41 protein-coding genes, 1 tRNA gene and 7 pseudogenes are annotated in these 49,977 nt (G+C 55.9%); 30 read left to right on the plus strand and 19 right to left on the minus strand.

The window, feature by feature from the left end:
- Positions 1-105: 105 nt before the first annotated feature.
- Positions 106-1,132 (plus strand): annotated as a pseudogene (locus DW49_RS01000000128495) (hypothetical protein); the annotation flags it as partial.
- Between the two features lie 79 nt (positions 1,133-1,211).
- Here DW49_RS01000000128495 and DW49_RS0117210 read toward each other — a convergent pair.
- The 11 genes from DW49_RS0117210 to DW49_RS0117260 form a co-directional block, all read right to left on the minus strand.
- Positions 1,212-3,134 (minus strand): hypothetical protein, encoded by a 1,923-nt coding sequence (locus DW49_RS0117210; RefSeq protein ID WP_005615118.1) that lies wholly within the window; start codon positions 3,132-3,134, stop codon positions 1,212-1,214.
- Between the two features lie 28 nt (positions 3,135-3,162).
- Positions 3,163-4,464, minus strand: a complete 1,302-nt coding sequence (locus tag DW49_RS0117215; RefSeq protein ID WP_005736588.1) for an NAD(P)/FAD-dependent oxidoreductase — start codon at positions 4,462-4,464, stop codon at positions 3,163-3,165.
- Positions 4,465-4,494: 30 nt separating this feature from the next.
- Complete coding sequence (locus DW49_RS0117220) at positions 4,495-5,529, minus strand: lysylphosphatidylglycerol synthase transmembrane domain-containing protein (protein ID WP_005615114.1); 1,035 nt, start codon at positions 5,527-5,529, stop codon at positions 4,495-4,497.
- Positions 5,510-6,277 carry a glucose-1-phosphate cytidylyltransferase gene (rfbF, locus tag DW49_RS0117225; RefSeq protein ID WP_003382214.1) on the minus strand — a complete coding sequence of 256 codons (768 nt, stop codon included), beginning with the start codon at positions 6,275-6,277 and terminating at the stop codon, positions 5,510-5,512. The genes DW49_RS0117220 and rfbF overlap by 20 nt, the downstream gene beginning before the upstream one ends.
- 9 nt (positions 6,278-6,286) lie before the next feature.
- Complete coding sequence (locus DW49_RS0117230) at positions 6,287-7,249, minus strand: glycosyltransferase family 2 protein (RefSeq protein WP_005615110.1); 963 nt, start codon at positions 7,247-7,249, stop codon at positions 6,287-6,289.
- Positions 7,250-7,275: 26 nt separating this feature from the next.
- Complete coding sequence (locus DW49_RS0117235; RefSeq protein ID WP_005615109.1) at positions 7,276-8,091, minus strand: NAD-dependent epimerase/dehydratase family protein; 816 nt, start codon at positions 8,089-8,091, stop codon at positions 7,276-7,278.
- Complete coding sequence (gene rfbG / locus DW49_RS0117240; RefSeq protein ID WP_005615107.1) at positions 8,088-9,170, minus strand: CDP-glucose 4,6-dehydratase; 1,083 nt, start codon at positions 9,168-9,170, stop codon at positions 8,088-8,090. Before rfbG ends, DW49_RS0117235 begins: the two co-directional genes overlap by 4 nt.
- Before the next feature lie 278 nt (positions 9,171-9,448).
- On the minus strand, positions 9,449-11,929 hold the full coding sequence (locus tag DW49_RS0117245; RefSeq protein ID WP_005615105.1) for a glycosyltransferase family 4 protein: 2,481 nt from the start codon (positions 11,927-11,929) through the stop codon (positions 9,449-9,451).
- The gene (locus tag DW49_RS0117250) at positions 11,929-13,773 is read right to left on the minus strand and encodes a class I SAM-dependent methyltransferase (RefSeq protein WP_005615104.1); all 1,845 of its coding nucleotides are present in this window, start codon (positions 13,771-13,773) and stop codon (positions 11,929-11,931) included. Before DW49_RS0117250 ends, DW49_RS0117245 begins: the two co-directional genes overlap by 1 nt.
- Positions 13,770-14,987: an ABC transporter ATP-binding protein gene (locus DW49_RS0117255; RefSeq protein ID WP_005615102.1), complete on the minus strand. Its 1,218-nt coding sequence runs from the start codon at positions 14,985-14,987 to the stop codon at positions 13,770-13,772. The genes DW49_RS0117250 and DW49_RS0117255 overlap by 4 nt, the downstream gene beginning before the upstream one ends.
- Entirely contained in the window at positions 14,984-15,778 is a 795-nt protein-coding gene (locus DW49_RS0117260; RefSeq protein ID WP_005615100.1) for an ABC transporter permease, read from the minus strand. Before DW49_RS0117260 ends, DW49_RS0117255 begins: the two co-directional genes overlap by 4 nt.
- 532 nt (positions 15,779-16,310) lie before the next feature.
- Between DW49_RS0117260 and gmd the strand changes: the two genes are divergently transcribed.
- The 3 genes from gmd to DW49_RS0117275 all read left to right on the plus strand — a co-directional run bounded on the left by gmd (position 16,311) and on the right by DW49_RS0117275 (position 19,465).
- Positions 16,311-17,342: a GDP-mannose 4,6-dehydratase gene (gene gmd / locus DW49_RS0117265; RefSeq protein WP_003382222.1), complete on the plus strand. Its 1,032-nt coding sequence runs from the start codon at positions 16,311-16,313 to the stop codon at positions 17,340-17,342.
- The gene (locus DW49_RS0117270) at positions 17,342-18,238 is read left to right on the plus strand and encodes a GDP-mannose 4,6-dehydratase (protein WP_024420062.1); all 897 of its coding nucleotides are present in this window, start codon (positions 17,342-17,344) and stop codon (positions 18,236-18,238) included. The genes gmd and DW49_RS0117270 overlap by 1 nt, the downstream gene beginning before the upstream one ends.
- 114 nt (positions 18,239-18,352) lie before the next feature.
- The gene (locus DW49_RS0117275) at positions 18,353-19,465 is read left to right on the plus strand and encodes a glycosyltransferase family 4 protein (protein ID WP_005615093.1); all 1,113 of its coding nucleotides are present in this window, start codon (positions 18,353-18,355) and stop codon (positions 19,463-19,465) included.
- A 65-nt stretch (positions 19,466-19,530) separates the two neighbouring features.
- Here the strand turns inward: DW49_RS0117275 and DW49_RS0117280 are convergent, their stop codons facing one another.
- The gene (locus tag DW49_RS0117280) at positions 19,531-21,588 is read right to left on the minus strand and encodes a methyl-accepting chemotaxis protein (protein ID WP_024420063.1); all 2,058 of its coding nucleotides are present in this window, start codon (positions 21,586-21,588) and stop codon (positions 19,531-19,533) included.
- Positions 21,589-21,930: 342 nt separating this feature from the next.
- Between DW49_RS0117280 and DW49_RS0117285 the strand changes: the two genes are divergently transcribed.
- The 10 genes and pseudogenes from DW49_RS0117285 to DW49_RS1000000130395 form a co-directional block, all read left to right on the plus strand.
- A complete protein-coding gene (locus DW49_RS0117285; RefSeq protein ID WP_005615088.1) occupies positions 21,931-23,052 on the plus strand; it encodes a J domain-containing protein in 1,122 nt (373 codons plus the stop codon).
- Between the two features lie 117 nt (positions 23,053-23,169).
- Positions 23,170-23,246, plus strand: a tRNA-Met gene (locus DW49_RS0117290).
- Positions 23,247-23,409: 163 nt separating this feature from the next.
- Positions 23,410-24,363: pseudogene (locus tag DW49_RS0117295) on the plus strand (tyrosine-type recombinase/integrase); the annotation flags it as partial.
- Positions 24,364-24,430: 67 nt separating this feature from the next.
- The gene (locus DW49_RS1000000133135) at positions 24,431-24,670 is read left to right on the plus strand and encodes a hypothetical protein (RefSeq protein WP_024533370.1); all 240 of its coding nucleotides are present in this window, start codon (positions 24,431-24,433) and stop codon (positions 24,668-24,670) included.
- A 192-nt stretch (positions 24,671-24,862) separates the two neighbouring features.
- Positions 24,863-25,180: a DUF4258 domain-containing protein gene (locus tag DW49_RS1000000134050; protein WP_024420065.1), complete on the plus strand. Its 318-nt coding sequence runs from the start codon at positions 24,863-24,865 to the stop codon at positions 25,178-25,180.
- On the plus strand, positions 25,177-25,620 hold the full coding sequence (locus DW49_RS0117310) for a helix-turn-helix domain-containing protein (protein ID WP_024420066.1): 444 nt from the start codon (positions 25,177-25,179) through the stop codon (positions 25,618-25,620). The genes DW49_RS1000000134050 and DW49_RS0117310 overlap by 4 nt, the downstream gene beginning before the upstream one ends.
- 150 nt (positions 25,621-25,770) lie before the next feature.
- Positions 25,771-25,986 carry a hypothetical protein gene (locus tag DW49_RS1000000133140; protein ID WP_032617203.1) on the plus strand — a complete coding sequence of 72 codons (216 nt, stop codon included), beginning with the start codon at positions 25,771-25,773 and terminating at the stop codon, positions 25,984-25,986.
- 76 nt (positions 25,987-26,062) lie between these two features.
- Positions 26,063-26,572 carry a hypothetical protein gene (locus DW49_RS1000000133705; protein ID WP_005615080.1) on the plus strand — a complete coding sequence of 170 codons (510 nt, stop codon included), beginning with the start codon at positions 26,063-26,065 and terminating at the stop codon, positions 26,570-26,572.
- A gap of 146 nt (positions 26,573-26,718) precedes the next feature.
- A complete protein-coding gene (locus tag DW49_RS1000000129090) occupies positions 26,719-27,882 on the plus strand; it encodes a hypothetical protein (RefSeq protein WP_147477485.1) in 1,164 nt (387 codons plus the stop codon).
- Positions 27,883-28,093: 211 nt separating this feature from the next.
- Positions 28,094-28,261: pseudogene (locus DW49_RS1000000130395) on the plus strand (chromosome segregation protein SMC); the annotation flags it as partial.
- Positions 28,262-28,717: 456 nt separating this feature from the next.
- On the opposite strand, the gene DW49_RS0117330 reads toward DW49_RS1000000130395, so the two are convergent.
- The 3 genes from DW49_RS0117330 to DW49_RS0117340 form a co-directional block, all read right to left on the minus strand.
- Positions 28,718-31,147 carry a TonB-dependent siderophore receptor gene (locus tag DW49_RS0117330; protein WP_005615073.1) on the minus strand — a complete coding sequence of 810 codons (2,430 nt, stop codon included), beginning with the start codon at positions 31,145-31,147 and terminating at the stop codon, positions 28,718-28,720.
- 121 nt (positions 31,148-31,268) lie between these two features.
- A complete protein-coding gene (locus tag DW49_RS0117335) occupies positions 31,269-32,207 on the minus strand; it encodes a FecR domain-containing protein (RefSeq protein WP_005615070.1) in 939 nt (312 codons plus the stop codon).
- Positions 32,208-32,210: 3 nt separating this feature from the next.
- On the minus strand, positions 32,211-32,720 hold the full coding sequence (locus DW49_RS0117340; RefSeq protein ID WP_005615067.1) for a sigma-70 family RNA polymerase sigma factor: 510 nt from the start codon (positions 32,718-32,720) through the stop codon (positions 32,211-32,213).
- A gap of 216 nt (positions 32,721-32,936) precedes the next feature.
- On the opposite strand from DW49_RS0117340, the pseudogene DW49_RS1000000134285 reads away from it, so the two are divergent.
- A pseudogene (locus DW49_RS1000000134285) lies at positions 32,937-33,038 on the plus strand (DUF927 domain-containing protein); the annotation flags it as partial.
- 30 nt (positions 33,039-33,068) lie between these two features.
- On the opposite strand, the gene DW49_RS0117345 reads toward DW49_RS1000000134285, so the two are convergent.
- Positions 33,069-34,688 (minus strand): methyl-accepting chemotaxis protein, encoded by a 1,620-nt coding sequence (locus DW49_RS0117345; protein ID WP_005615064.1) that lies wholly within the window; start codon positions 34,686-34,688, stop codon positions 33,069-33,071.
- A gap of 138 nt (positions 34,689-34,826) precedes the next feature.
- Between DW49_RS0117345 and DW49_RS0117350 the strand changes: the two genes are divergently transcribed.
- Positions 34,827-35,090, plus strand: coding sequence for a hypothetical protein (locus DW49_RS0117350; protein ID WP_005615061.1), 264 nt, complete (start codon positions 34,827-34,829; stop codon positions 35,088-35,090).
- A gap of 127 nt (positions 35,091-35,217) precedes the next feature.
- Here DW49_RS0117350 and DW49_RS1000000134290 read toward each other — a convergent pair whose 3' ends face one another.
- Together DW49_RS1000000134290 and DW49_RS1000000134295 are read right to left on the minus strand one after the other, a co-directional pair.
- Complete coding sequence (locus DW49_RS1000000134290) at positions 35,218-36,069, minus strand: methyl-accepting chemotaxis protein (protein WP_370445403.1); 852 nt, start codon at positions 36,067-36,069, stop codon at positions 35,218-35,220.
- A gap of 54 nt (positions 36,070-36,123) precedes the next feature.
- Positions 36,124-37,050 (minus strand): annotated as a pseudogene (locus tag DW49_RS1000000134295) (cache domain-containing protein); the annotation flags it as partial.
- A 541-nt stretch (positions 37,051-37,591) separates the two neighbouring features.
- Between DW49_RS1000000134295 and DW49_RS1000000134300 the strand changes: the two are divergent.
- From DW49_RS1000000134300 to DW49_RS0117415, 14 genes and pseudogenes are all read left to right on the plus strand, one after another.
- Positions 37,592-38,476, plus strand: a pseudogene (locus tag DW49_RS1000000134300) (methyl-accepting chemotaxis protein); the annotation flags it as partial.
- Positions 38,477-38,674: 198 nt separating this feature from the next.
- The gene (locus DW49_RS1000000134305) at positions 38,675-39,379 is read left to right on the plus strand and encodes a methyl-accepting chemotaxis protein (RefSeq protein WP_370445404.1); all 705 of its coding nucleotides are present in this window, start codon (positions 38,675-38,677) and stop codon (positions 39,377-39,379) included.
- Positions 39,380-39,543: 164 nt separating this feature from the next.
- Positions 39,544-39,810 (plus strand): CopG family ribbon-helix-helix protein, encoded by a 267-nt coding sequence (locus DW49_RS1000000130400; protein ID WP_081591395.1) that lies wholly within the window; start codon positions 39,544-39,546, stop codon positions 39,808-39,810.
- Positions 39,810-40,085 carry a type II toxin-antitoxin system RelE/ParE family toxin gene (locus DW49_RS0117365; protein ID WP_024419858.1) on the plus strand — a complete coding sequence of 92 codons (276 nt, stop codon included), beginning with the start codon at positions 39,810-39,812 and terminating at the stop codon, positions 40,083-40,085. Before DW49_RS1000000130400 ends, DW49_RS0117365 begins: the two co-directional genes overlap by 1 nt.
- Positions 40,086-40,656: 571 nt before the next feature.
- The gene (locus DW49_RS0117370; RefSeq protein WP_005615053.1) at positions 40,657-41,925 is read left to right on the plus strand and encodes an OprD family porin; all 1,269 of its coding nucleotides are present in this window, start codon (positions 40,657-40,659) and stop codon (positions 41,923-41,925) included.
- Positions 41,926-42,104: 179 nt separating this feature from the next.
- Complete coding sequence (locus tag DW49_RS0117375; RefSeq protein ID WP_005615050.1) at positions 42,105-42,932, plus strand: NAD-dependent epimerase/dehydratase family protein; 828 nt, start codon at positions 42,105-42,107, stop codon at positions 42,930-42,932.
- Between the two features lie 56 nt (positions 42,933-42,988).
- Positions 42,989-43,873, plus strand: coding sequence for a glucurono-1,5-lactonase (locus DW49_RS0117380; RefSeq protein ID WP_005615047.1), 885 nt, complete (start codon positions 42,989-42,991; stop codon positions 43,871-43,873).
- 56 nt (positions 43,874-43,929) lie between these two features.
- On the plus strand, positions 43,930-44,955 hold the full coding sequence (locus DW49_RS0117385) for a TRAP transporter substrate-binding protein (RefSeq protein ID WP_005615044.1): 1,026 nt from the start codon (positions 43,930-43,932) through the stop codon (positions 44,953-44,955).
- A 61-nt stretch (positions 44,956-45,016) separates the two neighbouring features.
- The gene (locus DW49_RS0117390) at positions 45,017-45,544 is read left to right on the plus strand and encodes a TRAP transporter small permease (protein ID WP_005615042.1); all 528 of its coding nucleotides are present in this window, start codon (positions 45,017-45,019) and stop codon (positions 45,542-45,544) included.
- On the plus strand, positions 45,545-46,825 hold the full coding sequence (locus tag DW49_RS0117395; protein WP_005615039.1) for a TRAP transporter large permease: 1,281 nt from the start codon (positions 45,545-45,547) through the stop codon (positions 46,823-46,825). It begins immediately after the preceding gene.
- Positions 46,826-46,909: 84 nt separating this feature from the next.
- On the plus strand, positions 46,910-47,779 hold the full coding sequence (locus DW49_RS0117400; RefSeq protein ID WP_005615035.1) for an aldose 1-epimerase: 870 nt from the start codon (positions 46,910-46,912) through the stop codon (positions 47,777-47,779).
- Between the two features lie 122 nt (positions 47,780-47,901).
- Positions 47,902-48,123 (plus strand): annotated as a pseudogene (gene vapB / locus DW49_RS01000000128510) (type II toxin-antitoxin system VapB family antitoxin).
- Positions 48,124-48,432: 309 nt separating this feature from the next.
- A complete protein-coding gene (locus DW49_RS0117410) occupies positions 48,433-48,945 on the plus strand; it encodes a sigma-70 family RNA polymerase sigma factor (RefSeq protein ID WP_005615033.1) in 513 nt (170 codons plus the stop codon).
- Positions 48,945-49,607, plus strand: a complete 663-nt coding sequence (locus tag DW49_RS0117415; protein WP_005615030.1) for a ChrR family anti-sigma-E factor — start codon at positions 48,945-48,947, stop codon at positions 49,605-49,607. The genes DW49_RS0117410 and DW49_RS0117415 overlap by 1 nt, the downstream gene beginning before the upstream one ends.
- Positions 49,608-49,682: 75 nt before the next feature.
- On the opposite strand, the gene DW49_RS1000000130410 is transcribed toward DW49_RS0117415, so the two are convergent.
- Positions 49,683-49,889: an AbrB/MazE/SpoVT family DNA-binding domain-containing protein gene (locus DW49_RS1000000130410; protein ID WP_081591399.1), complete on the minus strand. Its 207-nt coding sequence runs from the start codon at positions 49,887-49,889 to the stop codon at positions 49,683-49,685.
- Positions 49,890-49,977: the final 88 nt, after the last annotated feature.

Here is a 49,977-nt window from a genome sequence, read left to right on the forward strand (position 1 = left end):
TGGCCAAACTGGATCGTGATGCGTTCTTCAATGCTGAGTTCATGATATGACATAGGTTCACCGTACCGGATTGGTCAGGTGTTGCGCTCAGTTTTTGCCGCCGCCCTGGGATTACTGGCCATCACGGCCTCGGTTTTCTGTACCCTTGCAGCATGGAAAAAAAACAACAAGCCAGCGTTGATACTGGGATACGTGGTGCTGATTCAGCTTGTAACCTCTCTGTGTGCATTATCAAAAATTGCGGGACCGATACTCCATCACAGCATTACATTCATCCCGATGATCAGTATATTTATCGCGCTGCAAGCCCTGCTACTGATAAACCAGAACTGCTCGAACACCAGCATAAAAACCACGCTGACTATCATGGGCAGCCTGGCAAGTGTGTTTTTTTATAGCAACCCATTACCAGCAGATAAATAACGTGGTTGCCGTCGCCAAAACACCTGACGAGAACATCGCCCGCTTATATTCAGACCTGGAAGAAGCAACGCAACGCTGTACCAGCACGCCCACTATCAATATGAATCAACCCCTCTGGGAGCCTACGGTGGGCGCTGTGTCCGCCGCTTACCGAAATGGGCAAGCCTTTAGTATAACGCCTTCATTCTGGTCGATTATATTTGGAGGGCGCGTCCCGACAGAGCCTACGCACTGCGTTACAAGTTTCACTCAGAAAAACGATCGAATCAGTGTAGACGTAAAGGATTATGAGAACATCGGCAAAATCGAAGGGTCAGCCGTTATCAATCTTGATACGTTAGTGTTTGAGCAGTACGGCACAGCGCTGTTCGACAAGGGGAGTTTGCGCGTGTCTTCCGAGTCGTTTACTGACGCCGGTTTTCTATCACAGGAACTGACGCTGCCCGCTGGGTCGTACCGGATAAACGCGACGTTGAATTGGTCAGCAACTTCTGAAAAGCATGGCAGCAATGCAGGGCATCTTTCGTTTCACGGCAAGAGCATGATTTATGCGATAAACGATTCTACGGCTACAAACACACCTGTCACGGCGTACTTCACATCGGATGGGCAACCATTCAGGCTGTCGTTTGGTCTGGGTGGTTGGTCTACCGGGAAAGGTTCTGTTCAGTTGAAAAGCCTGAAAATAGAGCAATTGAAGCAGCAATGAGTGAATAAAGAAACCACGCTGCCCGAACAATCATTGTCGGGCAGTGTGGAACCGCTTTTTTATTCACCAGCATACAGCTTTATTTGAAGGTGACAGCCTTTACGAAAAGACTCAAAGAGCGTGCATCTTCACTCATACCTAATTGCTGAGGAGATACCGAATCCGGCGTAGAAAAGGTGATAACCAATTTATCACTTTCCAAAGGGGGTAGTTTAACCTCTGTCGTAGTGCCTGACGCATCGGTCAACACCGAACTGTATTGCTCCACGCCGTTAATGAGAACCTTCACTGTTTGCTTTGTATGCTTGCTGCTCACAAACGGACGCCAGTCTATGACCATTACAGTTGGGGATTGAGCATCGACAATACAATTAAACTCGGCGCTTTTTCCTACGATCCAGGTTCCTGTACTTTCTGCCGAACCAAAACCCTTCAACCGGCGCGAGTCAACCAATCCGGTTGTTGAGAAGTCGACACGCCCGCGGCAATAGCTTGACTCGTTGGCCCGCTCCGACAAACACTGCGCACTAGACACTGACACACCGGCGCCCGAGAACGTCCGGCATTCTTTCGTGTCATATTTTTTGACGCCCGCGTTTGTAATGACTCGACTGTACTTGGCATAATCCTGCAATGAGTTAGCAATGAGAACGTCTGATATGGCCAGTTCTCTTTGCGTTTTGAAAATAGAGATTGAGAAGAGGTAGTCAAAAACGGGCGACTTACCTTCAAGCCCGATAACCACATCATTTCCGCCATTCTCGGCAGCCGGCAACTGCAGCGCCAGCGCATCCATTTTTTTCTCCAACTGCACCAGATCCGAGAGATCGTAAGCTTCAGGAGAAAGTAGCGACGCCTTGAAAACAGCATAAAAGCTCATAGCGACAAATAGAGCATACACCAGTGAGTAATTATTCGAGGTGTCCGAATCCCCGGACGCCTTGCGGCAAAATGCAAAACCTATCAGGATCGCCAGTGAAATAAAGAGATGAGTAACTATACCATACACATATTTTTTAACAGCATAGTCCGAGCCCATTCCGTACTTCACGAGCACCATTTGCAACAAGCACAAGCACGATACAGCCCCGCCATAGACAGCGAGGTACTTTACAGCCGGGTAGCCCAGCATCGGTTTATTCTTGACGTGAAGCGTTAACAGCACGACTGAAAGAATAATACCCAACACGCACAGCGTTGCGATGCCTGTCGGGTAAGTAATATTTAAAAAGCTTAATGCACCGTGATTTTCTGAAATTTTTCTCATTGAAGAGAAAGCAGGATTTAAAACAACGCCCCCCAAGGCCACAACGGGAATGAGAAGACTGGCTATTGCAGCGGGGATGCTGAGTTTCTTGTCAAGAAAGTCTGAATATGCATTAAACAGAACCAATCCGCCCAAGAGACCCAGCAGTTCCAGAGTCGGCAGCAAATGAACGCCTGTATTGATGGCAATAACACCGATCAAAAAGACATACGCTGTGCTTCTGCCCTTGCGCACCTCAAGAAAAACAGCGACAGCCATGCTTAGAATAGCGACCGCCTGACCTACCAGTTGGGAGTAGAAGTAGTTGCCCACTATCTCCCCGCCGTGTACGTCAAAGTGGAACGTGTAACGGTTGACCACAAGCAGTAAAACAAGCGTTAACGTGGACGCCGTCGCAACACGCCTGGGAAGCGTGTTGAGCATATAGATGAAAGCACCCCAAATGGCAGCGAGCGACAGCAGGGAAACGATGTGCAACCCTAAAAATGTCGAGTGCATTGGCCAGCCAACTATCGCGGCAACGATATGGCTGAGCCTGGGGTAATAATTCATCTCTCCCAACGTGGGATCGTTTGAGTTTATCAGATTGAAATTTTCGGCTATACGATAGGCCAGCGCATAATGATGCGCCAGATCGACAGACTGACTACGCAGCACATCAATATTTGACACCATCAACCACGCTGTCACCAGAAGCAGCGTATAGCAGAGAAATCGCGACGGTAATAGTTGCATTTGATTCACTCAGACGATCCCTTTCAGATTACAGCTTTTGGGCGATCAAACGACCTTCGCGAATGGCGTAGTTCGTTCCCCGGTCCTCTGGATAAATCTGAGCCATCGTCGAAATCAACGCATTATCGAATGGCGTGGATGCATCAGGTACGTACTGAGAGTAATTACGCTCGGTCACCGGTTGAGCGTACTCGGAACGCCAGACCTTGAAGTCGACGACCCACTCTTTTTCAAAGTGAGGGAACATACGCTTCAAATGCGAGAGGGCGAAATCAAGGTACTCATCGTCACTGTAGGCCCATACTGGATCTTCAGTGGCCAGGTAGCGAGACAGATAGGCAATGTGAGTGCCCTTGTAATTTTCCGGCGTGTCAAAGTTGGTGTGTTCGATAACACCCACAAACGGGAAGCCCGGATCATTGACATTGAGCCAGTAGGTGTCCGACAGGCTGTGCTTGAGGCGCAGCACCAGGCACATGTTGCCCAGGTACTTGACCCTGCGCAATTTCGTCAGCCATGCATCGTCTGCGGACTTCTGAAACATGTCCGCAATCAACGGAAACGAAGGCGTGAACAAAAACTTGTTGCCCGCCACGTCACCTTCTTCGGTGGTGACTGCAGTGACTTGTTTACCCTCGGTCACCAAACCGGTGACTTTGGAGTTGAATACCACCTCGCTGCCATTGGCACGAATGGCCGATACGAGCGCCTCTGCAAGTCGTCCGAAACCGCCCTTGAAGTAAGCAAGCTCTTCGCCGCCTTTATCGTTGCGCGTGCTGCCGCGCAATACCAGCTTCTTCCACATCCAGACGGCATTGACTGCCTCTGCATAAACGGAGAACTTGGAGTTGATCAGCGGCTCCCAGACCACCTTGTAAACCGACTTGCCGCACATGCCTTCCAGCCACTCGCGGATACTCAGGTGCTCGATCGTCTTCCAGTCTTTGATACGGCGGACCTGAAAAACAAGAAGCCCGAGACGTATACGGTCTATCAGGGAAAGCGCCTTGAAGCGAAGCAGATCCAGGGGAGTGGACAGTTTCCACATTCTGCCGTTGAAATACATGCCGGTTCGCGTCGGGAGCAGAATAACGTCGCCTTCCAACCCCAACTCCTTGACCAGTTCCGGTACAAAGACGTCGTTATTGAACCAGTGGTGATAAAACTTTTCTACGCGAACGCCATCGTTGAATTCAAAAATCCCGGCCAATCCGCCTGGCGTGGAGTCAGCTTCAATGACCTTTACCTTCTTACCCTGCTTTGACAGCACGTAAGCAGCTGTGAGGCCTGTGAAACCACCTCCCACAATCACCACATCATAGTTATTCATTTACATTTACCAAGGTAGAATTTTTCATGATTATGCTCGTGCTGCCTTGAATAGCGCAGGGCGCGACCATATCGCCAATGCTCCAACAATCGTCGTTGGTAGCCAGAGGGCCAGATGTACAATTATCGCATAGCTGCCTGCTTGAGCTGCAGAACCACCAATAAGCGTCACGGCGGTGAAAGCCGCGAGATGAAACGGGCCTACATAGCCGGGTGATGAAGGTGCCAAGGTAGACAGCGTTGCGATCGCCATGACCAGCAAGGCCATCAGAGGGCTCGCGTCCAGGCCCAGCCCCATCAGGGCAAAATAAAACAAGCCTGATTCACCGAGCCATACAAGTACCGATAAACCAAGCATCGCTCCAAGGATGCGCGGCCGCGACATCACATCGAAGCTCTCGAAAAGCCCTGCGACTGCGTGAAATACCTGCTGCAGCCTGGTGGGCTTGATCGAGTCTGACTGTTCGCCTGCCAATGAATGAAACAAGCGCGCGAAGCTGCCGGAAAAGAAAAATCCGACAGTGAGAGCCATGCCGCCCAACAAGGCAAGAATGACAGCAGTCTGTCGCAGTGCCGGGGGCACCTCTATCGTTTGTATGGCAAGCACACCGAGCGCCAGACAGGCCAGCAGAGTGACCAGATCTATAAGCCTCTCCACAACCAGACTTGTGGTCGCGGCGGTCTTGGTAACGCCCATGGCATAAGGAAATACCAGCGCGCGCACGACATCGCCCAACCGCAACGGCAGCACGTTATTGAGCGCGATAGCGCCCAGAAAAGGCGCCGCACAGTTCTTGAACTCTACGCGGGTACCTGTCGCAGAAAGCATTACAGACCATCGAAAGATACGCACGGCGTAGCCGAAGCCCAGCGATAGAATTCCCAGTGCCAGATAGCGCCATTGGAAGTGCTCAAGGGCTTCCATGACCTCCGAAAACTTCACCAGACGAAAAATTGCGATAAGGCAAATGAGCGTGATGCCCCCGCCAATCACATGTTTTATCCAGCGTCTTTCTTTGGTCTGCGGCTTCTGTGTCATGTTTGTCTCAAATCCGCCAAGGGGCATTGTTGGTCGCCCACAAAGCTTCCAGTTCGCGTTTGTCACGCAAGGTATCGCAAGGCTGCCAGAAGCCGGAATGCTGAAAGGCGCACAGGTGACCATCTTTGGCAAGATTGGTCAGCGGCTCGCGCTCCCAGGAGATACTGTCGCCGTCGATGTACTTGATCACTTCTGGTTCGAGTACGAAGAACCCGCCGTTGATCCAGCCAATTTCATCGGCAGGCTTTTCAGAAAAACTGGAAACATTGTTAGCGGCATCTATGTTCAACACGCCGAAACGCCCAGGCGGCTGCACTGCAGCGACAGTCGCCAATTTCCCGTGTTGACGGTGAAACGCAATTTCTGCACTGATATCGATATCTGAAAGACCGTCGCCGTACGTGAGGCAAAAGGTTTCATTGTTCAGATACGGAGCCACCCGTTTGAGACGACCGCCGGTCATGGTTTCAGCACCGGTATCGACCAGCGTGATCCGCCAGTCTTCGGCCTGGCTGTTCAGAATTTTTTGATCCCCGGTTGCAAGATCAATGGTCATGTCCGACATGTGATTGTAGTAGTTGGAGAAAAACTCTTTGATCACGTAGCCTTTGTAACCTAGGCAGATAACAAAATCCTTGATACCGTGGTTAGCGTATGAACGCATGATGTGCCAAAGCAGAGGTTTTCCGCCGATCTCCACCATGGGCTTCGGTTTGGTGTCCGATTCTTCCGCGATGCGAGTTCCCAAGCCACCGGCCAAAATTACAGCTTTCATGTTTTCTCCTTATAACTTGAGATCGGAAGTTTCAAAGTTAAGACTTTGCTGAATGACAGCAACGGGGTCTGCGCGCAACACCAGGTAAATACGCAGCAGGTATTCACCAATGATGCCCAACAGAAAAGAATTCAGGCCGATGCCGAACAGAACCAGAATATGGATACTGGCCAGCCCAGGCGGCAGTTCAGGATGAAACAGGCGCAACAACACATAATAAAGAGCGCCCAACACACTGACAGCCAGAATTATCAATCCCAAGAAAGAAGCCATACGAAGCGGCACTGTCGAGTGGTTGAATACCGCCGTCAGGCCCAGCTGAAGCAGCCGGCTGATGTTGAATTTGCTGACGCCTGCAATGCGTGCATCCCGATCGTAAGGGATGCCCGTCTGATTGAAGCCAATACCCGCGATCATCCCTCTGAGATACGGGTTGGCGGTCTTGGTCTTGAGCAACACATTGACGACTTTCCTGTCAATCAGGCGAAAATCGCCGACGTCCCGCGGGATTGGGTGCTCGCTCACTTTATCGATTGCCCAATACCCCAGGCGACGAAAGTTGTTCAGCAACCAGCCTTCCGGCCTTTTGCGACGGACTCCATACACCACCTCATGGCCTTCCTGCCAGCGGGCAAAAAACTCTTCGAGCATTTCCGGTGGGTCTTGAAGGTCGGCGTCAATCTGCATCACCGCATCGCCCTTGGTGTGCATGTAATTGGCGAGAATGGAACGCTGAAAACCGTAGTTTCGAGAGAAACGAATGGCCTTGACCCTTGGATCTTTCGCAGCCAGATCTGCCAGCATCGCCCACGTGTTGTCATCGGAGTGATTGTCTGAAAAGACAAACTCCAGATCGCATCGATCTTTCATCCTGGTCGCCAGGGCGTCCAGCCGGCTGTAAAGGGCTTCGATATTTCCCGACTCATTGAGTACCGGGATCGAGATTGATACCAGGGGGCGCTTGCCTGACATTAAATTTTCCATAAAGAATTCTGCACTCAGGCGGTTATCTGTTTTTTCATGTAATCGACGACCGACTCTATGCTGTCGCGAAACACGATGCCGTTCAGCACTTCAGGGCGCTCAAAGACATGGCTAAAATTTTCTTGAGTCGGCTCGGGTAACGCGCCCAGGCGAAGTAGATGGGTTTTGTCAAATGCCTTGAAGATAGCCTTGGCCAAATCTCCAAGACTGACAGGCATCCCATGACTTAACTCAATAATGCCCTCGGCATGATTATCCACCATCGATTTGATGGCCACAGCGTCGTCCAACACATGATGGTACTCACGCAGTTGCCGACCTTGAGTCATCTCGAAAGGTGTGCCTGCGCGCAAAGCGCTCAGAATTTGGCCGAGAAACATGAAAGGGCTCGGCTCAGCTGAACCATAAAGCGTATGAATCCGGATATGAGCCGGGCTGAAATCGCTTCCTCCAGCGCTTTCCACAAACTGACTCAGCAACAGTTTGCTTTGCACGTAGGGATTGGAGGTCAGCGTTCGCTCCATTGCAGTTCCGAACGTGACAACCCGGATACCTGCCGACGCGACAGCGGTGATGATATTTTGTGGCAACCTGAAGTTTACGTTGTGTAACTGCTGTGCAGGCAGCCGCGGATCAAGTAAGCCGGAACAGATGTACACTACGGCACCTGCATGCGCGTATTCCGAAAAATACGCAGTAATTGCCGCTGCCGAATCAGGCTCGGCCCATCGTTCATAGACAGCTCGATCAACACAGGTCACTTCATTCGCAGGGTATTGCTCAGCGATTGCCTGACCCAGTCGACCGCGGCTGCCTATGATGAAGTTCATTCCTGAATGCCCGCTCGCCACCCATCGATTTGAGCGAGTGTAATTGCCCGGGCACTACCAGGATGGGCGTAGAAATCCCGGTACCAGGAAGCAGTTTTCTCCACGACTTCTTCCGTGTTCCACACCGGAATCCAGTTCAGCTGATTTCTTGCGATTGAACTGTCCAGCGCCAATGCGCCTGCTTCAGGCAATGGATTGTCCATGAACTCGAGATTCGGACGCTGCCAGTCGGTACTCATCAGCTCGAGAACATCTCTGACCGAATACTGCTTGAGTTCCTGAGGCCCGAGGTTCCAGGCTTTCGCAACGCGGCCAGGGTTTTCGGACAGTAGCTCGGCAAGAATGACGAGGTAACCGTGCACGAGTGCCAGAACATGCTGCCAGGGACGGGTGGCGTCCGGGTAACGAAGAGTCATGACCTGCCCTTCGTTCACAGCACGCACGAAGTCAGGGATAAGACGGTCTTCAGACCAATCCCCACCGCCGATTATATTGCCGCCTCGTGCGGTAGCAATGGCAGGCCCCAGCCCTTGGGAGAAGGGGTAGGAAGCGCCATAGCTTTGGATAATCATTTCCGCAGCCGCTTTTGAAGCGCTGTAAGGATCTTTGCCACCCAGTGGGTCGTTTTCGCGGTATGGCCATGCCCATTCGTTGTTTTTATAGACTTTGTCTGTTGTGACACAGAGCACGCCGCGAACACTTTTTACCAGACGAGCCGTTTCAAGAACGTGCGCCGTCCCTTGAGCGTTGACCATGAACGTCTGCACGGGCTCGCGGTACGACCTGCGAACGAGAGGCTGAGCGGCCAGGTGCAGAATCAAATCCGGCTGAAAGGCTTCGACAGCCTGCAGTAGCTTGTCAAAGTCGCAGATGTCACCTAAAACGCTGTCTATATCGTTTTCCAGCCCCAGCTCTTCAAAAAGAGAGGGTGTGGTCTCAGGCGCGAGCGAATAGCCTGCAACATGAGCACCGATAGACTTCAGCCAAAGACATGCCCATCCCCCGGTGAACCCGGTATGACCAGTGACCAAAACCTTTTTTCCGGCAAGGCTGTCTTCAAACTTGAGTTTTGCTGTCATTTTCCTACGCCATCGGTGTTGTGCGAATAACTTGCCTCTGATAAACAGTGATCAGAGGCATCAGCAATAAAATAAGCGAGCAAGAATACATGGCTATCAGGGTTTTGTGGAAATAAAGGACACACAGGTGCCAGCGAGCCCATCGAAAATGCCGAACACTTGCCTCGACATAAAGTACACGGTGACTGCCTAAGCCACCGCGCCAATGGTCCTTCGCACTTTGGCCACAGGCCCTCAATTGAGCGACACACAATTCAAACCGAAAAACAAGCTCCGCGTTATTTTGTGATCTCGCCAAGAAGCTGCTGTGCGCTCTCTTCCCATGTCAGCCACGGCATCGACACTGACGTAGGGTGCTCGCCAAGGTCTAACAGCTTCAGCCAAGCCAGAACAGCGGCAGCCAGCTCGCCAGCGGCCATCCCCTGAAAATAAAACGCGTGCTCACCGGCAATTTCTCTGAACACTGGCAGATCGCGAATGATCATCGGCATATGATGCTGAGCTGCCTCAATCAATGGCAGCCCAAACCCTTCACCTTCAGACGCAGCTATCAGGCAGGTCGTAGCCGAATAGACCTTCTCGAGGTACTCGTCACTGATGCCTTCCAGCCAGAAAAGTCTATTGCCCTTTTCAGGATGTTTTTCGAGGCGTGCGACCAGTTCGTCGACAAGCCAGCCTCTTTTGCCGACGATCACCAGATTGATATCCTGGCCCTGCTCCCACAACTGCTCAAAAGCAGCCAGTGTCTGTGCATGCCCCTTGCGCGGCTCAATGGTACTGACCATCAGAAAGCTCGGCTTCTGTGCCAGACGTGCCAACAGGTCCCAGGCATCGTCAGGCAAGCCTGCTGATGGCATGCTGTTGTCGATATCGGCGCCCAGATGGAAGCTTTTGACATTCGGCTTATTGCCAGCACATTTGTCTGTATTGTCCGCGAGCCACTGCTTGAGTTCATCGGCAACCGCTTCGGATATGCAAATCAGGTCGCTCGCAACCATGCCGATTTTCTGCAACCAGTCGTTGAACAGCTCGGCGTTTGGTGCACCCCACCAGTCCGGGCGATGAAACAGCAGCAGGTCGTAGACGATATAGCTAACCTGCACACCCATCTGACGCATTTGGCTGTGCAATGGGTAAAGTTGACTGGCCAGGTGCATGTTCAAGTCCAGGGACAGATAAATGTCATCCTGAGCAAAGTCGATGATGGCGTCGGTCGTTTCGGGAAACTCAGCGTATATGCGCGATGCGAAGGCATTAGCGTAGTAATACTGACCGTCGGCGTAGTAAATCGGACGAACGTTGAGGCCGGTCGGCTGCTTGTTCAGAAACTCATGGAGCAGGCTACGCACAACGCGCTGGATGCCTGACCTGGCATCACTGTGAACAATGCTGGATACGTCCAACAACAGTTGCCGGTGATCGGCGCCTGCGAAATCGAAAGCAATGCTTTTCGCGATCTGGAACAGCTCGATATCAGTAGGGGCTGTATCGGAAAGCGAAATCAAGCGCTCCAGTAACTCGGCAGCGGGATCAGCCTGATCGCCCACGCCATCGACAACCGGTGAATGCCTGAGTTCAAGCGCTGCAATGGCTTTCTTGGCTGACTCGTCCCACGAAAACTTGGTGCACTGCTCACCTGCATTCGCAAGCAATCGGGCACGGAAGCCTTCGTCTTCCAGCCCTTCAATCATTTTCGCCGCAATGGACTTGACCGAGAGCGGATCAAACAGCGCATCAGCAAAGCCAATAACTTCTGGAACACTGCTGCAGTTGGAACCAATAACCGCGGCACCGCATGCCATCGCTTCCAGCACCGGAAGACCGAAACCTTCGTGCGTGGACGGGAAGACAAACAGTTTGGCCAGCGAATACAGGGCAATCAGATCAGGGTCATTAACATAACCGGTAAGCACCAGATCCGAAGATTTGATTCCATATTGCTCCGCAAATGCGAGCAGCTCCATTCTCTGCTGGGCATGCAACTTACTGGCGATAACCAGCTGGTGGCGATCCTTCAGGGCTTGTGGCAACGTGCTGTAGGCCTCAAGCAAACGCGCGAAGTTCTTCCGCGGATCAAAGCCACCCGGTGCGTAGAGAATGAATTCGGACTTGACGCCGAGACGCTCAAGCATCGCCGAGCTTTTGGTCAGATTGATTTCGTCGGGAGTGAATTGCTCGCCAATGGCCGCCGATATGTTGGCTATTCGCGCGCGATCAATGTCCAGGTGGGTAACCGCTTCCTGACGGGACGAGTCGGAAATGGCCAGCAAGGTATCGGCTTTTTTCAGCCAGTCTATCTTGCGGTAGTAGTAGTCCTTCAGCTCTGCCGTAGGCAGATAGACGTCCTCATTCATGAACGGGATCAGATCATAAAGAATGACGGCGGTCTGATACGTCGCAGGGACAGCGCCAACTGACGTTACCGCATAACCTTCAAACAGGCTGCTGACCAGTACGACATCTGGCTTGAGTGTGGCCATAAAGGATTCGCGCACCACTTCGGATGCTCGCGCCACCCAAGGAGTAGGATTGGCATCGCTGGGCACATCAAAGATGCGGATTCGGCGTTCCGGGATAAGCCCCGAGAACGCGGCCCTGATATCAGGAATGCTCTCCGACATGCAGTTGTTGAGCGCCAGCCAGATTTCATGCTCGCCAGCATTGCGTGCCATGGCCTGTGCCAAGGAGAGAGAATAGCGACCAATACCGCGGAAACGACTTTCGGACTGAGCGCCCTGTAGATCAATGACGATACGCATCAACGGTTTTCCTTGCGCTCAAAAGCTTGCTTCAAATCAGAATACACACGGGCTGCTCTAGGGCTTGCAGTAGGAAAACCATCATCAGTCGCCTCTGTTGTCTCCGTCAAAGGACGGATCTCATGAGGCTGAGGCTGTATGATCCCGTGACGCAGGGCAAATTGCCTGACGCTGTTCAGCAGATTGGGGTATGACTGAATCTTGCTGGTGACTCGCGTCCGCAAAGCTGGTCTGTTCAAAACAAAACGTAGCGAACGGGCCAGAACAGAGCGTGCAACTCGCCTGACCAAGCTTGATGGCAATTTTGAAGCCCTGCTCGACAGATCTGCGGACCTACGCAGTGGCTTGGTGACACGCCAGGATTTACTGTTCTCCAGCTTTGCGATATGAGCCTCGTAAGCAGTCGCCTTGAGCCACCAGTGATGCGCATTGTTCAGAGACTGATCCAGTTGAACTTGTAGATCATGAATCTGCTCTTGTTCGTTTTCTGTCGCGGTTGCCTTTAACCACCAGTGATGTGCATTGTCCAATGATTCATTCAGGCGAGTCTGAAGCTCGCTCGCCAGTTCTTGCGCGGATGCCGCATCGGTGGCTTTGGTAATGCTGGTATCGAGTTGCAATTGCAGAACCTGCGACTTGATATGTTCCAGATCGGTAAACGCCTGTCTCAAGCGCGATTCCGATTCATTCATGCGCAATTGTGCTGCGTCCTGGCCTAACTGGACGTTATGTAGTCGTGATTCAGCCAGTTCGGCGCGCAGGCTCGCTTCACGTATCTGAGTCTCGAGATAATCGTTTTCCTCCAGTGCGCGCACTGTCTTCTCGAGGTAATCGCCGTGTTGCCGGATCTGGTCAAGCTGCTCCAGCAGCTCAGCCTTGGCCGCCGCTGCCGTTTCTGCCTGCACGTGAACGGCCTGCTCGATACCTTGGCCGTGCTGCTGAATCTGATTCAGTTGTTCACGCAACTGAAAACTGGTCTCAGTACCCTCCTCCTCCAGTCTCCGCAAAGTCTGTTCAAGACACTGGTTGTGGAGTTGAGTCTGATTAAAGTGCTCGCGCAGCTCAGTGCATGCGGCATTGCTGCTTTGAATCCAACCCGCAATCTGGGCGTCATAGCGACGCGCAACCGACTCAAGCGAGAGGCCATACTCTCGACCGAAGACAGTATCGAATATCTCCATCTGCTCAGGAGCAGCCGATTTCTGTGCGACGATCGCATAATCCGGGCTGACACCGTGTAACACGCTGAACAGATCAACAGGTCCGCCCTCTGCAAGCTCGACTTGTTCTTGCAAACGAAGCAACTGGGAGCGGCCAAATTGAGAGTACTCAGCGAGAAAACTCAACAGCAAATGAGGTATCGGGCAGTTATGAGTAGGGTCCAGATAAAATGTTTGTGTACCCACCACAAGATTTTCCGAATTGGGCGTTTCCAGAATCAGCAACCCGGCAGGCTTGAGTACGCGACGTGCCTCGGCCACCAGCACCTTCAAATCGTCAAACGGAATATGTTCGGCAATGTGAAACCCGGAAACAACAGCTAAGCTTTCATCCGGCAGACTTTTCAGCTTTTCCAGTGCGTCAATATTTTCAACCGGGAGCCCAAGCGCTTTACAGGCTTCGAGCATGCCTGCATCAAGATCGATGCCTTGAGCCTGGAAACCATTTTGGATAAGGATTTCCAGCCATTCACCTCGGCCGCACCCCAGATCCAGAGCAGAACACTCCGGGTAAAGTTGCTTGATCAGCTTAAGAAAAGGTACGTAGGCCTGCTGCCTGTCATGGATCAGCTCACGCGAACCGCGGTAACGATCTTCAAAGGCTCGGTAGAAAGGAACAGTCATCGGCTGAACTCCACAACAGGTGGCAACCAGGCCAACCCAACAAACTCGTTTTGCGAAATATTAACTACGTTGAACACGAGCGTTAGATCCACCCATTCATAATTGCGGGACAAATGACTGTCAGTGGTATGGAGTGCTACGGCAACCGAATACGATCCCACACCCAGATTAGCAGCAAAGTTGAATGAGTAGTCCAGCGACTCCCCAGCCTGCAGATCAGCGACCTTGCAGCCCATATGATGAGTATTGGTGCCGTACACGGGCTGTCCCAGCCGGTCCTTTATCAGGTAGCCCACTACCAGTTCAGGAATGGCACTGTTGACCTGAGCATTGATGTGCAAGGACACGGGTTCGCCCACTGAAACATATTCAATGCGCTCACCGGCAGCATTATGGAGACTGACAGGGCCGATGGTAGCTTCTCCACTGCCAGATCGAGTCTGTACTGAGCCATCTTCGAGCTCACGAAGCTGGACCGTGGCGTTCTCTTTTTCAGCGATCAATGCGTTGTAGAAATCCATGACCTCTTCTGGCTTGCCGTCTTTTATGACGGTGCCTTTTTCAAGCAGGATAGCTCGGTTGCACAAGGCCTGAATCGAGCCACGGTCGTGAGAAACGATGAGCAGAGTCGTGCCTTGCTGCTGAAACTCGCGTATACGATCAAAGCTTTTGTGCTGGAAGTAGCTGTCACCCACAGACAGCGCCTCGTCCACGATGAGAATTTCAGGCCTTATCGCAGTGGCAACCGCAAAAGCGACGCGCATCTGCATACCACTGGAATACGTCCGCACCGGCTCGTCGAAATATTCGCCTATTTCAGCAAATGCTTCGATTTCATCAATGACTTCATTGATCTGCTCGCCACTGAAGCCCATTAATCCAGCAGCGTGAAAAACGTTCTGGCGGCCAGTCAGGTCTGGCGTAAAACCCATGCCCAGCTCAAGAATCGCGGCAATACGACCGTTAACTTGTACATTGCCTTCCGTGGGCTGCAGGGTGCCCGTGATCATCTTGAGAAGTGTTGACTTACCCGCTCCGTTCTGACCGACGATCCCTATAGCCTCACCTGGCTCTATGGAAAAGCTGATGTGTTTGAGGACCCAGTGCTCTTCACTTGGCTTGGTGGGTATACCGAACCAGCGACCTATACGCTGAAACTCGGAAGCATAGACACGATAGGCCTTGCCCAGGTTCTTGACACTCAACAGGCTCATAGTACATCCACCATTTCCGGTGCTGCGCGGCGAAACATGAACAGCCCCAACAGCATCAGGCCAACGGCAACCGCAGCGGTTACGGCCATGCTTTGCAGATCAGGTGCTCGCGCATAAACCAGCACATCGTGATAGGCACTGACAATCGGAAACATGGGGTTGATGCCCATGACACTCTTGAACTGCTCGGGAATGATATTGAGCGGGTACACGATAGGCGTGAACCAGAACCAGACCTGCAACAGGATTGGAATGACCTGGCCAACGTCCCGCACGAATACGTTCAATACGCCGAGAATCAGACCCAGGCCGACAGCCAGAGCCGTCACTACAAGGGTCAGCGGGATCAACCAAAGCATTTGCCAGTGCGGCCATTGCCCCAGCGCAGCAAAGACCAGCAGTATCGCCGCGAACAGCAGGACGTAATTGAGCAGGCAGGAGCCTGCGACAATCACCGGCAGTGTAATCCGCGGAAAACGCATCTTCTTCATCAGGTTGCCCTGATCGATGAACAGCGTCAGGCAGCGGCCGATGATCTCCGAAAAATAGCTCCAGGCCAGCATCCCGGCCATCAGGTAGACCGCGTACGCGTACTTGTTATCAATGCCAGGGAGTTTGGCAGCCAGCACATTGGAGAGCACCAATGCATAGATTGCCACCTGTGCCAGCGGGTTGATGATCATCCACAGGCCGCCGAGGCGGCTACGAGCGAAACGTGCGGAAAACTCATTGCGTATAGATGAAAAGACGAATCCTCGGTAACCCCAAAGGCTTCTGAACAGCTCCAACATTGATGACTCCTGAAAAGGGTGAAATCGTGCTCACCCTGAGTGTTCCTGTTTCGTGATATAGATGCGTAAGGTCCGGATCGCGCTGCGCGGGACAATGGCTTTACCAACCGACGAAACGTAAAAAGCAGAAAATGGTTTCTGGGAGCGCACTATATCGCCTTCGCCGGATATAGTCACCGTTTAGTCTTTGAATCGGCACCCTATAGACGAATTATTCATAAACCCCGCAGACCGTAAATCGCGAAATCCACATAAAAATCAGGAGATTGCAGAACACGCCCCGACTCGCGCCATTGCAAGCGGCGATGAATGGCTCAGGCGCGATGATGCCCTATCGCCACATCGATAATCGCGACATACGCTTGATGCACGCGCTCGCCGGCCCCTGAATCGTCATAATATCTGTCAGACAACGGAGCGCAACAGTCGTCTAAGCGCTTTCTAACCTGTATCATTACTCGCCTCGAATACAGCACAAGCCCCCCGTGAACAAGCTGGGGCACCCGATCTTTGATGGAGTTAAAAATCTAGCATGAAAGCAATCATTACCGGCATTACTGGTCAAGACGGCGCTTACCTGGCTGAGCTGCTGCTCGAAAAAGGCTATACCGTTTATGGCACCTATCGCCGTACCAGCTCCGTCAATTTCTGGCGTATAGAAGAGCTCGGGATTCAGAACAACCCTAATCTGCATCTCGTCGAGTATGACCTGACTGACTTGTCTGCCAGCATTCGCTTGCTGCAAACCACCGGCGCTACCGAGGTCTACAACCTCGCTGCACAGAGCTTCGTGGGCGTTTCGTTCGAACAGCCGTTGACCACTGCCGAAATCACCGGCATTGGCGCAGTCAACCTGCTGGAAGCCATCCGCATCGTCAACACGAAGATCCGCTTTTACCAGGCGTCGACTTCCGAGATGTTCGGCAAGGTTCAGGCTATTCCGCAAATCGAGAGCACGCCGTTCTACCCACGCAGCCCGTACGGCGTGGCCAAGCTCTACGCGCACTGGATGACCATCAACTACCGCGAGTCGTACGGCATCTTCGCCACCAGCGGCATCCTGTTCAACCACGAGTCGCCACTGCGTGGCCGTGAGTTCGTGACCCGCAAGATCACTGATTCGGTTGCCAAGATCAAACTGGGCCTGATCGAGTCGTTTGAACTGGGCAACATGGACGCCAAGCGCGACTGGGGTTTTGCCAAAGAGTACGTCGAAGGCATGTGGCGCATGCTGCAGGCTGAAGAGCCGGACACCTTTGTACTGGCGACCAACCGCACTGAAACCGTACGCGATTTCGTGAGCATGGCGTTCAAGGCAACTGGCGTGACCATCAAGTGGGAAGGCGAAGCCGAATCTGAAAAAGGTATTTGTGCAGCCACGGGCAAAGTACTGATTTCGGTCAACCCGAAGTTCTACCGCCCGACCGAAGTGGAACTGCTGATCGGCGACCCTGCAAAAGCCAAGGAAGTACTGGGCTGGGAACCGAAGACCAACCTGGAAGAGCTGTGCCGCATGATGGTTGAAGCGGATCTGCGTCGTAATGAAAAAGGCTTTTCGTTCTGATGAGTATTGCCGGCAAGCGCGCACTGATCACGGGTATCAACGGCTTCACCGGTCGCTTCATGGCGACCGAGCTGGCCGCTCAGGGCTGTGAAGTCCTTGGCGTCGGCAGTCAGCCTTCGGACAGTCCTGGCTACTATCAGGTAGACCTGGCAGACGTGGCAGGTCTTCGCAAGCTGCTGGCAGACACTCAGCCGGACATCGTCGTGCATCTGGCGGCCCTGGCGTTCGTCGGGCACGGCGCTGCGGAGGCGTTCTATCAGGTCAACCTGATCGGCACCCGCAACCTGCTTGAAGCCATCGACGCTTGCGGCAAGGCGCCTGACTGCGTGTTGCTGGCGAGCAGCGCCAACGTCTATGGCAACGCGTCATCCGGCATGCTGGATGAAACCACGCCGCCAGCGCCGGCCAACGACTACGCCGTGAGCAAACTGGCGATGGAATACATGGCAAGCCTCTGGCATGCCAGGTTGCCTATCGTTACAGCCAGGCCGTTCAACTACACCGGCGTCGGCCAGGCGGAAAACTTCCTGCTGCCCAAGATCGTTTCGCACTTCGCACGCAAGGCGAACGCCATCGAGCTGGGCAATCTGGACGTGTGGCGTGATTTCAGCGACGTACGTGCTGTTGTCAGCGCTTATCGTGGCCTGCTGGAAACCCGGCCGCTGGGGCAGACAATCAACGTCAGCTCCGGCGTGACGCACTCGCTGCGTGAAGTCATCGACATGTGCAAGCAGATCACCGGACAGGACATCGATGTGCAGGTCAACCCTGCGTTTGTCCGCGCCAACGAGGTAAAGACCCTGTGTGGAAACAATGCTCGCCTGCGAGCGCTGGTCCCGGACTGGACGACCCCCCCGCTTCACGAAACATTAAGCTGGATGTTGCCTGCGGGCTGATCACACGGCTGCTTCAAACAAGGCCTGTCTATTCTGTAGACAGGCCTTTCCTTTTTAACGATCCTTCAAGCCCGTGGTGACAGACTCAGCACGCATGGCTGAATCAGGCAGACGATGATCAAGGTTCTTCACTTCTTCAAAACCTACTACCCGGACACCACTGGCGGGATAGAGCAGGTCATTTTTCAGCTCGCTCAGGGCTGCCGTGCTTTGGATGTGGAAAGTCAGGTTCTGACGCTAAGTCCGACTCCCTCCCCCTCTCGCCTGCAAGTCGCCGACCATCAGGTCACGCGCGCGAAAGAGAACTTCAACGTGGCGTCCACTGGCTTTTCCGCTCAGGTTTTCAGCCAGTTCAGGGAGATGGCCGCAGAGGCTGACCTTGTCCACTTTCATTTCCCGTGGCCGCTGATGGACCTGGTGCATTTTGCCACCCGGCATCAGAAGCCAACCGTTCTCAGCTACCACTCGGACATTATCAAGCAGCGCACGCTTTTGAAGCTGTACAGCCCGCTGATGAACCAGTTTCTCAAACGCATGGACCGTATTCTGGTGGCCTCGCCCAACTACCTGCACACCAGCGAAACCCTCAAGCCTTTTGCCGACAAGACTGTGGTGGTTCCCTATGGGCTGGATCAGTCGGCTTACCCGGTGGTTTCCACGCAAAAACAGTCGGAGTGGCAACAGCGCCTGCCAGGCAAGTTTTTTCTGTTCGTAGGGGTTTTGCGCTATTACAAGGGCCTCAACACCCTGCTCAACGCGCTGGAGGGCGTTGATTACCCGGTGGTGATTCTGGGCGGCGGGCCTCAGGAAGCGGAACTCAAGGCGCAGGCCGAGAAGCTGCAGTTGCGCAACGTGCTGTTTGTGGGCCGGCTGGACGACGAAGACAAGGCGTGCCTTTTGCAGCGCTGCCATGCATTGGTCTTCCCGTCGCATTTGCGCTCGGAGGCATTTGGCATTTCTCTGCTTGAAGCTTCGATGTATGCCAAACCCATGATCTCCTGCGAAATCGGCACCGGCACCACCTACGTCAACATCCATGACGAAACGGGCCTGGCCGTGCCACCGAACGATCCGCTGGCCTTGCGTGAAGCAATGCGCCAGCTGTGGGAAGCGCCTGAGCAGGCCGCTGAGTATGGTCAGAATGCGCTGGCACGATTCCAGAAGCTGTTCACATCTGAGCGCATGTGCGCATCGACCGTGCAGGTGTACCGCGACCTGCTGAAGTGAACATCGCTCACTCCGGTCAATAAAAAGCCCCGTTATCGGGGCTTCTTGTCTGGATGCAAAATGAATCACCCCAACCTGAACCGCGCCGTATTGTCATTCAGCGCCCGGCTGCCCTGACTCAGCGTGTCCGCTGCCTGATTGACCGCCCGCGCGCCTTCCAGCAAGCGCCCGGCAGCCTGATCGACCTGCTGGATATTGCTGCTGACTTCATCGGCGGTCGAGGCCTGCTCTTCGACGGCGGTGGATATCTGCGCCAGCGTATCAGTAACGCCCTGCACCGCTGTGGCGATTTCGCCGAGACGGATACCCAGCCCGGTCACCGATTGCGCGTCGTTGACGGCTTGGCCGCAGGCAGCTTCCATCAGAGTGACCGCCTGGGTCACGGTGGAACGCAGGCTGTCTACGGTGCCGGCAATCTGTGCGGTGGAGGCCTGCGTGCGCTGCGAAAGACTGCGTACTTCGTCAGCAACCACCGCGAACCCACGGCCTTGCTCACCTGCCCGCGCGGCTTCGATGGCCGCATTGAGCGCCAGCAGGTTGGTTTGTTCGGCGATGCCTCGAATGGCGTCCACCACCGATTGAATCTGTTGCCCCTGCTCACTCACCCGACCGAGGGCCGCGGCCGTTTCGGTCAGGCGCTGGTTGAGCTGCTGAATGCTGTCGGTGGTGCGCAGGCTGTCCTGGCTGCTTTGCTCGGCGATTCGACGGGTATGCCGCGCGCTCTCCGATGCCTGCTCACAGCTTCTGGCCACGCCCTGAGACGTCGCCGCCAACTCGGTCGCCGCCGCTGCGATCTGACTGATCTGGTGCTGCTGGTCTTCGACCTCGGTCAGCGTCCCGCTCGATTGAGCATTGAGGGTCAACACGGCATCGCCGACCCGCACCGTCTCCTGATTGACGCCCAGCAGGCTGGTGCGCAACTGCACAACCGCAACGTTCAGCGCCCGGCTGATGGCGGCAAGCTCGTCGCGCTCCTGCACCGCCACTTCGACACACAGGTTGCCGTCACGCAGCGACTCGGCAAGGGTGGTAATACCACTGGCGCTGTTGCGAATGGACGATTGCAGGCACGCGAACAGATAGATCGCCATGGCCACCAGAATGCCGAAGATCACCGCCAGCGGGATGAACTCCATGTTGGAGGTTTCATGGTAGTAATCGAGGCGCCCGTTAAGCGCGTCAAGCGACTGCTTGCGCAGGTCCGACGTACTGCCGGTCAAGGTATCGATACTCTTTTCAAACTCTTCCGGCTTGAGCTTTATGCTCCCGCCGAAAACGCCGTCATCAATCACCTTCAGCTCGGTTTCCAGCACTTGTTTTGTGGCAGCGTATTTGTCCGCCCACGGCTGCAACTGCTCGGGAAGCTTGGAGAGCAGCAGGCTTGCCGCCTTGTTCATTTGCTCTTTGGAGTCGTCAATACGGCCACGCAGATCACGCATTTGCAGACGGCTCTGCAGGCTGAACTGCCCCGACGCCACCGACGTCTGTCCGACACTGGACAAGCGACCGATACGCTCGATCAGGTCTGGCACTTGCTGGGTGGAAAGCTGCATGAGCATGTAGGTTTCAAGCCAGGGGTCGAGAATCAGCCCGCTGTCCATGGCGATTTGTTCGCGCAGTGCCTGGACCAGATTCAACACCGTCGTGAACCGCTCGTAGCCATCCGGCCACCAGCCAACGGTGCGCAGCGATGCAGTGTCCAGGCCGGTAACTGCCGCCTGCAGCGTCTTGAAACGATTCATTGTGTCGGCAGGTGCGCTTTCACGGATCAACGCCGCATTGACGCCCTCAAGCGCTTTGTTAATGTGCGGGATGCCAGCATCGACATTGGCCATCGCTTCTTTGGCAGCAGGGGTTGGCTCGCGCAGGATATCGGAGGCTTTCCAGCGGGCCGCGTGATCGCGCTGAGCGGACAATTCAACGTTGAGGTCGTCGAGCGCCAGCAATTGACGAACGCCTGACTGCTCTCCCGAAATGACATCGAGCTTGTTGCGGTAGTCCTTGGTGATTACCCACACACTGCCTGCCAACGGCAACATGAACAGCAGGAACAAGACCTGAAACTTGCGAGCAAAACCAAAATGCCCCATCAGGCGCATGCCCGGTGACAAAAGACTGTTCATGTCCTGCAACTCCCCGTGAACACCGGCCGGATCTGAACAAACAGAGGCGAGGCTTTTTTTAGAAAAAACACTGACAGCAAAATGCCATGTTCTTGTTTCAATGGCGATACGTGTTGCCTCACATTGGTACGAAAAACGTTGCGGCAGGATCGCTTTCGTAGCAAGTAGTGCGGCAATTGACGCTCCAACCGCATTCAAGCAAGAACCGGACCGCCCTCATCCATCTGAAAAGGCTTTCTCACAACAGCAAATTTTTCACCCTGAGGGCCCCTCGAAAAAAGTAAACTTCACAGAAATCACCCGATAAGTCACCGCGATCTCGCCCTCACAGGAGGTCTTCTCATGACCACCCCGCCCGCGTCGCCGCGCATTGTTGCGCAACCCTCCAAGCCTCAATTGAGCACCGGCCAGAAAAAATTCAACACGCTGATGGAAAAGCTTGAAACCAGACGCAAGCTTCTCCAGCAATGGTTATCGGCTTCGACGACCTGTGAGCAGCTGTGGGCCAAAGAGCTGGTCCCGATGTTCAAAGAGCAAGCCGAGAACGATATAAGCAGGCTGCGCCTGCTTGACCAGGCCTTCGATCAGTTCCGCCTGAGCAAGAAAGACCGTAACACGCTGCTCGATATCATCTGCGCCATGACGATTTCGCTCATGGGCGCAGGGCACGATGAAGAGCTCAAGCAGTTGTATCTCAAATACACAGGTAACGATTTCGACGAAGAGCGGCGACTGGAGGACGAACTGTTCAAAACGTCACTGGAGGAAGAGTTGGGCGTGGAACTGGGAGACGATGTCGACCTGCAATCCATTGACGACGTGACCCGGCACATTGAAGAGCAACTGAGAGAACGGGCCGAACAGGAACAACACTCACAGAAGCCGAAAAAGCCCACTGCCAGCGAAATACGCCGCGAGCAGGAACAGGCAGAAGGCAGCCAGTCGTTGCGCGAGATCTACCGCAAACTGGCCAGCGCACTGCACCCGGACCGCGAGCAGGACGCCGACGAGCGCGAGCGAAAAACGGCGCTCATGCAGCGAGTGAACGAAGCCTACGAAAATGACAACCTGCTGGCGCTGCTGCAGATGCAAATGGAGATCGAGCAGATCGACCAGACCCACATCGACAGCATCTCCGACAAACGCCTGAAGCACTTCAACCGCATCCTGAGCGAACAACTCAGAGAACTGGAAGACGAGATCCACGATCGCAAGATGACGATCAGGGAACAATTCCTGATGGACCCCTATGAGGACATCAAACCCAAGACCGTCAACGGCAAATGTGCGAAGCAGATCAAGGTCATCCGTGGACACCTTGATCAAGCGCAGGACGAGTTGCAGGCACTCACTGACCCAAGGAGCCTGAAGGCCTGGCTCAGAGATCAGAGGGAGATGGCCGACATGCTGGAGATGGCGGAGGAGTTCGATGACCTGGAAATGCTGGACACCCTGTTCCGATAAACCCCCGGAAAACGCCGTCATTGCGGTGGCGTGTGCCTAAGCGATTGATCACAAGCAATTATTTTTCACAGCAACGCTTGACACATATCCGCTTAGCGCGAATAATGCGCGCCACTTGGCTACATAGCTCAGTTGGTTAGAGCATAGCATTCATAATGCTGGGGTCCGGGGTTCAAGTCCCTGTGTAGCCACCAAGTACCGGTTTAGAGGCTTCTCTGAAGCTTTTAAACCAAACAAGAAGCCCGCCTCGTGCGGGCTTTCTTGTTTCTGCTCATCTCATCCTGCATCACCTTATAGCTTCCTGCCGTGCATCCCTGTGTATCCTTGCAAAGTAATTGAACCGAAGGGATACAAGCCGTGAAACGGTCTGAAATCAAGCGCCGGTCGCTCTCCGACACTACTCTTGCGGGTCTTGAACCAGATCTGAAGGAGTACCGCGAACTCCACGCCAATGGCCTTTACTTCCGAGTGAAGCCGGACGGACAAAAGTCTTGGCAGCTGCGTTATAAAAAAGCAGACGGTAAGTGGTTCTGGCTCGGACTGGGCGGATACCCCGAGGTCAGCGGCGCAGCGGCCAGAGCAAAAGCTGCAGATCTTCGCGCCGATACGGCCGAAGGCCGAAACCCGATGGTGACAAAGCAGGCGCGCAAGGCAGCAGAAGCCCAGGCAGCAAACGACACGTTTGAGAAGCTGGCGCGTGAATGGCACGCCTCGCGCATCGGCGGCTGGGACGCAGGCACGGCCAAGCGGATCATGGGTGCACTTGAACGCCATGTGTTTCCCACCTTCGGCAAGCGCCGGTACACCGGCATCCTGTCCATGGAATGGATGGAACTGCTTCGGGGTTTGGAGCAACAGGGCATTCTTGAGCAGATGAGCCGAGTGCGTGCTTACTGCAAAGATGTCTACGATCTGGCTCGCGTGACCGGCCGCGCTGTGAATAACCCGTTGGAAGGAGTGCACAAATTTCTTTCCAGCGGCAAAGCCGAAAACTACGCCCATGTCTCAGCCGAAGAGCTGCCCGCCCTTCTTCGTGCGATCCAGTCATACCCGCATGCCAAAGACGTACAGTTGGGCCTGCGCCTGCTCACCCTGCTGGCGGTGCGGCCCAGCGAGCTGCGTGAAGCCCAGTGGTCCGAGTTCGATCTGGAAAAGAAGCTGTGGACCATCCCGGTTGAGCGTAAGGGCCGCAAAAAAGGTCGAGAGCACCTGGTGCCGCTTTGCCGTCAGGCCATTGAGTTGCTGGAAGAGCTACACCCCATCACCGGCGCGTATCCCCTGCTGTTCCCTGGGCGCAGCGACCGAACCAAGGTGATAAGCAGCTACCGATCATCGGCCGGGCCAGCTGTAGTGGCGGATATCTGTAGGAAGATCGGTCATGGGATTGACGAAACTGAACCAAGAAATCGCACGCGATCTTCAGGGCCTCGCCTGTGACTTAAAATGGTCATCTGTGGCGTTGATGTGGATCGTGGAAAGATTGAGCCTATCGGGCAACGAGGCTGACGCACAGGCCGCGCTGAAGATGCGCATTGTGTTCCATGCTGACGAGGATAAGCTGGCGGGGTATGCGGATGCGATGAAGGCTGGGCGGATTGTGCGGGCGAAGACTGGCTAGGCCGAACACTCGGCATGGCGATCAGGTCACTGATGAGGCTCGCTTAGTATCCGCTGGTCGGCTTTTTAGGTTACGGGCCCTCCAATTCCGCAGGCAGGTTGCAGACAGGCTGCTACCGCAGAAAAATAATCGTTATTTACGGCAAGGTGGCGACACCCTACTATGGTGTCACCTATAAGGATTATAGGCAGCATGAAGAGCAAAGAGCCGCTATGGACCAGGCAGCAACTGGAAGACCTTGTGCACGTACTGGCTAAGGATTCCTCCAAGGTGGTGTTTCGTGAGCATTGCCTTGAGCGCCTTGATGAGCGAGGTGTTACCGCAATGGAAGCGCTCAGATGCCTACGTCGAGGCTCGATAACTAAAGGGCCGACGTATAGCAAGAAACACAGAAACTTTGAGTTTAGGATGAGTGAGCTTCCGCCACGGGACATCGTGTGCATGGTGGTAGCCGTCAATCCAAGCCCTGAGCCTGGCGAAATTTTCGCTATTACGGTGTGGGAGGTATGAAAATGTACAAATACACAGGTAGTGGCCTGGATGGCATCTTCCTGAAAAATGGCTATACGATCGTTGAAACCTCGTATGGTCAGGGCGTAAAGATCGAGGACATCGACGGGCTTCATCGCGCGATAGCCGTCGACATCATTCGCCAAAAGACACCTATGAACGGGCGTCAATTTCGTTTTTTGAGGAAGGAGCAGGATCTTATTCAGGAAGAAGTTGCAGCAATTTTCAGAGTTGACGTTCAAACCATTGCTAATTGGGAAAAGCGTGGAGCTCAGGAAATACCAGGCCCTGCGGATGTTGCAATGAGGGCGTTTTATGCAGCCTACATTCATACAAACTTTGGCCCGATTGTGTTTGAACAGAACGCCGAGCCCCATGAGGGCGCGGCATTTGAGATGGATGGATCTGAATGGAAAGAGTCTGAGCAGCTAGCAGCCTGACCATCTTTTTAAGCCCGGCCAAGCGCTGGGCTTTTTCGTTCTACCCCTTCCTAGCCTGATCCAGCCCCTCAGCCCCCTCCCCGCCCAACCTGAGTTTTCAACCCACTCCGGTCACATATACATAGGCCATCACAGACCCAGGGGCCGACCATGCAACACACCACCGATCTGCATCACATCTGCTCAGCAAACACACCGGTGATGTTCGCCGGCCAGACACACCCGGCCAAGGAATGGGCGCTGATCCAGGGCATCAAGTGGCAGGCGCTGAGGATGCGGCGCTATCGCGGCATGAACTGGAGCAAGGCCCTGGGCGAGGTGCGGCGCGGTCGCAAGCCTACGGGCAGCACGAGTAAAGCAGCGTAGATTCCGGTTGTGGGACGGGTTTGAGTCACAAACTCTCTAATTGTGACTCACCCACCCAATCAGCCGGAGTGCCCACATGGCCACCAGCAGCAAAGACGATTACGACCCAATTCTGGCTGGCGATATCGTCCAGGCGACGAAGGCAAAACAGCGGTCGTTCGATGTGACGAATACACCGGCTCAGTACATGCCGAAGCCGGACCTGGCCGCGCCTGCCGCCGCGCCATCACCGGCTGGCCCGGTCGGGCGCGCTACTCAGCAGCTGTCCAGCCAGCCCACCCCACGACCAATGAGCTTGGCGGATGCCGCTCCGCGTCAGACGTCCTTCGATGCCACCAACACACCAGAGAGATACATGCCTGCATCACAGTCTGCTGGGCAGGGCTTGGCAGCGGCGTCTGCGGCTCCAGGCTCGCGCCAGCCGAACCTTCGTGATGCATTCCCTACCAGCATTGGTGATGGCAGAAGCCCTATCTACGGCGGCATCGGTGCCAATGGCGAGGCGTCATTCAGCAATACCGCATCGACACTCAACTCTGTCGATACCAACTTTACCGCCCCGAATTCCCCCCAGCGCAGGGCATGACATCGTTATCGCAGGCTTGGCAGTTGCGCCCAGCTCAGCCCGCAGAAGCTCCGCAACGCCTAGACCTTGCTAACGCATACCCGGACCGATCTCGACAGACTGCGGGCCAAGAGCCAACCCTTGCGAGCATGGGATCGGTGCGCAACATGGGTGACGGTATCGGCTCGTTCAGCCAGGCCGAGTCGGGAGACGCAGCTCTGGCAGCAACCAGATTTCAGCGCGCCAGTGACTTGCGTAACGGCTACGCAGACCAGGACCGCCTGAAGATCGCATTGGCTCGACAAGAACAGGACCGCAACTTCAACGTAATTGGCGACAGCGGTCGATCATCGCTAGGGCCGAGACTTGATAGACAGCGTGAGGCAAAGGATCAGAGGTTTGCGCAAGAGCGCACCCTGCATTCTCGCAGCTTGGCTGATGCGGTAGATATCGCTCAAAGCGCCGTGGATGATCGGCGCGAAGGTCGGATTACTGACGGCCAGCAACGCCAGGCGGCAAGGTTGGAAGACATCATGACAGCCGGGACCGCTCCGAACGCGACCTTGCTGCAACAGCAGGCCCTCCAGCGCGCACTTGATCCGGACGGTTCCAAGGCGCTGAGTCGCCAACAAACACGGGCCAATATCGACAAAACCACAGCAGAGGCAGACAAGGCGCGGCGTGAAGCATCGGCCACCGGAGTCAAGCTCACTGAATCGCAGTCCAAGGACCTGAACTACTTCGGCAGAGGCAACTCGTCTAATGATCGTCTCGAGGATCAAAGCAGCGCATTGACTGCATCGGCGTCTGGCGATCGAAGCGCCTTTCGTGGTTTGGCGGATGCAGCGATACGCGGCATTCCTTTCGTTGGTGATTCGTCACTGGCCAATTCGCTGGTTTCAAAAGAACGTCAGCAAACTGAGCAGTTCGGCCGGGAATTCGTTTCAGCCATTTTGAGGAAGGACAGCGGCGCGGCCATCACCAATCAGGAAATGGAAACCTACGGCAAAATGTTCCTGGCGCAACCTGGCGACAGCGAACAAGTTCTTGCTCAAAAACACGAATCTCGCGTCACTGCCCTACAGGGCATTCGAGACGGTCTGGGCACCGCCGAAATTCTGGCCGCGCCGCTTGGCAGGCCTGCCGAACGTCCAAACAGACCCCAGCAGCAACCCGCGCAAAACACTCAGACGGCACCAGCCAAAACGCCCATCTACCGGATCAGCACGGAAGAGCAGTTCGCACGACTTCCTTCAGGTGCCAACTTCATTGATCCGCAGGGTGAACATAAACGCGGTGAACAAGGAGCTGCTCCAGCGCGGCGTCATTGAGCCGGGGAACGACGGAAAGGCATCGAGTCTGGTGCGCTTGCCGGGGCTGGGCACGCAACGTTGCTACATCGTGAAAACGATTCCGGGATTGGCTGAAAGCGAGGCTCGGGCCGCCTGAGTGCGTGCCTACTGATCGAGGTAGCGCCGGCTGATTCCCGGCCTCGCCAGCCACTCAACCAACTCCCCATCGAATTGAACAGAGACCAGACTCATGAACGAGATCCAAGCACTGAAAGACCGCCGCGATCAACTGCTGAAAGAGGCTGACCAGTTGCATACCCAGCTACTACCACTTGAAGCCGCGCTGGAAAATGAGCAGTCCATTGAGCCTGCCCAGGAGCGCGAACTGCGCGACAAGTACAACGAGCTGAAAACGCGAAGAAGGATGGTTGAAGAAATAAACCCGCCTCACCTGAAAAAGGGCCCAGTAGGGCCCTTTTTGCTGCTGGCCCATAACCCACAAAATCACCAGATAGCTCTAAGCCGGATTGACGGACGACCTGCACAGTCGTGAGTTTTTATAGCAAAACTGGAAGGCCGCTTTCGGCCCAGAGTGTGTAAAAACGATTTTCGGCGGGATGGGCACGGGCATCTAAAAACCACCTTAAAATCGCGCCCCTACGCAAAATCTGTATCAGTTCACTTGCCGATAAATTTCAGATTTAACATAGAAGCGCGCACTTCAATTTTGGCAAAACGTTTTTACACACTCTGGGTCAGAAGCGGCCGTCGGGTGTCTACGGAACCAGGTGCGTTTCAACGCGCCCTGCCTGGCGCACATAAAAAGCGGCTTGTCGCTCGGTAAGCCGCTTTTTAGTCAATGGTGCGCATCTGGTCACCAAGAGTATTTAACGCTGGTTAGCAGCGTACGTCGCATCCCTGGGTAGCATTCATAAGAATCGTCACAGGTGGCCACATACTCGGTGTCCAACAGGTTTTGTGCATTGACCGAGACGGTCACGTGTTTGTTGATCGGGTAGCTGGCGCCCGCATCGAACAGCGTGTAGTTGTCGATGTGGTAGGTATTGCCGTTGTCGCCATATAGCACGCCGGTGTAACGGGCACCGCCGCCCAGGCTCAAGCCTTTGAGGGGGGTGTCGTTGAAGGTGTAGTTCAACCAGGTGGACGCCATGTGCCTGGGCACGTTGGCCGGGCGTTTGCCTTCGTCGCCGCGATTGCTCTTAGTGATTTCGGCGTGGGTGTAGGTGTAGGACGCGATCAGATCCCAGTGCTGATCCAGCCGTGCCTTGATCTCGGCTTCGATGCCGCGCGATTGTTGTTCGCCCGACGCAACGGTGAAACCGGTATTCACGCCGCCGACGATTTCCGTCGTCAGCACATTGGTCTTGGTCAGGTCGTAAGCGGCCAGCGTCATCAGGATGGCGTCGGTGGGCTGGTACTTCACACCCACTTCCCATTGATGCGCCATGCTTGGGTCGAACGCGCTGCCGTTGCGGTCCGTGCCGGTGTTGGGGGTGAACGACTCGGCGTAGCTGACGTAGGGGGCCAGGCCGAACTCGGTGAGATAGGTCAGGCCTAAGCGACCGGTGAAGGCATTGTCTTTCTGGTTGGAGGAGGCGCCGACATGGTTGTCCAGGGCGTTGCGAACATAGTCATAGCGCCCGCCGGCCGTGACGATCCAGTGGTCGTCGAACTTGATCTGATCTTGAATATAACCGCCGACCTGTTCGATGGTCTGGTCGTAATCAATCGAGCTCAGGCTGTTGGCGGCGTTGGGACGAGCGATTGCCAGGCCATACTGTGGCGCGTTCAGGTTCAGGCCTGGCGCTTGGGTGCGCCAGCGCGAGATATCGGCGTCCTGCCAGGTGTAATCGACGCCCATCAACAGGGTGTGGCTGAGCGGGCCAGTGGTGAAGTCGGCCTGCAATTGGTTGTCCAGGTTGAACGTGTCCATGTGCTGGTCGAAGCGGTCGGCGATCCGCGTCACGTTGCCGGTGTTGGTGTCGACGGCGGTGGGCAGCAGGTTCTGGAAGATCAGGTCGACCTGCCCGTAGCGGGCGTTCTGGCGGAACTCCCAGGTGTCGTCCAGCCGATGGCGGAACTCGTAGCCCAGGCTGAATTGTTCCTGGTCCAGATGGTTGAAGCTGTGATCGCCCATCAGTGTGTTGGTGGTGTGGCCGTTCGGCGTGCTGTATGCGAACAGCGAACCGCCGTTCGAATCGCGCATGAAGTCACTGAGGAGGGTCAGGCTGGTGTCTTCATCCGGCGCCCAGGTGAGGGACGGCGCGATATACAAGCGGTCGTCTTTCAGCGCGTGGCCGTCCGCATAGTCCACTTGGGTATCGACTTCTCGGGCCAGGCCGACCACTCGGTAGAGCAGGTGTTGATCGTCACTCAGCACACCGCCGATATCAAACTGGCCTTGCAGGCGATCATGGTTGCCGCCGGTCAACTGCACTTCGTTGACGTGATTGGCCTCGGGTTTCTTGCTGACCCGGTTGACGATGCCGCCCGCATCCCCTTGGCCGAACAGGCTGGACGCCGGGCCACGGACGACGTCTATACGGTCCAGGGAGTAGGGTTCGCTGCGGAAAAATGCGTAGCTGTTGTTTTGCTGACGCAGCCCATTGAGGTAGTCACTGCTGGCCTGGCCGTTGAAGCCGCGAAGGTACAACCAGTCAAAGCCCTTGGGGTCCAGGCCGTAGGCTTCAACCTTGACGCCGGGTACGTAGCGCAACGCGTCGGTGACGGTCTGCGCGCCCTGGGCCTGCATTTGCTGGCGGGTGATCACGGAGATCGACTGCGGGATTTCGATGATCGGTGTGTTGGTCTTGGTGCCTGCGCTGCTGCGGGTGGCCACGAAACCTTCCATCGGGCCAGCGGCCGACTCGACTGCTTTGCCGGTGATGCTGGTGGGGTCCAGTTGCAGGGTTGCGTCTACGACTGGGATCAGCGAGTAGCTGCCGTTACTCAGCAGCACCGCCTGCAATTTGCTGCCGGCCAGCAGTTGGCGCAGGCCTGAGTCCACCGTATAGGCACCGTGTAATCCACGCGAGCGCTGCCCTTGCGCCTGGGAGGGGTCGAACGAAATGTTGACCCCGGCCGTCGCTGAAAACTGCGCCAGTGCGCTGTCGACAGAGCCGGAGGGGATATCGAACTGGCGGGTTGCGGCCGTCTGCGCCCAGGCGGGCGCGGCCACGATGATTGATGTGAGCGGCGCGCTCAGGGCCATGCCGAGCAACGTGCGGCGCACGATGCGGGTGAGTGAAGCGGGTTGTTGAGTGGCTGGCTTGTGTACGGACATACCGTTTCCTTTCGCCCAGTGGCAGTAGAGTAAGAGCGGCGTCTGATGCGCCTCTATCTACCAAGTCGAATGAGAATTTGAATCAACAACCCCCCGTGGGTATTTATTATCCGGCACGTGTTCAGACCGACTCCACGCGCGTCCAGTAGCGACTGAAGTAGCGGATGCGCACAGGCAGGGTCGAGGACAGGTTTTCCAGGATCGTATCGATACTGCTCAAGTGAAACGCCCCCGAGATACGCAGCGCCGCGACCTGCGCCTGGCAGCCCAAATGCCCGTGACGGTAGCGCTGGAGTTCAAGGATCAAATCCTCCAGGCGCCAGTTGTTGACGACCAACATGCCGTGGGTCCAGGCATCGGCATCGGGGCTCGCCGGCTCCACGCTACCCACCTGGCCTTGGCTGAACCACACCTGCTGGCCCGCTTCCACCCGCACTGTCGACGTACGGGTTCCGCTGCGCACTTCGACGGCATGTTCAAGCACACAGACCCGGGTTTGAGCGTCTTCGCAACGCACGATAAAGCGTGTACCGAGCGCGCGGATACTTCCTTCGCGGGTGTGCACCACGAAGGGCCGGGCCTGGGCATCGCGCGCGGTTTCGATGAGGATTTCCCCGCTAAGCAATTGCAATTCGCGAAGGCTTGGGCTGAAGTGAATATTCATCGCGGTGGCGGTATTGAGGCGTACCTGACTACCATCTTCCAGGCGCAGGCTTTTGCTTTCGCCTATGACAGTGCGCTGGTCTGCCACCAGTGACGGCAGTGCAGTGTTGCGCCAGGCCAACGTGCCGGCACCACCGGCCGCAAGCAATAACGACAGTACCTTGAGCGCTTCACGGCGCTTGACCCGCACGCTGTTGAGCGTTGGTCGAGCAATACCGGGGCCGACCCAATCAAAGCGTTCCTGCAGTTGGATCAGCCGCTGCCAGGCCTGACGATGCCCGGGCGCACCCTCAAGCCAACGCCGATGCGCTTCCTGGGTGGCTTCATCGGCGTCATCACATCGCAAGTCGACGTACCAGCGCGCCGCGGCTTCAAGGGTTGCGTGATCCAGTGCCACGCCTTACTCCTCCGTGGCCAGCAGGCAATGCATCAACGCGCGCACCGCGTGTTTCTTGACAGTGTTGACCGACACGTGCAGTTGTCGTCCGATCTCCACATAGCTCAAGCCGTCCAACTGGGCCATCAGGAAAATCTCCCGAGTGCGAGCGCCCAGGCCATTCAAGATCCGGTCGACTTCCAGCAAGGTTTCAATGATCAGAAAGCGTGTTTCCGGCGAGATATCCAGCGCTTCGGGTCGGGAAGCCAGCGTTTCCAAGTACGCCTGTTCCACCGTCCGGCGCCGGAACATATCGATCATCAGGCTGCGCGCGATGGTGCTCAAATACGCACGCGGCTCACGCAGTTCAGGCGCCTTGCGTTGGGTCAGAACCCGCATGAAGGTATCTTGAGCCATGTCCGAAGCGTGATCGACACAGTCCAGGCGTTTGCGCAGCCAGCCACACAGCCAGCGATGATGATCGGCGTAGAGGGTATGTACGGTCTGTTGATGCACGTGGTCGACGGAGGACATAGCTCAAACCTGAAAAGGTCTTTATGATAATGAATCTCATTTTCGTGTTTATTGGATGATTTTGCAATACTGGAAATGGGGCAGGCTTCGTCGTTGCGACTGTGAGCCCGTTACGGTAGTGGCTTGGGCCAGTTGCCTAAACGTCCGCTTTTGGCCGACTCCTGCCCGCCATGGCCGGCAAAGAGCTGCAGGGAGCGGTCTGCCGGCAGCATCAATATAGGCGCGTTGTGCGTGGGCAACCATCGTCTGGCGTTTGTGGTAGGCGCGGCCTTGGCCGGCCCGCTGCTGCACATGCTGGGTCACGAGTCGGGCGGCTTTATCGCCAAATCGTTAACCCAGCGCTCGTTTTCACACCACGAATCGGTTAACCAAATGATTCAGGTTAACCGCCAGTTTTGACATTTCACCGCATGCACTGGCTGTCTGGCTGGCACCTGCCGCACTCTGCGTAGCCAGTTCGCGAATACTGACCAGATTGCGGTCAACCTCACGGGCAACATGCGACTGCTCTTCAGAGGCTGTGGCGATCATGAGGTTACGTTCATTGATCTGAACAATGGCCGTTGCTATTTGATCCAGCGAGGTACTGGCCTCCTGGGCGACGCCAAGCGATTCGGTCGCCAGGTCTCTGCTTGTGTTCATCGCCTTCACGGCCAGGTCAGAATCGTTCTGAATGGCAGCGATCATCTGCTCGATTTCCTGGGTAGACACCTGGGTGCGATGGGCCAAAGCCCTAACTTCGTCAGCAACCACCGCAAACCCACGACCTTGCTCGCCAGCTCGTGCGGCCTCGATAGCGGCGTTCAAGGCCAACAGATTGGTTTGTTCTGCAATCGCCCGAATTACCTCAACAACTTTAGTGATGCTTTGGGCACGATCTGACAACCCTTGAATCTGTTCGCTCGTGTTCTCAACGTTACCGTTCAGCTTTTGAATGGACTTCAATGTCTGAGCCACTCGCGCCAAACCTACCTCGGTATAGCCTTGGGTGCGCTTTGACTCTTCGGAAGCTGACTCCGCGTTACGAGCGACCTCATCAACAGCCGCGCTCATTTCTGTGACCGCTGTGGCCGCTTGATTGACCTCATCATTTTGAGCGACAAGACCCCGACTCGACTCCTCAGTGACCGCAGTCATCTCCTCTGATGCAGAGGCCAACTGGGTGGAGGAGTCGGATATCTCCATGATGGTAGTGCGCAGGTTTGTCTGCATCTGCGCGAGCGCTTTCAACAGTCGCCCGGCTTCATCAGTCCCGCTGACCAATACCTCCCTGGAGAGGTCACTGGCCGCGATACGCTCTGCCACAGACAGGGCATCGTTAATCGGAGAAGTAATGCTTTTCGTCAGCAGTAATGCCAAGCCAACCGTCAAGAGGACCACCCCCGTTATAAGGCCGACAACCAGCCAAAGGCCATTGTCATAGAGATCGGTCGCGGTTTGCCCAGCCTTCGCTGCGCCTTTATCATTGTAGGTGGTCAAGTCCTTGATCTGCTGCTCCATGGTATTCGTCAGCGGGCGAATGCTTGTACTCACTTGGCTGACTGCCGCCGCGATGTCACCCTGCCTCATCAACGGTTCAAGAATATCCAGTTGCCTGGAATAGGCATCGGCACTGTTTTTCACCGGTGTGTAAAGCGAGCGCTCTTCATCGCTCGCTATGAGGGGCTCATAATTGGCCACTGCATCGGTGAACGCCTTGCGGTAGCCAGCGAAGCTTTCAATGTTCTTTTGAATGGATTGGGGGTCAGCAAGGCCTCGCTGTGTTTCGAGCCTCAGCCGCAGGGTCGCATTGTTCATCAACGCCGTTTGTCGGATGCTGGCCATCCAATTGAGCTCGACGTCTTTTTCGGCATCCCTCAGCTTGCCCATTTGCAGGACTGCGAACGCGCCGAGCAGAAAAACCAAAGCGATTATTAAAGCGAAAAACAGGGCAGCTCGTGGAGCTACATTGAGGTTTCTAAGGCGCATACGAGATTCCTGTTTTCCGACGGTTGTTGATATGTTCAACAGGATATCGACCCAAAGCTGGAAACTTTAAGGATGTCGTAGCTATGCTCAACAAGGATGGCTCACGAAGGGCCAGCATTTCTTATGAAGGAGCAACACATGCGCAAACTCGTACTTTCCATGACTGCCGCACTCTTCCTGGCAGGTGCCGCAGCACCAGCAGCTTTCGCAGAGAGCGAGCTGGAAAAGGGCGTCAGACACGACAACCGTGAACTGGATAAAGGCGTTGATCATGACGCCAAAGAAGTGGACAAAGGCGTAAAGCACGACGCGGCTGAGGTCGACAAAGGTGCCACGCATGACGATAAGGAACGTCACAAGGCTGACAAGCACATCGATAAAGAGGTCAAAAAGGATCTCTGACAGAAGGCCTGCCACCGTGCAGGCCTTTTTATTCTGCGCAGATTTGAAAGTTGAAGCGATGACAGGACATCATGTTCAGGAACCGGACCACACTCATGTGATCCGGCCTCTGTTACTGGATATACGGTCAGATCTTGAAGCTGTCGACCAATTGTTTCAAACGTCCGGCTTGCTGTGAAAGCGCAGCGCAATCCTTGAGGGTTTCATTAAGGTTGGCGACGCCTTGCTGATTCAGTGTGTTGATCTGGTTGATATCGATGTTGAGTGTTTCAACAACAGCGGTCTGCTCTTCTGTGGCGGCTGCGACAGACTGGTTCATGCCGTCGATTTCGCCAATACGACGCGTTACATCGCGCAGTCGACTTCCCGCCTGATTAGCAACTTCGACACTTTCCTGACTCGACACCTGACTTTCGTTCATGTTGAGCACAGCGTGCTGTGAGCCGGTCTGCAAACCACCGATCATCTTGTGAATTTCGTCTGCGGATGTCTGAGTGCGATGAGCCAGGTTACGCACTTCATCGGCGACGACCGCAAAACCACGGCCCGCTTCACCCGCACGCGCAGCTTCGATGGCGGCGTTGAGGGCCAGCAGGTTAGTCTGTTGCGAAATGCCTTTGATGACATCGAGGATGTGGCCGATGTTGTCGGTGCTGGCATTGAGCTGCTCGATCTGCGTGCAGGAATCGCTGATCTTGGTGGACAACTCGCTCATGGCGTTGATGGTCTTTTCAACCACTACCTGACCGTCTTCAGCCTGAGTCCGGGCTTCACTGGCCTGAATCGAGGCGTCCGATGCGTTGCGGGCAATTTCCTGGGTCGCAGCGCCCAGCTCGTTGATGGCGGCGGCCACACTATTGGTGCGGGCGCTCTGCTCGTCAAAGCCGACGATTGACGAGTTGGAAGAGTTGACCACCCGTTGCGACAGGTCATGCACCTGCAGCGTGGCAGAGGAGACCTCGGCAATGGAAGCATGCACGCGCTCTACGAACTGGTTGAACGAGCCGCCCAGTTCGGCGAACTCGTCCTTGCCCTGAATACTCAGGCGTCGGGTCAAGTCACCCTCGCCCTGGGCGATGTCCTGCATTGCCCGACCCATGTCGGTCAGTGGGCGCATCAGTGCACGAATCAGCAGGCTCAACAGCAACGCAATCACTGTCACGGCAATCAACACGGCGACCATCGCCGAGCTGCGGAACTGACTCAACGGTGCGTAGGCCTTGTCCTTGTCGATCGACAAACCGATGTACCAGTCGGCCGAGGGCAGGCCCGTGATCGGGGTAAACGACAACAGCCTTTGCTGGCCATTGAGGGTGACCTCACGCAAGCGCGCATCCAGACTGAGGGTCTGACCGGGGTAGATGTCTTTGAGGTTTTTCATGACCTGGTCTTTGTCCGGGCTGACGATAATCTGCCCATCGCCACTGACCAGAAAGGCGTAGCCGATACCGCCGAACTCGACCGAGTTGATGATCTTGACCAGCGTGTCCAGGCTCAGGTCACCGCCCGCCACACCGCTCACCTGACCTGCAGTTTTGATCGGGCTGGCGATGGTTACCACCAGGCCGCCGACAGAAGCCAGATACGGCGCACTGAGAATGGTTTTGCCGGCGTCGACCGTGGATTTGTACCAAGGCCGCTGACGTGGGTCGTAACCCGCTGGCATATCGACATTGGGCCGCTGAGTGAACACGCCTTTACTGTCACCGACGTAGGTGAACTGAAAGGTCGACACCAGTGAAGACTGCGACACCAGCCCGTTCAGGTCGGAATTCACGCCCTGAAACGCGACGTTCTGGGCGAGGTTTTCCAGCACCAGAATGCGTCCGCTCAGCCAGTTCTGCACGCTGCTGGCGGTCAGTTGCCCTGCCTGCCCCACCGAGGACTCCAGGTTCTGGTTGATGGTGGTGCGCTGCAGGTAATCGTTGTACAGGGTGAACAGCGCGAACGCCAATACCACAACGCCGGACGCGGCCAGCAGGATTTTATGACGAAACTTTAAAGTAATTACGAGGCATCTCAACAGGGACAGAGGGGTTCGGCTGCCTGAGCAACTTGCTGTACAAGAATGTCATTCCCTGTAAGCAATGAGCCTACAAAAAGAAGGTTTTCACTGCCCGAATATAGACAGCATTTTGACGTTTTTTTAATGACAACAATACGTTGCCTGGAGGTGCCCGGCGGTCACTTATAACCGTGCCCTGCCTTGATTGAAAGCCCGTCGGTCTTTTTTAATATTCCAGCATTTTTTATTTTAGCTTCGCAAAAGCTGGCCGATAGTGTCTGTATAAAATGCCTTGGCGGTCGCACATACATTACTTCAGCCAAATACCTTGTTTTTTATATGGCCACTCTCGGAGAATTCGATGAATAGCTGGTTCGCAAACATCAGCGTCAACATGAAGCTGGCCCTCGGGTTTGGTCTGGTACTTGTTTTTACTGCCATTCTTGCCCTGACCGGCTGGACCAGCATGACCGGCCTGATCAATCGCAGCAACTGGATGAGCGACATCACGTCACTCAACTCACAGCTGACCAAACTGCGGGTTACCCGCCTGCAATATATGGTCGCTGACGGCGACGAGAAAGTCGCAGAGACCGTTCAGGTCTCGCTGGATGGCTTCAAGAATTACCAGCAAAAGCTGCTGAGCACATTCAAGAGCCCCGAGAACGTGAAAATGCTCGAGCAGTTGGCGGTGGTGATCGCTGACTATCAAAAATCCCTGAACAACATGCGCAGCGGGTACAAGGCCAGCACTGCGGCGCGTGATGAGTTGAGCACGCATGCCGGCAAAAGCATCGGTGTGTTTGAGCTGCTTCAGGCTGAAGTGAAAAAGATGGACCCAGCCGATGCCAATCGGTTCGAGCAGTACCAGCTCGTCACCGATGCGAAAGAAAACCTGAGGCTCGCGCGTTATGAAGTGCGTGGCTACACCACCAATGCCACGCCCGAAACCGAGCAGGCAGCCGTTGCAAAACTGGACTTGGCGATCAAGGACCTGGACACGCTGAAAACAACGTTCAGCGGCACCCAGGCCGATCAGCTCAGGCAACTGGAAACCTCGTTGGCCGCCTACCGAAAAGCCCTGCAGAGCTTCAAGGCCGCAACGGCTGACATCGCTCAGGCTCGCAAGGAAATGACCGTACAGGGCCAGGACATCGTCAAGATCAGTGAAGCGATGTACCAACTGCAACTGGATCGCCGCGACCAGGAAAGCGCGCAGGCCCGCACCACGCAGATCACTTGCACGCTGCTGGCTATCATTTTGGGCATGATCGCAGCCGTGATCATCACCCGGCAGATTACCCGTCCGTTGAAGGAAACCCTGGCAGTGGTCGATCGCATCGCATCCGGCGACCTGACCCAGACGCTGGCGGTCACTCGTCGTGACGAACTGGGCGTTCTGCAGCAAGGTATTCAGCGCATGGGCAGCACTTTGCGCGAGCTGATCGGCGGGATCCGCGACAGTGTCGTGCAGATCGCCAGTGCCGCCGAAGAGCTGTCGGCCGTTACCGAACAGACCAGCGCCGGCGTCAACAGCCAGAAAGTCGAAACCGATCAGGTGGCCACGGCCATGCACGAGATGTCGGCCACGGTTGCAGAAGTGGCTCGTAACGCCGAGCAGGCCTCGCAGGCAGCGTCCAACGCCGACCGCGAAGCACGCGATGGCGACAAGGTAGTGGGCGAAGCGATTGCCCAGATCGAGCGCCTGGCCAATGAAGTGGGTCGCTCTGCCGACGCCATGGGTCTGCTGGAGCAGGAAAGCGACAAGATCGGCAAGGTCATGGATGTGATCAAGGCGGTGGCCGAACAAACCAACCTGCTGGCCCTCAACGCCGCCATCGAGGCCGCGCGTGCCGGGGAAGCCGGGCGTGGTTTTGCCGTGGTTGCCGACGAAGTTCGTGGCCTGGCGCAGCGTACGCAGCAATCCACCGTCGAGATCGAGACGCTGGTTGCCGCCCTGCAAAGCGGCACGCGTCAGGTGTCCAGCATCATGCTGAGCAGCCGCGAACTGACCGTCAGCAGCGTGCAACTAAGCCGTCAGGCCGGTACGTCGCTGGGCAGTATCACCCAGACAGTTTCCAACATTCAGGCCATGAACCAGCAAATCGCCGCCGCCGCCGAGGAGCAGAGCGCCGTAGCCGAGGAAATCAGCCGCAGCATCGTCAACGTCCGCGATGTGTCCGAGCAGACCGCCTCGGCCAGCGAAGAAACCGCTGCGTCCAGCGTCGAGCTGGCCCGCCTTGGCGGGCAATTGCAGACGATGGTCAGCCATTTCCGGATCTGATCATCCGCAGCAACCCTCAAGCCCGGTTTTCCGGGCTTGTTTGTTTCTGGCGTTTGTAAGATTCAACGCATCTTGTCATTGACGATGAAGCGCTATTCACTATGATTAAATGTGATTCATATCTATGATCGACTCCAATAAAATCATTTTTAGAGTAATCAGTCATGACAACCAAGACCCGATCTGTAACAGCTCACGTACCCGAACAATTGGCTGAAAAAGTCGACCTGATGGCAGAGCGACTCGAACGCTCTAAAAACTGGATCGTCAGACAGGCCTTGTCTGCATGGATAGATCAGGAGGAAGAACGTAGTCGCCTCACTCGCGAAGCACTAGCCGATGTCGATGCTGGCCGCGTGATTGACCATCAGGCTGTTCAGGCCTGGGCTGACAGTTTAAGCACCGCTACGCCTCTACCGGTTCCGCGCTGATGGAGCTGATGTGGACAAGCAAAGCGCTATCTGACGTCGCCCGCCTGTATGATTTTTTAGCGGTAGCAAACCAACCCGCTGCCGCCCAGACCGTACAGAAGCTTACAGCGGCGCCGATCATGCTCCTTTCCAACCCGCGGATTGGTGAGCGTCTGGAAGAGTTTGAGCCCCGGGATGTGCGCAAAATTCAGATAGGCCGCTATGAAATGCGCTACGAAATTGTGGACTCAACAATTTATCTGTTGCGGCTGTGGCATACACGCGAGGATCGGTAATGATGTTGCCTTTGCTGGCGATCAGCGCCGTCATGGCGGTGCGGATGCAGTAAGACACGCCATACAGATCCAATCACATCAGTACCTTCCAACCCACCACGCCAAGCTAGGGACTTTGCCGGACTTGACGACCACCAGCTCATCCAGGCGCAGTCTTGCGTAACGTTCAGCCCTCTTCAGCCAGCGCTTCATGACCGATTAAAAATCAGGTGAATCGGTAAACCTCGACTAACAGCGCGTTGACAAATAGGGGCCACGCTGTAAATATCGCTTTAGTTGTACGACAACCTATAACGCCAAAAATAAAAACAAGACTGGGCTAATCATGAAAACTCTTGTCCACACGTCCGCCCCACCGATTATTGAAGCCGTAGCTGCTCTGGCTGCGTTGCAGTGCCCGACACCTTTTCAGATTCACAGTATTCGCTGATACACGGCGAACGGTACTCGGCCGTCTGTCGGTCGAGGCCATGCCTGGCAACAGGCATCACGTAATCCTCGAAGGTGTCGGTCGCCGCTGCGCGTGACCAGAAAAGGGGACGGTTTTGATAAACAAGGGAGCAAAACAATAATGACATCTCACACTTCCCGCTCGCGCATCCTGCTGGGTGTTGGCGGCATGACGCTGATTTTCCCGATGCTGAGCATGGCCGAAGGTTTCGTGGACGACACCAAAGCCACGCTGACCCTGCGTAATGCGTATTTCAATCGTAACTTCACCAACCCCGCGTTTCCCAACAGCGCAGCGCCGCAGAACAAAGCTGAAGAATGGACACAAAACTTCATCCTTGATGCCAAGTCGGGCTTTACCCGGGGCGTGGTCGGTTTCGGGGTCGATGTGCTGGGCCTGTATTCGCTCAAGCTCGATGGCGGCAAAGGTACGGGAGGCACTCAGTTGCTGCCGATCCACAGTGACGGCCGCCCGGCGGATGATTTCGGGCGTCTGGGTGTGGCGGGCAAGGCTCGGGTTTCCAGGACCGAACTGAAAGTGGGCGAATGGATGCCGGTGCTGCCGATCCTGCGCTCCGATGACGGCCGCTCGTTGCCGCAAACCTTTCAGGGCGGCCAGGTGACGTCCAGGGAAATCGACGGGCTGACGCTGTATGGCGGCCAGTTCCGGGGCAACAGCCCGCGTAACGACGCCAGCATGGAAGACATGTCGATGAACGGACGAGGTGCATTTACCTCTGATCGCTTCAACTTCGGCGGCGGTGAGTACGTCTTCAACGACAAGCGCACTCAGGTCGGTGTCTGGTACTCGGAACTGCAGGACATCTACCAGCAGCAGTACTTCAACCTGTTGCACAGCCAGCCCATCGGCGACTGGACCCTGGGGGCCAACCTGGGTTTCTTCACCGGCAAGGAAGACGGCAACAAGCTCGCGGGCGATCTGGACAACAAGACCACCTACGCGCTGCTCTCAGCCCGCTACGGCGGCAGCACATTTTATGTCGGCCTGCAGAAACTCACCGGCGATACGGCGTGGATGCGCGTCAACGGCACCAGCGGCGGCACGCTGGCCAACGACAGCTACAACTCCAGCTACGATAACGCCAAAGAGAAATCCTGGCAGTTGCGCCACGACTACAACTTCGCAGTGCTCGGTGTACCCGGCCTGACCATGATGAACCGCTATATCAGCGGCGATAATGTGCACACCGGCACCATCACTGACGGCAAGGAATGGGGGCGCGAGTCGGAGCTGGCGTACACCGTACAAAGCGGCGCGCTGAAGAACCTCAACGTCAAATGGCGCAACGCAAGTATCCGCCGCGACTTCAGTGTCAATGAATTCGACGAAAACCGGGTGTTCATCAGCTACCCGATTTCGCTGCTCTGACCGTGAGGCAAAGCCTGCCTTTCGAGACCGGCTTTGCCTTGTCGCAGGTGTCTGTGTTGCGGTTCGCACAGAGACCTTTTTTATACCTTGGCCGCGTTGACAATTCACGTAGGCGATGCCGATAATCCGGCAAGTCATACGACAACAGATGACAAGAAATAACAATCGGGACTTTTATCATGGCATCGGCTCATACCACTCAAACTCCCTTCAATCGCCTCCTGCTGACCGGTGCTGCAGGCGGCCTGGGCAAGGTATTGCGCGAGACATTGCGCCCTTACTCACACATTCTGCGACTCTCCGATATCGCCGAGATGGCACCGGCGGTCGACGACCGTGAAGAAGTGCAGGTCTGCGATCTGGCGGACAAAGACGCCGTACACCGTCTGGTCGAGGGCGTGGACGCCATTCTGCATTTTGGCGGCGTGTCGGTCGAACGGCCGTTCGAGGAAATCCTCGGCGCCAATATCTGCGGCGTGTTCCATATCTACGAAGCTGCCCGCCGGCATGGCGTGAAGCGTGTGATCTTCGCCAGCTCCAACCATGTGATCGGTTTCTACAAGCAGGACGAAACCATCGACGCGCACTCCCCGCGCCGCCCGGACAGCTACTATGGTTTGTCCAAGTCCTACGGCGAAGACATGGCCAGCTTCTACTTTGATCGTTACGGCATCGAAACCGTCAGCATCCGCATCGGCTCTTCGTTTCCTGAACCACAGAACCGCCGAATGATGAGCACCTGGCTGAGCTTCGACGACCTGACCCAGTTGCTCGATCGCGCCCTTTACACGCCGGACGTCGGCCACACCGTGGTGTATGGCGTGTCGGACAACAAGACCGTGTGGTGGGACAACCGCTTTGCCAGCAAGCTGGACTACGCCCCTAAAGACAGCTCGGAGGTCTTCCGCGCCAAGGTCGACGCCCAGCCAATGCCCGCGGCCGATGACCCGGCAATGGTTTACCAGGGCGGTGCGTTTGTTGCGTCCGGACCGTTCGGCGATAAATAAGCGGCGCTCCCCTGGCGCAGCACTCTGGTTGCACAACTCTGGAGATACGAACCGTCATGGACGCCGAACTGATAGTCGATGCACAGAATGCAACAGGCGAAAGCCCGGTCTGGAGCGTGCATGATCAAGCGTTGTACTGGGTAGATATTCCCAAAGGCGAACTGCATTGCTGGGATTCCAGTCAGGACCGCACGCGCAGTTGGAAAGCCCCGCAAATGCTGGCCTGTATCGCTGCCGACAGCCGTGGCGGCTGGATTGCCGGGATGGAGAACGGCATCTATCACTTGCAGCCCTGCGACGACGGCAGCCTGATCAGTACCCTGCTGGCGAGCGTTGAGCATGCTCAAACGGGCATGCGCTTCAATGATGGCCGTTGCGATCGCCAAGGGCGCTTCTGGGCGGGCACCATGCTGATGGACATGGCAGCGGGCGCAGTGGTTGGCGCACTGTATCGTTACAGCGCCGGGCAAAAGACACTGGAGGCGCAACTCAAAGACCTGATCGTCCCCAACGGCCTGGCGTTCAGCCCGGACGGCAAGACCATGTACCTGTCCGATTCACACCCCAGCGTGCAAAAGATCTGGGCTTTCGATTACGACACTGACAGCGGCACTCCCCACAACCGTCGCCTGTTCGTGGACATGAACCACCACCTGGGCCGCCCGGACGGTGCTGCCATCGACGCAGACGGCTGTTACTGGATCTGCGGCAACGACGCAGGGCTGATCCATCGCTTTACCCCCAACGGCAAACTCGACCGCTCGCTGGTCGTGCCGGTGAAAAAACCTGCCATGTGTGCGTTTGGTGGCCCGAACCTGGACACCCTGTTCGTGACCTCCATTCGCCCAGGTGGCGATCTCAACGACCAGCCGCTCGCCGGTGGCGTGTTCGCTTTGCGACCTGGCGTCAAAGGCCTGGAGGAACCCGTTTTTCAGGGCTGATTGCGCCTACCGAAAAATCCTTAGCTCGACCAAAAATAACAACATTGGAGATATCCATGGATTTCAAACGCAAGCTTCTCATCGCTGCACTCCCGCTGGCCTTCTGCATGTCGGGCCTGGCCCAGGCAGACGTCAAAATCAAGTTCGCCGAGGTTCATCCCGCAGGCTATGCGCCGGTTGTGGCGGAACAGAACATGGGCAAGAAGCTCGAGGAGCAATCCAAGGGCGAGATCAGCTTCAAGATGTACGCCGGCGGCGTGCTCGGCTCCGAGAAGGAAGTGGTCGAGCAAGTGCAGAGCGGCGCGGTCCAGATGACCCGCGTCAGCCTCGGCATCGTCGGTCCGGTAGTGCCGGACGTCAACGTCTTCAATCTGCCGTTCGTGTTCCGCGATCAGGCGCACATGCGCACGATCATCGACGGTGAAATCGGCCAGGAAATTCTCGACAAGATCACCAATTCGCAATTCAACATGGTCGCACTGGCCTGGATGGATGGCGGCACCCGCAACCTGTACACCAAAAAACCGGTACGGCAGATCGCCGACCTCAAAGGCATGAAAATCCGCGTTCAAGGCAACCCGGTGTTCATCGAAACCATCAACGACATGGGCGGCAACGGCATCGCCATGGCCACCGGCGAGATCTTCAGCGCCTTGCAGACCGGCGTCATTGATGGTGCTGAAAACAACCCGCCCACCTACTTCCAGCACAACCACTACCAGAACGCCAAGTTTTTCACGATTACCGAGCACTTGATTCTGCCCGAGCCCATCGTGATGGCGAAAGCCACCTGGGAGAAGCTCAACCCGGAGCAACAGGCGCTGGTGAAAAAGCTCGCGCGTGAAGCACAGATGGAAGAGCGCGTGTTGTGGGACAAGTCGTCAGCCGATGCCGAGGTCAAACTCAAGGCAGCAGGCGTGGAGTTCATCACGCTGACACCAGAGCAGAAGAAAGCCTTCTACGACGCCACCCAGCCGGTGCGTGACAAATTCGGTGCGCCTTACAAGGACTTGATCAGCCGCATCGAAGCGGTCCAGACCAATCCGGCACTGGCTGCACCGAGTACCCAAGCGGCCCAATAAGCCTGTCCGATTATGCTGCGCGAATGAGTGAAAGCTCGTTCGCCGCCGCAGTGGTGAGCCCATGAAAAATACGCTATTGCGCATCAACGACACGATCTATCGAGTCTGTATCGGCATTGCCGGTCTGTCGGTGCTGATCATGACCCTGATCATCCCCTGGGGCATCTTTGCCCGTTACATACTCGGCAGCGGCTCCAGTTGGCCGGAACCCACGGCCATTCTGCTGATGGTGGTATTTACCTTCTTCGGCGCTGCCGCCAGTTACCGCGCCGGTGCGCACATGGCGGTTTCGATGGCCGTGGACCGTATGCCGCAACAGGTACGCAGCAGCGCCTCATTGCTGGTGCAGATCCTGATGGCGACAGTGGCCCTGTTCATGATCTTCAAGGGCTTCAAGCTGTGCGCCACCACCTGGAATCAGTTTGTTGGCGAACTGCCCTTTCTGCGCGTAGGGATCTCTTACCTGCCAATCCCCATCGGCGGCATCGTGACCCTGGTTTTCGTGCTGGAAAAGCTGTTTCTGGGTGACCAGAGTCATCGCGCAGTGATGCGCTTCGACGTCATTGAAGAAAGCGAAGGTGCCGCATAAATGGACGCTTTTATACTGTTGGGCAGCTTCATCGCACTGATTCTTCTCGGCATGCCGGTTGCCTACGCACTGGGCCTGTCAGCCCTGATCGGTGCCTGGTGGATCGACATTCCGGCCGACGCCCTGATGATCCAGATCGCAGGCGGGGTGAACAAGTTTTCGCTGCTGGCGATCCCGTTCTTCGTGCTGGCCGGGGCAATCATGGCCGAAGGCGGGATGTCACGACGGCTGGTCGCGTTCGCCGCAGTACTGGTGGGCTTTGTGCGCGGCGGCCTGTCGCTGGTCAACATCGTGGCCTCGACCTTCTTCGGCGCTATCTCGGGTTCTTCCGTGGCCGATACCGCATCGGTAGGCTCGGTGCTGATCCCGGAAATGGAACGCAACGGCTACCCTCGGGACTTCTCGACCGCCGTGACCGTCAGCGGCTCGGTTCAGGCCCTGCTGACACCTCCCAGCCACAACTCGGTGCTTTATTCACTGGCGGCTGGCGGCACGGTGTCGATTGCTTCGCTGTTCATGGCCGGGATCATGCCAGGGCTGTTGCTCAGCGCGGTGATGATGGGCCTGTGCATGATTTTCGCGCGCAGACGCAATTACCCCAAGGGTGAAGTGATTCCGCTGCGCAAGGCGCTGAAAATTGCCGGTGAAGCGCTCTGGGGCATGATGGCCATGGTCATCATTCTCGGTGGCATTCTGTCGGGGATTTTCACCGCCACCGAGTCGGCTGCGATTGCTGTGCTCTGGTCATTTTTCGTCACCATGTTCATCTACCGCGACTACAAATGGCGCGATCTGCCCAAGCTGATGCACCGGGCTGCGCGGACCATCTCCATCGTGATGATCCTGATCGGTTTTGCCGCCAGCTTCGGTTACATCCTGACGCTGATGGACATTCCGATGAAGATCACCACGGCGTTTCTGACCCTGTCGGACAACCGCTACGTGATCCTGATGTGCATCAACGTCATGTTGCTCCTGCTGGGCACTGTCATGGACATGGCTCCGCTGATCCTGATCCTCACCCCGATTCTGTTGCCGGTCATCGTCGGCGTCGGCGTGGACCCGGTGCACTTCGGCATGATCATGCTGGTCAACCTGGGGATCGGGCTGATCACACCGCCGGTGGGCGCAGTGCTGTTCGTCGGCGCTGCGGTGGGCAAAGTCACCATCGAAGCCACCGTGAAAGCCTTGCTGCCGTTCTACGTTGCGCTGTTTCTGGTGCTGATGCTGGTCACCTACGTGCCTGCCATCTCGCTGTGGCTGCCGAGCGTCGTGCTCTAACGTCCCTGGCAACTCTGTTGTCGGGGCCTGCAGCGGGCTCCGGCACATCACCCCTGCCCTTTCCAGCCAAGGGGGCTGGCTCACATGTCTTTGCACACCCTCACGCTTGAAGATGGTCTGACCCGCCTGACCGTCGCGCCCGACATCGGCGGCAGTATCGTCAACTGGACCGTACTGGCCAGCGGGCAACCTCTGCTGCGCCACAGTGACGAGGCAGCCCTGGCTGCCGGCACTTCGAGGCGGCTGGCCTGCTATCCGCTGGCGCCCTGGTCGAACCGGATCGGCAGCGGCGGCTTCGACACGCCCGATGGCTGGCTCGCACTGCCCGCCAACAGCGCCAACGACCCGCTGCCGATTCATGGCAGCGCCTGGCAGCAGTCATGGACAATCATTGAGCAAGCCGTAGATCAAGTCTGTCTGCAACTCGACAGCCAGACGCCGTTCGCCTTCCGCGCGCACCTGCGCTACACCCTGCACGACGGCAAACTAAGTATCGAACTGACCACCACTCATCTGGACAGCCGCGCCATGTGGCACGGCCTGGGCTTGCACCCTTACCTGCCGTGCACGCCCCACACACGTTTGCAGGCCAGGGCCGCGCAGATCTGGCTGTGCAACGACGCAGGTTTGCCGAATGAGTTGCAGGATCTGCCCGCTGAATGGGACTTCCGGCACAGCAACACGCTGCCCGAAGCACGGCTGGACAACGGCTTTACCGGCTGGGACGGCCACAGCGTCATCAGCCAGCCGGACCTGGGCTATGAACTGCACTGCCACGCCACCGACAGCGAGTACTTTCTGGTGTTCTGCCCGCCGGGGCTGGACTTCTTCTGTTTCGAGCCTGTCAGCCACCCGGTCAATGCCCATCATTTGCCGGGGCATCCGGGGTTGAGCCTGTTGCGGCAGGGGGAGTCGATGGGGTTGGGGGTCACGCTGTCTTATAGGGCGTTATAGCCACCATAATCTGATAGCCACTTCGTCAGATGTTTTGCAAAATTCAGAAGCGACATAACGGTTACATATCCTTGAAAAGCCATACTCAGCTTGGCCGGTTTGCCAGCCTTGAGGAACAACTCATGCAGCAGTCAACAGTACTCAAAAACAATCGCAGTCAGGTCATCCGCCTGCCGAGGGCGGTGGCCTTGTCCGATGAAGTGAAATGGGTTGATGTTGTAGCGGTTGGCAGAACCCGCATCATCTCGCCTGCAGGTGAATCCTGAAACAGTTGGTTCGATGGCGAGAGTGTCAGTGATGACTTCTTTAGCCAGCGTGACCAACCCAGTGATCCACGGAGCTGATCGTTGCCACCCACAACCTGCGAGAATTTCAGCGCACTGATGGGCTTCGTCTGGATGACCGAGCAATTCGCTAAACACACCTTCCAAGTCCAAGGATTCTTGCACCCGAACGAATGCACCGCTCGTCACATCCTGTGATCCACTCCCCATCCCGCTACGTAACACCTCTGCATCGCGAACCAAAACCAGACAATGGTGATCAGAAGGTGGATTATGCGCACTACTGCCAGTCTCAGGACCTTCTGTCACTTGTCCATCCCCCACAGCGACTCGACAACAAGCCGACTTTGGATTGATGAAGTCACCGCCGTGGCCCGCCAGAGGGACCGCGACAGCTTCATGCGCATCTACGATCACTTCGCCCCGCGTTTATTGCGTTACCTGACGGGGCTGAATGTGCCCGAGGGGCAGGCGGAAGAATTGGTGCAGGAGGTGCTGCTCAAGCTATGGCACAAGGCTGAGTCCTTCGACCCGAGCAAGGCCAGCCTGGGCACCTGGCTGTTTCGTATCGCGCGCAATCTGTACATCGACAGCGTGCGCAAGGACCGCGGTTGGGTGCAGGTGCAAAATTCGCTGGAACAACTTGAGCGTCTGGAGGCCCCGGTAGACAGAACGCTCGATTACAGCCAGCGCCAGGAGCAACAACTCAATAGTGCCATTCAGAACCTTCCCACTGATCAGGCCAAGGTGTTGCGAATGTCTTATTTCGAAGCGCTCAGCCATCGGGAAATTTCCGAACGTCTTGATATGCCACTGGGCACGGTGAAATCGTGCCTGCGTCTGGCCTTTCAAAAATTGCGCTCGCGGATCGAGGAGTCATGATGGGCCCACTACATCATCCGGATGACGCAACCCTGATCAGCTACGCCGCAGGGGCGTTGTCGCAGGTCATCGCGGTAGTCACCGCCGCTCACCTGGAGCGCTGCGCCGAATGCCGGGCGCGGCTGCGGCAGGCCGAACAGATCGGCGGCGTCTTGATGCAGCAGTCCATCAACTGCGTGGTGCCACTCAAGAGCCGTATAGCCATGCTGGCGCGTCTGGATGAGCAGGAAGCCAGCGTCGATTCGGCTGTGCACGCCATGCCTGTGGCCAATCATGACCCTGACTTGCTGCCCCGCTGCATGCACGCGCATTTCGGCCGGCGTCTGAGCACACTGAAGTGGAAAACCCTGATCCCCGGTGTTCAGCGCGTCAGCGCCCAGGGGATCGAACAGGGCAACCTCATGCTGCTGAAAATCGCCCCCGGCGTCAGCATGCCGGTCCACAGCCATGAAAGCGGCGAAATGACCATGGTGCTCAAAGGCGCTTATCATGACGTGCAGGGTGAATTCGGACTCAACGATGTGGCCGATCTGGACAGCCACATCCAGCACCAGCCCATCGCCTACCCTGATCGGGAATGCATCTGTGTATTGGCCGCAGAGTCAAAACTGCGCTTCCACGGCTGGATGGCGCGGATGATGCAGCCGTTTTTCGGGATTTGATGCCTTACGAGCCGCAGGTTAGATCTGCACGAATAAAGATCGCCCTGTGACTCACAACATTCGTTGAACTCAGGTTCAGTCGCACACTATCTGACCAGTCGAATCCAGCCCGTCAAGAACTTCACGTCCGACTGGCTGAATGGCATTCCACTCGGCCAGTTCAACGGGTTCAGGTGCATCAAAATCACACGTAGCCACCAGATCAGCCAACCGATAATGCAACCTGACCTTTGCGGTATCGAGCGCCGAGACTTCTGCCGGCGCATCAGGCGTCAGTAAAATAGTGCTAGGGTCTGTTCCCGTTTCACATTGGTAGCCACAGAAAAGCGCAGGCCATTGCTATGACGCTTTCATAGTTTCTCTTGAGTTT

This window comes from Pseudomonas avellanae BPIC 631 (assembly GCF_000444135.1).
GTDB lineage: Bacteria > Pseudomonadota > Gammaproteobacteria > Pseudomonadales > Pseudomonadaceae > Aquipseudomonas > Aquipseudomonas avellanae.

Coding starts and splice junctions, on each gene's coding strand:
- gmd (WP_003382222.1), top strand. CDS start 16,311: ATGAAAGCAATCATTACCGGCATTACTGGTCAAGACGGCGCTTACCTG.
- DW49_RS0117385 (WP_005615044.1), top strand. CDS start 43,930: ATGGATTTCAAACGCAAGCTTCTCATCGCTGCACTCCCGCTGGCCTTC.
- DW49_RS0117350 (WP_005615061.1), top strand. CDS start 34,827: ATGCGCAAACTCGTACTTTCCATGACTGCCGCACTCTTCCTGGCAGGT.
- DW49_RS0117280 (WP_024420063.1), bottom strand. CDS start 21,588: ATGAACAGTCTTTTGTCACCGGGCATGCGCCTGATGGGGCATTTTGGT.
- DW49_RS1000000130400 (WP_081591395.1), top strand. CDS start 39,544: ATGACAACCAAGACCCGATCTGTAACAGCTCACGTACCCGAACAATTG.
- DW49_RS1000000134050 (WP_024420065.1), top strand. CDS start 24,863: ATGAAGAGCAAAGAGCCGCTATGGACCAGGCAGCAACTGGAAGACCTT.
- DW49_RS0117220 (WP_005615114.1), bottom strand. CDS start 5,529: ATGCCCCTTGGCGGATTTGAGACAAACATGACACAGAAGCCGCAGACC.
- DW49_RS0117215 (WP_005736588.1), bottom strand. CDS start 4,464: ATGAATAACTATGATGTGGTGATTGTGGGAGGTGGTTTCACAGGCCTC.
- DW49_RS0117245 (WP_005615105.1), bottom strand. CDS start 11,929: ATGCGTATCGTCATTGATCTACAGGGCGCTCAGTCCGAAAGTCGTTTC.
- DW49_RS1000000134305 (WP_370445404.1), top strand. CDS start 38,675: ATGTCGGCCACGGTTGCAGAAGTGGCTCGTAACGCCGAGCAGGCCTCG.
- DW49_RS0117340 (WP_005615067.1), bottom strand. CDS start 32,720: ATGTCCTCCGTCGACCACGTGCATCAACAGACCGTACATACCCTCTAC.
- DW49_RS1000000133140 (WP_032617203.1), top strand. CDS start 25,771: ATGCAACACACCACCGATCTGCATCACATCTGCTCAGCAAACACACCG.
- DW49_RS0117310 (WP_024420066.1), top strand. CDS start 25,177: ATGAAAATGTACAAATACACAGGTAGTGGCCTGGATGGCATCTTCCTG.
- DW49_RS0117210 (WP_005615118.1), bottom strand. CDS start 3,134: ATGCAACTATTACCGTCGCGATTTCTCTGCTATACGCTGCTTCTGGTG.
- DW49_RS0117255 (WP_005615102.1), bottom strand. CDS start 14,987: ATGAGCCTGTTGAGTGTCAAGAACCTGGGCAAGGCCTATCGTGTCTAT.
- DW49_RS0117285 (WP_005615088.1), top strand. CDS start 21,931: ATGACCACCCCGCCCGCGTCGCCGCGCATTGTTGCGCAACCCTCCAAG.
- DW49_RS0117370 (WP_005615053.1), top strand. CDS start 40,657: ATGACATCTCACACTTCCCGCTCGCGCATCCTGCTGGGTGTTGGCGGC.
- DW49_RS0117230 (WP_005615110.1), bottom strand. CDS start 7,249: ATGTCAGGCAAGCGCCCCCTGGTATCAATCTCGATCCCGGTACTCAAT.
- DW49_RS0117390 (WP_005615042.1), top strand. CDS start 45,017: ATGAAAAATACGCTATTGCGCATCAACGACACGATCTATCGAGTCTGT.
- DW49_RS1000000133705 (WP_005615080.1), top strand. CDS start 26,063: ATGGCCACCAGCAGCAAAGACGATTACGACCCAATTCTGGCTGGCGAT.
- DW49_RS0117395 (WP_005615039.1), top strand. CDS start 45,545: ATGGACGCTTTTATACTGTTGGGCAGCTTCATCGCACTGATTCTTCTC.
- DW49_RS0117380 (WP_005615047.1), top strand. CDS start 42,989: ATGGACGCCGAACTGATAGTCGATGCACAGAATGCAACAGGCGAAAGC.
- DW49_RS0117250 (WP_005615104.1), bottom strand. CDS start 13,773: ATGACTGTTCCTTTCTACCGAGCCTTTGAAGATCGTTACCGCGGTTCG.
- DW49_RS0117365 (WP_024419858.1), top strand. CDS start 39,810: ATGGAGCTGATGTGGACAAGCAAAGCGCTATCTGACGTCGCCCGCCTG.
- DW49_RS0117345 (WP_005615064.1), bottom strand. CDS start 34,688: ATGCGCCTTAGAAACCTCAATGTAGCTCCACGAGCTGCCCTGTTTTTC.
- DW49_RS0117330 (WP_005615073.1), bottom strand. CDS start 31,147: ATGTCCGTACACAAGCCAGCCACTCAACAACCCGCTTCACTCACCCGC.
- DW49_RS1000000133135 (WP_024533370.1), top strand. CDS start 24,431: ATGGGATTGACGAAACTGAACCAAGAAATCGCACGCGATCTTCAGGGC.
- DW49_RS0117375 (WP_005615050.1), top strand. CDS start 42,105: ATGGCATCGGCTCATACCACTCAAACTCCCTTCAATCGCCTCCTGCTG.
- DW49_RS1000000129090 (WP_147477485.1), top strand. CDS start 26,719: ATGGGTGACGGTATCGGCTCGTTCAGCCAGGCCGAGTCGGGAGACGCA.
- DW49_RS0117400 (WP_005615035.1), top strand. CDS start 46,910: ATGTCTTTGCACACCCTCACGCTTGAAGATGGTCTGACCCGCCTGACC.
- rfbG (WP_005615107.1), bottom strand. CDS start 9,170: ATGACAGCAAAACTCAAGTTTGAAGACAGCCTTGCCGGAAAAAAGGTT.
- DW49_RS0117270 (WP_024420062.1), top strand. CDS start 17,342: ATGAGTATTGCCGGCAAGCGCGCACTGATCACGGGTATCAACGGCTTC.
- DW49_RS0117235 (WP_005615109.1), bottom strand. CDS start 8,091: ATGAACTTCATCATAGGCAGCCGCGGTCGACTGGGTCAGGCAATCGCT.
- DW49_RS0117415 (WP_005615030.1), top strand. CDS start 48,945: ATGGGCCCACTACATCATCCGGATGACGCAACCCTGATCAGCTACGCC.
- rfbF (WP_003382214.1), bottom strand. CDS start 6,277: ATGAAAGCTGTAATTTTGGCCGGTGGCTTGGGAACTCGCATCGCGGAA.
- DW49_RS0117260 (WP_005615100.1), bottom strand. CDS start 15,778: ATGTTGGAGCTGTTCAGAAGCCTTTGGGGTTACCGAGGATTCGTCTTT.
- DW49_RS0117275 (WP_005615093.1), top strand. CDS start 18,353: ATGATCAAGGTTCTTCACTTCTTCAAAACCTACTACCCGGACACCACT.